The sequence below is a fragment of the Streptomyces sp. NPDC012637 genome (assembly GCF_042954805.1).
Taxonomy (GTDB): domain Bacteria; phylum Actinomycetota; class Actinomycetes; order Streptomycetales; family Streptomycetaceae; genus Streptomyces.
The window spans coordinates 1-56,431 of sequence record NZ_JBIBDS010000003.1 but is presented as its reverse complement, the minus strand read 5'-3'; the positions used below and the strand labels follow the sequence as shown (position 1 = coordinate 56,431).

Annotated in this window: 47 protein-coding genes and 3 pseudogenes (1 of these 50 cut by a window edge); 22 read left to right on the top strand and 28 right to left on the bottom strand. The window is 73.1% G+C overall.

What is annotated here, in order from left to right:
- The 5 genes from ACFY8W_RS13275 to ACFY8W_RS13255 all read right to left on the bottom strand — a co-directional run.
- On the bottom strand, window positions 1–305 hold the 5' end (the start) of the coding sequence (locus ACFY8W_RS13275; protein ID WP_391104037.1) for an FAD-dependent oxidoreductase. The gene continues 958 nt to the left of window position 1, outside the view; only the first 305 of its 1,263 coding nucleotides appear in the window; its start codon is at window positions 303–305; its stop codon lies beyond the left edge, outside the window.
- 213 nt (window positions 306–518) lie between these two features.
- Window positions 519–1,865 carry a deoxyguanosinetriphosphate triphosphohydrolase gene (locus ACFY8W_RS13270; protein WP_391104034.1) on the bottom strand — a complete coding sequence of 449 codons (1,347 nt, stop codon included), beginning with the start codon at window positions 1,863–1,865 and terminating at the stop codon, window positions 519–521.
- Between the two features lie 70 nt (window positions 1,866–1,935).
- A complete protein-coding gene (locus ACFY8W_RS13265) occupies window positions 1,936–5,472 on the bottom strand; it encodes an NB-ARC domain-containing protein (protein WP_391104031.1) in 3,537 nt (1,178 codons plus the stop codon).
- 82 nt (window positions 5,473–5,554) lie between these two features.
- Complete coding sequence (locus ACFY8W_RS13260) at window positions 5,555–6,406, bottom strand: CbiX/SirB N-terminal domain-containing protein (RefSeq protein ID WP_391104028.1); 852 nt, start codon at window positions 6,404–6,406, stop codon at window positions 5,555–5,557.
- Between the two features lie 132 nt (window positions 6,407–6,538).
- Window positions 6,539–7,477, bottom strand: coding sequence for a hypothetical protein (locus tag ACFY8W_RS13255; RefSeq protein WP_391104025.1), 939 nt, complete (start codon window positions 7,475–7,477; stop codon window positions 6,539–6,541).
- 75 nt (window positions 7,478–7,552) lie between these two features.
- On the opposite strand from ACFY8W_RS13255, the gene ACFY8W_RS13250 reads away from it, so the two are divergent.
- The 3 genes from ACFY8W_RS13250 (at window position 7,553) to ACFY8W_RS13240 (ending at window position 11,183) form a co-directional block, all read left to right on the top strand.
- Entirely contained in the window at window positions 7,553–8,287 is a 735-nt protein-coding gene (locus ACFY8W_RS13250) for an aquaporin (protein WP_391104022.1), read from the top strand.
- Between the two features lie 31 nt (window positions 8,288–8,318).
- The gene (locus tag ACFY8W_RS13245) at window positions 8,319–9,008 is read left to right on the top strand and encodes an ElyC/SanA/YdcF family protein (RefSeq protein ID WP_391104019.1); all 690 of its coding nucleotides are present in this window, start codon (window positions 8,319–8,321) and stop codon (window positions 9,006–9,008) included.
- Window positions 9,009–9,080: 72 nt separating this feature from the next.
- Window positions 9,081–11,183 (top strand): molybdopterin-dependent oxidoreductase, encoded by a 2,103-nt coding sequence (locus tag ACFY8W_RS13240; protein ID WP_391104016.1) that lies wholly within the window; start codon window positions 9,081–9,083, stop codon window positions 11,181–11,183.
- Here ACFY8W_RS13240 and ACFY8W_RS13235 read toward each other — a convergent pair.
- Genes ACFY8W_RS13235 through ACFY8W_RS13210 form a run of 6 tightly spaced genes read right to left on the bottom strand, consistent with a single transcriptional unit; the run spans window position 11,149 to window position 20,569 of the window.
- Window positions 11,149–11,556: a gamma-glutamylcyclotransferase gene (locus ACFY8W_RS13235; protein WP_391104013.1), complete on the bottom strand. Its 408-nt coding sequence runs from the start codon at window positions 11,554–11,556 to the stop codon at window positions 11,149–11,151. The genes ACFY8W_RS13240 and ACFY8W_RS13235 overlap by 35 nt on opposite strands.
- On the bottom strand, window positions 11,553–11,885 hold the full coding sequence (cutA, locus tag ACFY8W_RS13230) for a divalent cation tolerance protein CutA (RefSeq protein ID WP_391104010.1): 333 nt from the start codon (window positions 11,883–11,885) through the stop codon (window positions 11,553–11,555). Before cutA ends, ACFY8W_RS13235 begins: the two co-directional genes overlap by 4 nt.
- A complete protein-coding gene (locus tag ACFY8W_RS13225; protein WP_391104007.1) occupies window positions 11,882–16,162 on the bottom strand; it encodes a trypsin-like peptidase domain-containing protein in 4,281 nt (1,426 codons plus the stop codon). The genes cutA and ACFY8W_RS13225 overlap by 4 nt, the downstream gene beginning before the upstream one ends.
- Window positions 16,163–16,214: 52 nt before the next feature.
- A complete protein-coding gene (locus ACFY8W_RS13220; protein ID WP_391104004.1) occupies window positions 16,215–18,185 on the bottom strand; it encodes an ABC transporter transmembrane domain-containing protein in 1,971 nt (656 codons plus the stop codon).
- The gene (locus ACFY8W_RS13215; RefSeq protein WP_391104001.1) at window positions 18,182–19,927 is read right to left on the bottom strand and encodes an ABC transporter transmembrane domain-containing protein; all 1,746 of its coding nucleotides are present in this window, start codon (window positions 19,925–19,927) and stop codon (window positions 18,182–18,184) included. Before ACFY8W_RS13215 ends, ACFY8W_RS13220 begins: the two co-directional genes overlap by 4 nt.
- Before the next feature lie 15 nt (window positions 19,928–19,942).
- A complete protein-coding gene (locus ACFY8W_RS13210) occupies window positions 19,943–20,569 on the bottom strand; it encodes an NAD(P)H-dependent oxidoreductase (RefSeq protein ID WP_391103998.1) in 627 nt (208 codons plus the stop codon).
- Window positions 20,570–20,840: 271 nt separating this feature from the next.
- Here ACFY8W_RS13210 and ACFY8W_RS13205 point away from each other — a divergent pair, with 271 nt between their 5' ends.
- Window positions 20,841–21,389: a hypothetical protein gene (locus tag ACFY8W_RS13205; protein ID WP_391103995.1), complete on the top strand. Its 549-nt coding sequence runs from the start codon at window positions 20,841–20,843 to the stop codon at window positions 21,387–21,389.
- Between the two features lie 91 nt (window positions 21,390–21,480).
- Window positions 21,481–22,101, top strand: coding sequence for a class F sortase (locus ACFY8W_RS13200; protein ID WP_391103992.1), 621 nt, complete (start codon window positions 21,481–21,483; stop codon window positions 22,099–22,101).
- Window positions 22,102–22,107: 6 nt separating this feature from the next.
- Here the strand turns inward: ACFY8W_RS13200 and ACFY8W_RS13195 are convergent, their stop codons facing one another.
- From ACFY8W_RS13195 to ACFY8W_RS13185, 3 genes are read right to left on the bottom strand one after another with little or no spacing between them, the layout of a single operon-like run.
- Complete coding sequence (locus tag ACFY8W_RS13195; protein WP_391103989.1) at window positions 22,108–22,893, bottom strand: TSUP family transporter; 786 nt, start codon at window positions 22,891–22,893, stop codon at window positions 22,108–22,110.
- Window positions 22,894–22,930: 37 nt separating this feature from the next.
- Window positions 22,931–23,230, bottom strand: a complete 300-nt coding sequence (locus ACFY8W_RS13190) for a hypothetical protein (protein ID WP_391103986.1) — start codon at window positions 23,228–23,230, stop codon at window positions 22,931–22,933.
- Window positions 23,220–24,590 carry a ferric reductase-like transmembrane domain-containing protein gene (locus tag ACFY8W_RS13185; RefSeq protein ID WP_391103983.1) on the bottom strand — a complete coding sequence of 457 codons (1,371 nt, stop codon included), beginning with the start codon at window positions 24,588–24,590 and terminating at the stop codon, window positions 23,220–23,222. Before ACFY8W_RS13185 ends, ACFY8W_RS13190 begins: the two co-directional genes overlap by 11 nt.
- A gap of 387 nt (window positions 24,591–24,977) precedes the next feature.
- Here ACFY8W_RS13185 and ACFY8W_RS13180 point away from each other — a divergent pair, with 387 nt between their 5' ends.
- The 5 genes from ACFY8W_RS13180 (at window position 24,978) to ACFY8W_RS13160 (ending at window position 30,685) form a co-directional block, all read left to right on the top strand.
- Window positions 24,978–26,186: an FAD-dependent oxidoreductase gene (locus ACFY8W_RS13180; protein WP_391103980.1), complete on the top strand. Its 1,209-nt coding sequence runs from the start codon at window positions 24,978–24,980 to the stop codon at window positions 26,184–26,186.
- Window position 26,187: 1 nt separating this feature from the next.
- A complete protein-coding gene (nirB, locus tag ACFY8W_RS13175) occupies window positions 26,188–28,737 on the top strand; it encodes a nitrite reductase large subunit NirB (RefSeq protein ID WP_391103977.1) in 2,550 nt (849 codons plus the stop codon).
- On the top strand, window positions 28,734–29,063 hold the full coding sequence (gene nirD, locus ACFY8W_RS13170) for a nitrite reductase small subunit NirD (protein WP_391103974.1): 330 nt from the start codon (window positions 28,734–28,736) through the stop codon (window positions 29,061–29,063). The genes nirB and nirD overlap by 4 nt, the downstream gene beginning before the upstream one ends.
- 186 nt (window positions 29,064–29,249) lie before the next feature.
- Window positions 29,250–29,834 carry a TetR family transcriptional regulator C-terminal domain-containing protein gene (locus tag ACFY8W_RS13165; protein ID WP_391103972.1) on the top strand — a complete coding sequence of 195 codons (585 nt, stop codon included), beginning with the start codon at window positions 29,250–29,252 and terminating at the stop codon, window positions 29,832–29,834.
- A gap of 92 nt (window positions 29,835–29,926) precedes the next feature.
- On the top strand, window positions 29,927–30,685 hold the full coding sequence (locus ACFY8W_RS13160; RefSeq protein WP_391103969.1) for an SDR family oxidoreductase: 759 nt from the start codon (window positions 29,927–29,929) through the stop codon (window positions 30,683–30,685).
- Between the two features lie 65 nt (window positions 30,686–30,750).
- Here the strand turns inward: ACFY8W_RS13160 and ACFY8W_RS13155 are convergent, their stop codons facing one another.
- The 3 genes from ACFY8W_RS13155 to ACFY8W_RS13145 form a co-directional block, all read right to left on the bottom strand.
- Entirely contained in the window at window positions 30,751–31,179 is a 429-nt protein-coding gene (locus ACFY8W_RS13155) for a VOC family protein (protein WP_391103966.1), read from the bottom strand.
- Window positions 31,180–31,290: 111 nt separating this feature from the next.
- Window positions 31,291–31,764, bottom strand: coding sequence for a group III truncated hemoglobin (locus ACFY8W_RS13150; protein ID WP_391103964.1), 474 nt, complete (start codon window positions 31,762–31,764; stop codon window positions 31,291–31,293).
- A 55-nt stretch (window positions 31,765–31,819) separates the two neighbouring features.
- Window positions 31,820–32,860, bottom strand: coding sequence for a hypothetical protein (locus ACFY8W_RS13145; protein ID WP_391103962.1), 1,041 nt, complete (start codon window positions 32,858–32,860; stop codon window positions 31,820–31,822).
- A 160-nt stretch (window positions 32,861–33,020) separates the two neighbouring features.
- Between ACFY8W_RS13145 and ACFY8W_RS13140 the strand changes: the two are divergent.
- Window positions 33,021–34,180: pseudogene (locus tag ACFY8W_RS13140) on the top strand (alkaline phosphatase PhoX).
- Here the strand turns inward: ACFY8W_RS13140 and ACFY8W_RS13135 are convergent.
- The 3 genes from ACFY8W_RS13135 to dusB all read right to left on the bottom strand — a co-directional run bounded on the left by ACFY8W_RS13135 (window position 34,150) and on the right by dusB (window position 39,969).
- A complete protein-coding gene (locus ACFY8W_RS13135; RefSeq protein ID WP_391103959.1) occupies window positions 34,150–35,193 on the bottom strand; it encodes a helix-turn-helix domain-containing protein in 1,044 nt (347 codons plus the stop codon). The pseudogene ACFY8W_RS13140 and the gene ACFY8W_RS13135 sit on opposite strands and share 31 nt — an antisense overlap.
- A gap of 522 nt (window positions 35,194–35,715) precedes the next feature.
- A complete protein-coding gene (gene ppdK / locus ACFY8W_RS13130) occupies window positions 35,716–38,427 on the bottom strand; it encodes a pyruvate, phosphate dikinase (RefSeq protein WP_391103957.1) in 2,712 nt (903 codons plus the stop codon).
- A 366-nt stretch (window positions 38,428–38,793) separates the two neighbouring features.
- Entirely contained in the window at window positions 38,794–39,969 is a 1,176-nt protein-coding gene (gene dusB / locus ACFY8W_RS13125) for a tRNA dihydrouridine synthase DusB (protein ID WP_391103954.1), read from the bottom strand.
- Between the two features lie 52 nt (window positions 39,970–40,021).
- Between dusB and ACFY8W_RS13120 the strand changes: the two genes are divergently transcribed.
- Entirely contained in the window at window positions 40,022–41,476 is a 1,455-nt protein-coding gene (locus ACFY8W_RS13120; RefSeq protein WP_391103951.1) for a DHA2 family efflux MFS transporter permease subunit, read from the top strand.
- A gap of 161 nt (window positions 41,477–41,637) precedes the next feature.
- Here the strand turns inward: ACFY8W_RS13120 and ACFY8W_RS13115 are convergent.
- Window positions 41,638–42,552, bottom strand: a pseudogene (locus ACFY8W_RS13115) (helix-turn-helix domain-containing protein); the annotation flags it as partial.
- A gap of 101 nt (window positions 42,553–42,653) precedes the next feature.
- Here ACFY8W_RS13115 and ACFY8W_RS13110 point away from each other — a divergent pair.
- From ACFY8W_RS13110 to ACFY8W_RS13100, 3 genes are all read left to right on the top strand, one after another.
- The gene (locus ACFY8W_RS13110; RefSeq protein WP_391103949.1) at window positions 42,654–44,099 is read left to right on the top strand and encodes an MFS transporter; all 1,446 of its coding nucleotides are present in this window, start codon (window positions 42,654–42,656) and stop codon (window positions 44,097–44,099) included.
- 98 nt (window positions 44,100–44,197) lie between these two features.
- Window positions 44,198–45,220 carry an aldo/keto reductase gene (locus ACFY8W_RS13105; RefSeq protein WP_391103947.1) on the top strand — a complete coding sequence of 341 codons (1,023 nt, stop codon included), beginning with the start codon at window positions 44,198–44,200 and terminating at the stop codon, window positions 45,218–45,220.
- A gap of 31 nt (window positions 45,221–45,251) precedes the next feature.
- Entirely contained in the window at window positions 45,252–45,842 is a 591-nt protein-coding gene (locus ACFY8W_RS13100) for a TetR family transcriptional regulator (protein ID WP_391103945.1), read from the top strand.
- A gap of 71 nt (window positions 45,843–45,913) precedes the next feature.
- Here ACFY8W_RS13100 and ACFY8W_RS13095 read toward each other — a convergent pair whose 3' ends face one another.
- Window positions 45,914–47,293, bottom strand: coding sequence for a glycine--tRNA ligase (locus tag ACFY8W_RS13095; RefSeq protein ID WP_391103942.1), 1,380 nt, complete (start codon window positions 47,291–47,293; stop codon window positions 45,914–45,916).
- Window positions 47,294–47,460: 167 nt separating this feature from the next.
- On the opposite strand from ACFY8W_RS13095, the gene ACFY8W_RS13090 reads away from it, so the two are divergent.
- The 4 genes from ACFY8W_RS13090 (at window position 47,461) to ACFY8W_RS13075 (ending at window position 50,655) form a co-directional block, all read left to right on the top strand.
- Window positions 47,461–48,438: a metal ABC transporter solute-binding protein, Zn/Mn family gene (locus tag ACFY8W_RS13090; RefSeq protein ID WP_391103940.1), complete on the top strand. Its 978-nt coding sequence runs from the start codon at window positions 47,461–47,463 to the stop codon at window positions 48,436–48,438.
- Between the two features lie 42 nt (window positions 48,439–48,480).
- On the top strand, window positions 48,481–49,284 hold the full coding sequence (locus ACFY8W_RS13085) for an ATP-binding cassette domain-containing protein (protein ID WP_391103938.1): 804 nt from the start codon (window positions 48,481–48,483) through the stop codon (window positions 49,282–49,284).
- Between the two features lie 2 nt (window positions 49,285–49,286).
- Window positions 49,287–50,183, top strand: coding sequence for an iron chelate uptake ABC transporter family permease subunit (locus tag ACFY8W_RS13080; protein WP_391103935.1), 897 nt, complete (start codon window positions 49,287–49,289; stop codon window positions 50,181–50,183).
- Window positions 50,184–50,244: 61 nt separating this feature from the next.
- Entirely contained in the window at window positions 50,245–50,655 is a 411-nt protein-coding gene (locus tag ACFY8W_RS13075; protein WP_384415532.1) for a Fur family transcriptional regulator, read from the top strand.
- 69 nt (window positions 50,656–50,724) lie between these two features.
- Here the strand turns inward: ACFY8W_RS13075 and ACFY8W_RS13070 are convergent, their stop codons facing one another.
- The 5 genes from ACFY8W_RS13070 to ACFY8W_RS13050 all read right to left on the bottom strand — a co-directional run bounded on the left by ACFY8W_RS13070 (window position 50,725) and on the right by ACFY8W_RS13050 (window position 53,357).
- Window positions 50,725–51,231, bottom strand: a complete 507-nt coding sequence (locus tag ACFY8W_RS13070; protein ID WP_391103933.1) for a YcxB family protein — start codon at window positions 51,229–51,231, stop codon at window positions 50,725–50,727.
- Between the two features lie 22 nt (window positions 51,232–51,253).
- Window positions 51,254–52,078 (bottom strand): isoprenyl transferase, encoded by an 825-nt coding sequence (locus ACFY8W_RS13065; protein ID WP_391103930.1) that lies wholly within the window; start codon window positions 52,076–52,078, stop codon window positions 51,254–51,256.
- A gap of 13 nt (window positions 52,079–52,091) precedes the next feature.
- Entirely contained in the window at window positions 52,092–52,841 is a 750-nt protein-coding gene (recO, locus tag ACFY8W_RS13060; RefSeq protein ID WP_391103928.1) for a DNA repair protein RecO, read from the bottom strand.
- Window positions 52,842–52,971: 130 nt separating this feature from the next.
- Entirely contained in the window at window positions 52,972–53,187 is a 216-nt protein-coding gene (locus ACFY8W_RS13055) for a hypothetical protein (RefSeq protein WP_391103926.1), read from the bottom strand.
- Window positions 53,184–53,357 (bottom strand): hypothetical protein, encoded by a 174-nt coding sequence (locus ACFY8W_RS13050; protein WP_391103924.1) that lies wholly within the window; start codon window positions 53,355–53,357, stop codon window positions 53,184–53,186. The genes ACFY8W_RS13055 and ACFY8W_RS13050 overlap by 4 nt, the downstream gene beginning before the upstream one ends.
- Window positions 53,358–53,543: 186 nt before the next feature.
- On the opposite strand from ACFY8W_RS13050, the pseudogene ACFY8W_RS13045 reads away from it, so the two are divergent.
- The 3 genes and pseudogenes from ACFY8W_RS13045 (at window position 53,544) to ACFY8W_RS13035 (ending at window position 55,330) form a co-directional block, all read left to right on the top strand.
- Window positions 53,544–54,376, top strand: a pseudogene (locus tag ACFY8W_RS13045) (Scr1 family TA system antitoxin-like transcriptional regulator).
- Window positions 54,358–54,627: a DUF397 domain-containing protein gene (locus tag ACFY8W_RS13040; RefSeq protein ID WP_391103922.1), complete on the top strand. Its 270-nt coding sequence runs from the start codon at window positions 54,358–54,360 to the stop codon at window positions 54,625–54,627. The pseudogene ACFY8W_RS13045 and the gene ACFY8W_RS13040 overlap by 19 nt, the downstream one beginning before the upstream one ends.
- 91 nt (window positions 54,628–54,718) lie before the next feature.
- Entirely contained in the window at window positions 54,719–55,330 is a 612-nt protein-coding gene (locus tag ACFY8W_RS13035; RefSeq protein ID WP_391103919.1) for a GNAT family N-acetyltransferase, read from the top strand.
- Here the strand turns inward: ACFY8W_RS13035 and ACFY8W_RS13030 are convergent.
- Window positions 55,327–56,130 (bottom strand): helix-turn-helix domain-containing protein, encoded by an 804-nt coding sequence (locus ACFY8W_RS13030; protein WP_391105504.1) that lies wholly within the window; start codon window positions 56,128–56,130, stop codon window positions 55,327–55,329. The genes ACFY8W_RS13035 and ACFY8W_RS13030 overlap by 4 nt on opposite strands.
- Window positions 56,131–56,431: the final 301 nt, after the last annotated feature.

The window sequence follows — 56,431 nt, the reverse complement described above, 5'->3', positions numbered from 1 at the left end:
ATGACGGTGCCGTCGCCGAGGCGGACCGTGCGGGCGGCGCGGTCGATCGCGGTGACGGTCTGGCCGAGGTGCAGCTCGACGTCGTGCTGGGCGTACCAGGCGGGCTCGTGGACGGAGACGGAGTCCCGCGTCTCCTTGTCGAGGAGGTAGCCCTTGGACAGCGGCGGGCGTTCGTAGGGGTGGTCGCGTTCGTCGCCGATGAGGATCACCCGGCCGTTGAACCCCTCCGCACGCAGCGTCTCCGCCGCCTTGGCCCCGGCCAGGCCACCGCCGACGATGACAAAGGTCTGATCTGCGTCGACCACGTTGATTCCTCCTCGTTGCGACCGGTTCCCTACGCTACGCCCCCGGGCCCGGCCGGGGCCGTTCCGCCTCGGGACGCCTCCGGGACGTGCATGCGAGGGTCCCGCACCGGCCCGGATGACGAAAGAGGGCGAACGGCCCCGTGGTCCCGGCTGGGTCCTGTCGTCGGACTCCCGTCGCCGCCCGGAGGGCAGGCGGGAGTGTGACGACAGGGCCTAGCGACGAGGTGTGCGCAGACGGGCGTGGAGGGCGCGGGCGGAGGCGTCGGTGAGGGAGGCGATCTGGTCGACGATCACCCGCTTGCGGGAACGGTCGTCGGGCGCGCTGACGAACATCGCCCTGAACTGGGGTTCGAGCCCTTCGGGCGCCTGCGCGACGAGCGCCTCGGCCAGCTCGGCGACGACGATCCGCTGGTCGGCGCGCAGGGCCTCCTGCTCGGCGCGCTGCATGACGTAACGGTCGGCGACGGCCTTGAGGACGGCGCATTCGTTGCGCGTCTCGCGCGGGACGACCAGCTCGGCGCCGTAGCGGGTGAGGCGCCCGGAGCCGTAGGCCTGGCGGGTGGCGCCCTCGGCGGCCAGGCAGAAGCGGCCGATGAGCTGGCTGGTCGCGTCCTTCAGACGGGCCTGGGCGACGGCCGAGCCGTCGTAGCCGTGCGGCCACCAGTCCTGGGCGACGAGCCGGTCGAGGGCGTCGGCGAGCTCCTGCGGGTCGGTGTCCTCCGGTACGTAGCGGCCGAGGGCGACCGCCCAGATGTCGGCGCGCTCGGACTCGGCCAGCAGCACGTCGGGGTCGATGTGGCCGGCGTGCAGGCCGTCCTCGAAGTCGTGCACCGAGTACGCCACGTCGTCGGACCAGTCCATGACCTGGGCCTCGAAACACTTGCGGTGGGCGGGCGCGCCGGCCCTGATCCACTCGAAGACGGGCAGGTCGTCCTCGTACACGCCGAACTTGTTCGACCCGGGGTCGGTGGGGTGGCCGCCGCGGGTCCACGGGTACTTGGTGGCGGCGTCGAGGGCGGCGCGGGTGAGGTTGAGCCCGACGCTGAGCGGCTCGCCGGTGACGGGGTCGGCGATGAACCTCTTGGGCTCGATCCGGGTCAGCAGGCGCAGCGACTGGGCGTTGCCCTCGAAGCCGCCGCAGTCCTTGGCGACGTCGTTGAGCGCCTGCTCGCCGTTGTGCCCGAACGGCGGGTGCCCCATGTCGTGGGCGAGGCAGGCCGCTTCGACGAGGTCGGGATCGCAGCCGAGCGCGGCACCGAGCTCGCGACCGACCTGGGCGCACTCGAGGGAGTGGGTGAGCCGGGTGCGGGGACTGGCGTCCCACGCGTGGCCGCGGGTGCCGGGAGTGACGACCTGCGTCTTCCCGGCGAGCCTGCGCAGCGCGGCGGAGTGCAGGACGCGCGCCCGGTCGCGCTGGAAGGCGGTCCGCCCGGGCCGTTTGTCGGGCTCGGCGGCCCAGCGCGCGGTGGCGTCGGAGTCGTAGCCGGGGGTGCCGGTGGCGCTGCCGTCGTCGTTGCTGTCGCTGTCGGCGTTGTCCTTGGGATCCGTGATGCCTTCCATGCACCGAAGGTAACGGGCGGGACGGACAAGTGCGGCAAGGACGCGGCCCGGGCATGCCGCGGGCCCCGGATCACGGCCGGAACTCGTGGGAGTACAGGCCGCGTTCGCCGACCGCGACGAGACCCCGGCTGTCGGGCAGCCAGGCGCAGGAGCTCAGCGGCGTCTCGGCGCGGACACCGGCGACGGTACGGCCGGTGGCGGCGTCCCAGACGCGGAGCATGGCGCCGGCGGTGGCGATCCATTTGCCGTCCGGGGAGACGGAGAGGTCGTGGACGGCGCCGTCGGGGTCGGTGAAGGAGGAGAGCTCGGTGCCGGTGCGGGGGTCCCAGAAGCTCACCGTTCCGGTGGTGGCGACGGTGACGAGCCGGGTGCTGTCGGGGGTGGCGGCGAAGGCGGTGAGACGCCCGTCGTACCGGAAGTCGACCGGGCGGCCGGACGACCGCCCGCCCGGTACGAGCCGGAGCACCCGCACCAGCGACTCGACGTCCGCCGGACCCGGCCGCGGCCGGTGGCACAGCACGGCCAGCCAGCTCTCGTCGGGTGCGATCACGACGTCGTGCGCCGGGCCGCCGCCCGCGGGGCCGGACAGGACGGCGGTGCGCCGTTGCGTGGCGTCGTGCCACAGCTGGAGGGCGCCCTGGGAGTCGGCGACGGCGATCCAGGTGCCGTGGGCGGCGACGGCGAGGGCCTGCGCCGTGACGGCGTGGCCGAGCCTGAAGACGGCGTGCCCCACGCCCGACGGCCGGTCCGTGCTCCTGCCCTCCACCCGGTACAGGTGGCCGACGGCGTACCGGCTGCCGTACGGGGCGAAGGCGACCGGCCCCGTGTAGTCGTCCCCGATCCGTGAGGACAGGGGACTGCTCCAGGCGCCGCCGACCGGGTCGCAGAGCCGGGTCCGTCCGTCGCGGTGCACGACGGCCAGCCGGTCACCGCCGTCGACGACGGTGACCTTCCGCATGCCCTCGCCGTCGACGGACCCGAGCCGCTCGGGTCCGTCGGCGGCCCAGACCTTGACCGTGCCGTCCTCCCCCGCGCTGATCAGCCGGCCGCCGTCGGGCGTGACGGTCACGGCGTTCACCCGGCCGGTGTGAGCCCTGTAGCGGGCACGGCAGGCGAGCGTCCACCGGTCCCAGACCGCGACGGTCCCGTCCTCTCCCCCGCTCACCAGCCACGTGCCGTCCGGTGCCACGGCCACGGCGGTGGCGGGGCCGCTGTGTGCCTCGATCCGCCGCCGGTCGCCGTGCGGCGTCCCGTCCCAGATCTGCAGCGTGCCGTTCGCTTCGGCGGAGACCGTCCATCCGCCGCCGGGCGCGACGGCGAGGGCGTTCACGAGGGGGCCGATGGTGGCGATGCGCGCCTCGTCGCGGGCGAGGTCCGCGGAGAGCGGCACGACGCCGCCCCGGCTGCCGCCGACGGCGATCCATTCGCCGTTCGGGGCGAACATCACGCAACGGGGCTCGTCGCCCCGCCACGGGGACACCGAGGCGAGACGCTGCCTCGTGCCGGCGTGCCAGACCTCCAGGGTGCCGTCCGTGGCGACGGTCGCGACGCGGGCGGCCCCGTCGCCGAAGGCGCGGGAGACCGCCAGGGCCCGGACCGACGCGCCGCGTGCCCCGACCGGCCCGAGGGTGAGTCTCGGCCGGGTGCCCCGGTGCGTCGACCAGAGCTGGACGGTGCGGCCGGGCCCGCCCGTGGCGAGCCAGGTGCCGTCGTGGGACATCGCGAGCGCCCGGAAGCGGCCGGGGCCGCGGACGTCCACCGTCAGCCTGCCGCCGCTGTCCGGGTCGAGGCCCCGGGCCATGCCCTCCGCACCGACGGTGACGAGCGAGCCGTCGGCCGCGACCGCCACGGACCACACCGGGCCGGCGTGACCGTGGAAGGTGCGCAGCAGGGCCGGTTCGGGCAGGTCGGGCGGCGTGCGGCGGTCGAGGAGCCGGGGCCGGGCGGCGATCTCCGGGTCCGTCCGGCGGCTGATGATCCGGTCCCGCCACAGCGGCAGCGGCTCCAGGCGGCTGTGCAGGACGTTCGTCAGGAGTTCGGGCGGGTCGGTGGGAGCGAGGAGGTGGGCGGTGCGGGTGAGGTCGTCGGCCATGCGCGCCGCCGTGTCGGTGGGGACGGCGGCCAGGTCCGCCCAGGGCGCCATGGGACCGCGCTGGTGCAGTCGGGTCTCGATCCAGGTCGGATGGCTCGCGACGCGCTCGGCGTCCTCCGTCCGTCCGGCGGCGAGCAGGTGCTCGACGGCGTGGTCGAGGAGGTAGCCGCGGGAGTCCTCCGGCGGCTCCCAGGGGACGGGGCCCGCCGCGTCGGCGAGCGTGCCGTGCAGGGCGGTCGCGTCCGGCTCGCCCAACTCCTTGTACAGGTAGTCGCGGAGCACGTCGTGGAGGGTGAGCCGGCCGCCGTGGCCGGGCGTGAGCGAGACCAGGGACAGCCGGTCGAGTTCACCGCACAGGGAGCGCGTTCCCGCCTCGTCGAGGCCGTCGGTGGCCGCCCAGAGGCGGGCGATCAGCGGGACGGGGACGGACTCGTCCTCGGCGAAGACGGCGAGCTCCGCGAGGCGCCGGTCGCCGCCGGCCGGGAGCAGCGTCCGGGCCGCCTCCACCGTGGCCCGTACGGCCTGGGCGCGGCGGACCGGGTCGTCCAGGTCGAGCGCCGCCGGGTCGGAGTCGACCGAGGCCGGGCCGTGCGCGGCGAGACCGCGCAGGGTCTCCGCCGCGGCCTCGGCGGGATCGCTGCCGGTGGCGATCCGGCGGACGATCAGTCGGTTGGTGAGGCGCAGCAGGAGCGCCCAGCGGCCGGTGGCCTCCAGCAGGTCCCGTACGACGGTCTCGGGGAGTTCGGGCAGTTCCCAGGTGAGGACGGCACGGGCCTGGTCGGGTGACATCTCGTCGACGCGGACCCGTTCCGTGCCGTTCGGCAGGGCGCCGGGGACACGCGTGGTGACGAGCCGGACGCATCGGGCCCCGCCGCGCAGGAAGGGTTCGAGCTGTTCGGCCTCCCACACGTCGTCGAGGAGCAGCAGGGTACGGGGCCGCTGGTCGAGGAGACGGCCGAGGTGTTCGCCCGCGAGCCCGGGGTCGTCGAAGGCGGTGGTGTCGCCGGTGATGAAACGGGTGGCCTCGGCGACCTTCGCGGCGATGGCGGCCCGGCCGCGGACGTCGCGGCCGATCGTGACGGTGTAGATGCGGCCGCGGAAGCGCCTGCGGACGCGGGGACTCGCCGCCACGGCCCGGGCGAGGACGGTCTTGCCGAAGCCGCCCGCGCCCTCCAGGGAGGTGGTGATGGCGACCGTGCGGCCCCGGCACACCGCCTTGACCGTGCGGGCCCGTTCGGCGCGGTCGACCACCCAGTCGGGGACGGCCGGCGGGGACGGCAGGGGCGGGTCGCCCGCCACCGCGGCGCCCCCCTCCTGCCGCCAGGCCGTGACGACGGCCCCGAGGACGGCGACGGCGGCGAGGCCGGCCACCCACCACCACGGCTGCTGCCGGATCCGGTCCAGCACGCCGGGCCAACGGTCCTCGGACGTGGCGGCGTTGGCCGCCAGCGAGGCCAACACGGCCACGACCGCGGCGGTTCCGGCCAGCGACACGCCCTTGACGACACCCCGCACTGGTCACCCCCTTGTCCCGATCGCCCGACGATAGTCAGGTGCCGGGGCAGGGGTGACGTGATTCGGCCGTACGTGGCCGGAGTCACCGGGCGGCGAGGAGCTCCCGGTGCGGCGCTCGGGCCAGCGCCTGGTCGTAGCGGTGCAACACCAGGCGGGCCAGGGCCGGGTGGGCTCCGAGCGGCGCGGCGGCGAGCCAGGGCGCTGCGGTGGCGGCGCGGGTGGCGAAGAGGCCGGGGGCGGTGAAGCAGGAGGCGACGGCGACGCGGTGGCGGCCGCGCGCGGCGAGGGCGCGGACGGCGTCGGGGACGGTGGGCGCGGCGGCGGAGGCGTAGGCGGGGACGACCGGCACTCCCCCGAGGCGGTCGCCGAGCCGGTCGGCGATCCGGCGGATGTCGGCGGCGGACTCGGGGTCGCGGGAGCCGGCGGCGGCGAGGACCACGCCGGTGGCGGGCGAGGCGCCGTCCTCGGGCGTCCAGCCCGCTTCGGCGAGCCGGTCGGCGAGGGCCTCGACGAGGTGCGGGTGCGGGCCGAGGGGCTCGGCGATCCGGCCCCGTACGGCGGGCGCCGCGGCGAGCGCGGCGGGCAGGTCGTGCTTGACGTGGTAGCCGCGGGCGAAGAGGAGCGGGACGAGCACGGCGTCCCGGCCGGCGAGTTCGGCGAGGGTGTCGGTGAGCAGCGGCGCGTTCAGTTCGATGTGCGCGAGCCGTACGTCGAGCCCGGGCCGCAGCTCGCGCACCCGGTCGAGGAGCAGCCGGAGCGTGGTGGCGGCGCGGGGATCGCGGCTGCCGTGCCCGACGGCTATGAGGGTGGGTGCGGCGGGCCGGACGGCGAAGGGCCGCACCCGCCCGAGCCGGTCGCCGACCCGGCTGCCGATGCGCCCGAGCAGGTCGGCGGCGCTGCTGTCGCAGTGAGGTTCCGGCTCGTACGTCGTCATGCGCCGATCCTGCCGGTGCCAGGTTGCCTGGCCGTTTCGCACGGGTCACGGGTGTTTGCCGCGGCCTCACGGCGGCGCGGGCGGGGCCGTCAGGCCCCGCCCACTGCCGCACGCCCGACGCGTCTACGCGTCCTACGCGTCCAGCCACACCCGCAGCGGGCCCAGCGGCTCGAAGCCCTCCGCCAGCGCAGCGGCCAGGTCGTCGCCCGACTCGTAGCCGACGACCGGGAGGCCCGGGGCGGCCGCGGCGAGGGCGCCCGCCCAGGCGTAGGAGGCGGGGACGTCGTCGGCCGTGAAGAGGTTGGAGACGCCGGTGACGCCGGCGGCTCCGGTGAGGACGGCGCCGCCGAGGATCCGGCCGTCGTCGGCGTGGCCGGCGACGATCGTGGTCGCCGGATCGGCGAGGAGCGCGGGGCGGAAGAGCGCGGCCTCGTCCGCGTCGCCACCGCTCCAGGCGAGGGCCCAGGCGGCGAGTTCGTCGGGAGTGCGGACGGGGCGCCAGTCGCCGGTGGGACGCGGGGCCGGAAGGCGGGCGGGGCGGTGGATCCAGGCCGCCTCGAAGAGCAGCCGGAAGCCCGCGGCGGCGAGGTCGAGGCGGGCGTGGCTGTCCTTGACGGAGGCGCCGGGAGCGGTGCGGTCGATGCCGGTCAGGACGTCGTCCGCGGTGGCCTCCTCGGCGAGGGTGACGGCGTCCGGGTAGTACAGCGGACTGCGGCGCGGACTGGTCCAGGCGCGCGGCCCGAAGGCGCCGCTCAGGCCGTGGGCGCGGCACATGGTGTCGCACCAGTCGGCGTTGTTGCGGACGGCGGCGCGGAGAAGAGCGGCGGCGTCCGGGAGGCGGGCGGCACCGGAGCCGCTCGCGGACTCGGCGGCGCTCGCGGACTCGGCAGCGCCGAGAAGGCCGGCGGCGTCCGGGAGGACGGGGGCCTCGGAGGCGTCAGCCGCGTCGGAGCCTACGGCGGCATCGGAGCCGACGGAATCGGCGGCAGCGCCGGCGGGGTCGGAGGCGACGGAATCTACGGCAGCGGCGGGGTCGGAGGCATCGGCCGGGTCGGAGGCATCGGTGATCACCAGCGGATCGTACGGATGTCGCACCCGTTCCCTCCCCCCTTTTTTCGTTCCGAATCACGGAATATCTTTTCCACTATGAGAATGTCCCCTGCGTCGCTCCCCCGACGCGCCCTCGCCGAGTTCACCGGCACCGCCTCCCTCGTCGCCGTCGTCGTCGGCTCCGGCATCCGCGCCGACTCCCTCAGCCAGGACATCGGTGTCCGGCTGCTCGCCAACGCCCTCGCCTCCGCCCTCGGCCTCGGCCTGCTCATCGCCCTCATCGGCCCGCTCTCCGGTGCCCACTTCAACCCCGTCGTCACCCTCTCCGAGTGGTGGTCGCAGCGCCGCAGGGACGGCGGTCGCGAGGCCCTCGCGTACATCGCCGCCCAGCTCGCCGGCGCCGTCGCGGGCGCACTGCTCGCGGAGGCGATGTTCGGGCGGGCACCGGGAGCGGTCCTGGCCACCGAACAGCGCGCCGAGCTCCACCTCCTCCTCGGCGAGGCGGTCGCCACCGCCGGGCTCGTGCTGGTCGTCCAGGGCCTGCGCCGCATCGGCCGGCCCTCACTCGCCCCGGTCGCCGTGGCCGGCTACATCGGCGCGGCCATCTGGTTCACCTCGTCCGGCTCCTTCGCCAACCCGGCGGCCACCGTCGGCCGGGCCTTCTCCGACTCCTTCACCGGCATCGCGCCCGGCTCCGTGCCCGCCTTCGCCGCCGCCCAGCTGCTCGGCATGCTGATCGGCATGGCCCTGTCCGTCCTGCTGTACGGAGACCGCGGAGACGATCGGGCCGCGAGCGAACCGAAGCCCGCCGAACTGCGTCGGACGGAGTGACGACTCCTTCCCGACCTCGGAGGTCCACCCCATGCGCGGCGTCCGCCTGCCCCGGCTCCCCCGCACCACCCGGGGGCGCCGCCGCGCCGTCCAGGCCCTCATGACCGGCGCCGTGCTCGCGCTCGCCCCGGCCACCTGGATGCACCTCACCACCCAGGACCGGCTCGCCACCACCGCCGACGTGCCGGCGCAGGACGTCGCCGTCGTCTTCGGCGCCGGACTGTGGAAGGGCCGCCCCACCCCGTACCTCGCGCACCGGCTCGACACCGCCGCCGAGCTCTACCGCGCCGGCAAGGTCAAGGTCCTCCTCGTCACCGGCGACAACAGCCGCACCGAGTACGACGAGCCCAGCGCCATGCGCACCTACCTCGCCGCCCGCGGGGTCCCGGACGACAAGGTCGTCAGCGACTTCGCGGGCTTCGACACCTGGGACTCCTGCGTGCGCGCCAAGAAGATCTTCGGCGTCGACCGGGCCGTCCTGGTCACCCAGGACTTCCACATCAAGCGGGCCGTCGCCCTGTGCGGCGCGGCGGGCGTCGAGTCGTACGGCGTCGGCGTCGCCGAACCGCACGACGCCACCTGGTACTACGGCACCACCCGCGAGCTCGCCGCCGCCGGAAAGGCGGCCCTGGACGCGGCCCTGCGGCCCGACCCGCACTTCCTCGGCGAGCGCGAGGACGGCGTGACGAAGGCCCTGGCCTCACCCGCCGCCGGCCGCTGACCTGAGGGCATGGCACCGCCCCCGTAATGCGGCGCGTCCTCGCCCGTAACACGGGCGACGCATCCTCGGGTCATGTCAGAGGTCACCACCGCCGCCGTCCCCACGCACTGTCCCTACTGCGCGCTCCAGTGCGGCATGAACCTGCGGCCCGCAGCCACGGAAGTGCTGCCGGCCGAGGTGGTCGACCGCACCGACTTCCCCGTCAACCGGGGCGCGCTGTGCGGCAAGGGCCGCACCGCCCCCGCCGTGCTCTCCTCCCGGGTCAGGCTCACCGGGCCCCTGGTCCGTTGCCCTGACACAGGGTCCCTGGTACCCGCCACCTGGGAGGAGGCCCTGGCCGCCGTCGCCGAAGGGCTGCACCGCACCCGCGCCGACCACGGCTCCGACGCCGTGGGGGTCTTCGGCGGCGGCGGCCTCACCAACGAGAAGGCCTACGCGCTGGGCAAGTTCGCCCGGCTCGTCCTCGGCACCTCGCAGATCGACTACAACGGCCGCTTCTGCATGTCCTCCGCCGCGGCCGCCCACCAGCGGGCCTTCGGCCTCGACCGGGGACTCCCCTTCCCCCTGGAGGACATCCCGAAGACCGGCTGCGTGATCCTCGTCGGCTCCAACCTGGCCGAGACCATGCCGCCCGCGCTGCGCTACCTCACCGAGCTGAAGGAGAACGGCGGCACGCTCATCGTCGTCGACCCGCGCCGCACCCGCACCGCCGAGCAGGCCGACCTCCACCTCGCCCCCCGCCCCGGCACCGACCTCGCGCTCGCCCTCGGCATGCTGCACCTCGTGGTCGCCGAGGGCCGGGTCGACGAGGAGTTCGTCGCCGCGCGCACCGAGGGCTGGGAGGCCGCCCGGGCCGGCGCCATGTCGCACTGGCCCGAGCACGTGGAGCGGATCACCGGCGTCCCGGTGCCTCAGCTCCGCGAGGCGGTACGGATGTTCGGCGAGGCCGGCACCGGCATGGTGCTCACCGCGCGCGGCCCCGAGCAGCAGTCCAAGGGCACCGACACCGTCGGCGCCTGGATCAACCTGTGCCTGGCCACCGGCAAGGCCGGCCGGCCGTTCAGCGGCTACGGCTGCCTCACCGGCCAGGGCAACGGGCAGGGCGGCCGCGAGCACGGCCAGAAGGCCGACCAGCTGCCCGGCTACCGCAAGCTCGACGACCCGGCCGCCCGCGCGCACGTCGCCGGGGTGTGGGGCGTCGACCCCGACGTCCTTCCGGGGCCCGGGCGCAGCGCGTACGAGCTCCTCGACGCCCTCGGCGGCGAGGTGAAGGCCCTGCTCCTCATGGGCTCCAACCCGGTCGTCTCCGCGCCGCGCGCCGCGCACGTGGAGGAGCGGATCCGTTCCCTGGACTTCCTGGCCGTCGCCGACGTCGTGCTGTCCGAGACCGCCGAACTCGCCGACGTGGTCCTGCCGGTGACCCAGTGGGCCGAGGAGACCGGCACCACCACCAACCTGGAGGGCAGGGTGCTGCTGCGCCGCCGCGCCCTCACCCCGCCGCCCGGCGTCCGCAGCGACCTGGAGGTGCTGCACGGGCTCGCGGCCCTGCTCGGCTGGGAGAAGGGCTTCCCCACCGACGCGGAGGAGGTCTTCGGGGAGCTGCGGCGCGCCTCGGCGGGCGGCCCCGCCGACTACTCGGGCATCAGCTACCGCCGGATCGAGGACGAGCAGGGCGTGTTCTGGCCCTGCCCGGAGACCGGGGCGGGCGAGCCGGACCACGCCGGCACCCCGCGCCTCTTCCTCGACCGCTTCGCGACGCCCGACGGGCGGGCCCGGTTCGTGCCGGTCGTGCACCGGGCGGCGGCGGAGGAGACGGACGCCGACTACCCGGTGGTCCTGACGACCGGCCGGGTCGTCTCCCAGTACCAGTCGGGCGCGCAGACCCGCCGGGTCGCCGAGCTGAACGCCGCCGCACCGGGCTCCTTCGTGGAGCTCCACCCGCGGCTCGCCGAGCGGCTCGGGGTCGCGGAGGGCGAGCCGGTCGCGGTGTTCTCGCGGCGCGGGAAGGCGGTCGCGCCGGCGCGGATCACCACCGCGATCCGCCCGGACACCGTCTTCATGCCCTTCCACTGGCCCGGCGAGGGCCGCGCCAACACCCTGACCAACCCGGCGCTCGACCCGGTGTCGCGGATGCCGGAGTTCAAGGTGTGCGCGGTCCGTCTGGAACGCGCCTGAACCAGTCGCCGGACTCGATGACCGGACCGAGCGGCGCACCGGGCGCGGCAACGTAGACCCACGCCCGTACGGCCGCCCCGTCGCGCGTCCGCAGCGCCTCGCGGGCGGTCCGCTCGTAACCGGCGGGCAGCTCCACCCGGTCGAGCACGCCGAGCAGTTCGCCGTACGTGCCGGGTGCGGCGGTCACGAGGGTGCCGGTCACCCGGCCCTCGCCGGGGACGGCGTACGGATAGCCCGGCCCGTCGTGCAGCAGCGCCCCGGGCAGCACGGCGTCCTCCTCGGCGCCGGTGCGGCCGAGCAGGAAGCGGTCGTGGTTGTACGCGCCGGGGCGCAGCGTCCCGTACACGAAGAACGGCAGCTCCTCGGTCCTCATGGCGCGGGCGTGGTCTCCTGCTCGACCCAGGCCGCGTAGTCCGCGCTCACCCGGGCGACGGGGGTCGCGAGGATCTCGGGGGTGTCGTAGTCGTGGGCGGCGAGCAGGTGGGCCTCCAGGGCCGGGTAACCGGCCTCGGTCGTCTTGAACACCACCTGCCACTCCTCCGCGGTCTCGACCGCGCCCTGCCAGCGGTAGACGGAGGTGATCGGCCCGGTGATCTGCGCGCAGGCGGCGACCCGGGCCTCGACGGCGCCGCGCGCCAGGGCCTCGGCCTTGGCGCGGGCATCGGTGGTGGTGAGGACGGTGAGGAGGGCGATGGGGATCACCGGCCCACGGTACGACAGGGCGGGGTGCGCGGGGCGCCCGGGGGCAGCAGGTCGCGCTCGGCCGCGGTGAAGTCCCGGGCGAGCGCGCCCGCGCAGAGGGCCTTCGTCATCTCGCCGGGGCGCAGGTCGAGGTCGAGGAACCAGCCGTCGCCCGCGGCGAGGAGGCGGGTGCCCTGGATCCTGACGCCGAGCGGCGCGGCCAGCGGCAGGTCGGTGAGGAGCCGGCCGGTGCCGAGGTCCCAGAAGCGGGTGTCGCCCGTCACCGGGTCGACGGTGACGAGCAGCTCGTCGGGCCCGAGGCCGACGAGCCGGGCCCCCTCGTCCCCGAGGGCCAGGGGCGGGCGGGTCGGTGTCCCCTTCTCCGCGTCCCAGCGGCGCAGGAATCCGTCGTCGTGGGAGGTGAGCAGGGTGCGGCCGGCGGGATCGAAGACCAGGTACGGCGAGGGGTCGGGGCCGAAGGCGTAGGGCAGCGCGCCGGTCGGGAAAGTCCGCACGCGGGTGCCGGCGCGGAGGTTCCACAGCTCCACGGTGCCGTTGTCCCGCATGGTCCGCGTGACGACCGCGACCTGGTCTGGGTGGCCGGGGCGGGCGCGCAGCTGTCCCGTGGCCGGGTTGAAACCGGACAGTTGGGCCGGGGTCCTCCGCTCCACCCGGACGGGGCGGGCAAGCCCGCGCCCCGTCGCCGCGTCGAAGAGCGTCAGCCTGCCGTTGGAGGTGAGGACGGCGAGCTCGCTTCCCCGCATCGGCTCGATCGCCTCCACGTCCTTCGACTGCGTCTCGCGGGCCCACGCGCCCATGTCGAAGTCGACGCGACGGCGGGGATCGTCGGCGGAGAAGGCCGACAGGCCGCCGTCCGGCTGGACGACGACGGCCCAGCGGGAGTCGGCGGTCCAGAACACCGGCGTCTGGTAGCTGTCCGGGTGCTGCGGCACCCGTTCCGCGTGGCCCGTGCCGGTGTGGACCATCTCCAGGAAGTCCTCGCCCGAGCGGGCGAGCCGGGTGCCGTCCGTGGACAGGCCTCCGTTGACGAGCTCGCGGAGGGCGCCGACGCGCGGGAGGGCGGCGACCGGGAAGGCCCGGGCGGTCAGCAGGGTGTCCCTGGTGGGGACGAGGACGGTGAGGTCGCCTTCCGGGCCGGGGAACGCGGCGAGGACGCCGTGCGGGCCGTCGGTCACCCCGGGCAGGCCCGTCCGGGGAATGCGGGTGCGGTGGAGGCGGCCGGTCCGTAAGTGGACCAGCTGCAGGTCGTACCAGTCCGGCTTCGTCGCCCCTTCCGGAACGACGACGGCGAACTCGCCTGTGCGGTCGGGGGTGTTGAGTGGACCGGCCTCTGCCGACAGGGGCACCGCGGGGCCGGGCGGGCCGCTCGTCGGGTAGGCGTGGGCGGGAGAGGTCCGGCGGACGTCCGGGCTCTCGACGACGAGCAGGTCGCCGCCCGCGGCGGGCATTCCGGTCGAGTAGGTCGCGTCGAAGGTGCGGACCTCCCTGCCCGTGGCGAGTTCCCGCACCCCGACGCGCAGGTTCCCCGCTCCCTGCTCCGGCACCACCAGCACCCGTCCCGGGTCGGCCGTGAACGTCACGTATCGCGTGGGTTCTGTGACCAGCCCCGGCGCCGTCGGGAGCGGGCGCCCGGAGTGGACTTCCCAAGCGGAGAGCGCCCCACGGCGGTCGTGCGGTCCGGTGGATCCCGTCTCGTCGTAGAACGACAGCATCCGCAGCAGCCGCCGGCCGTCCCCGCTGAAGTCCATGTCGACCCCGTCGACCCTGCGGCCCCGTGCGTCGTCGGACGGCAGGGTGCGGGGCCACGCGTCGGGGCCGTCCTCCGTGAGGTCCCACAGCCAGACCCGCCCGTCGCCGCTCGCCAGGGCGAAGGTCGCCCCGTCGGGGGAGAGTTCGCTCGCGCCGTCCCGGCCGGCGTCCTCGAGGGCCTCCGCGGGGACGCGGGTCAGCGGCCGGGAGCCGGGATGCTCCCCGTCGAGGCCCGTGACGACGGAGAGCCTTCGTCTGCCGTCCTCGTCGAGGGACAGGACCACCGCCGTCCGCCCGTCGGGCGTCGCGTCCATGCTCTGGAAGGCTCCGGGCCACAGGCCCGGGTGGCTGCCCGTGAGGTGCTGGCCCCGCGCGTACTGCCGCAGCAGCGGCCCGTACGTCTCGGGCGCCGGGTCCGTCGCGCGGGCGGCCAGCGCCAACTGGAGGGCGGTCGCGGGCATGTTGGCCGCATGGCGACGCGACACTTCGGCCAGCACCTGGGCGGCCTGGACCCGGAGTTGCTTCTGGACGCTGTTGTTGCTGCGCCAGGCGACGACCGAGAGCACGCCCGCGAGCACGGCGAGGACCGCGAAGACGGCGACGGTCGCGCGCAGCCGGCGGGTGCCGCGGCGGGCCTGGTGGTCGCCGGCGCGGATGTACGCGCGTTCCGCGCCGGTGAGGTCCTCCGGACGGCGGGCCAGCCAGTCGGCGGCCGTGGCGAGGACGGAGCCGCGGAGCAGGGCGTCCGGGTCGCGGCCCTGTTGCTCCCAGCGGGCCAGGTCCCGGCGCAACTGCTCCTGCCAGGCGCGGAAGTCGCGGGTCTCGGTGAGCCAGCGGCCGAGGCGGGGCCACAGGGTGGTGAGGGACTCGTGGGCGAGGTCGACGATCTCCTCGCCGGCCGTGTCGCCGAGCACCAGGAGCTTGGTCGGGGCGAGCCGGTGGGCGAGGGCGGCCAGGGCCGGGTCGAGGTCGGCGGTGCGGGCGGGGCGGCGGGCGAAGCGCCCGTCGTCGGTGGGGCGGGCGAGCTGGGCGAACAGGCGCCGCGCCAGCGGCTCCTCGCCGGGGCGCAGCCGGTCCTCGACGCACTCCTCCGCGTAGCCGACGAGGGCGCCGGCCACGCCGCCGAGGGCGTCGTAGGCGGCGTGGGTGAGGGTGGCGGCCTCGCGGCGCTCCCAGAGGCGGGTGAGGGCGAACTCGACGAGCGGCATCCGGCCGGGTTCACCGGCGGCGTCGGCGACGATCCGCTCGGGCAGGCCGGGTTCGAACCACAGGCCGGGAACGGCGGCGACGGGTCCGGTGACGGCCAGGAGCAGGGCTTCGGCGGAGAGCGGCGCGAGGTAGCGGGTGGCGTCGCTCAGGACGTCGGCGGCGTCGGGGGTGACGAGGGCGTCCAGGGACTCGGGGCGGGCGGTGGCGACGACCCGTGAGATCCCTCCGCAGAGGGCGACGAGCAGCCCGGTGAGGGCGCGGGCGGCGGCCGGGTCGGCGGCGGCGTACTCCTCCAGCTGGTCGACGAAGAGGACGTGGCCGCCGGGTCCCGCGCGGTCGACGACCCGCTCCCGTAACGCGGCGGGCGTGTGGGCGTGCTCCAGCAGGCGGGCCAGTTCCTCCGCCGCGTCGAGGCGGGCCACCTCGCCGGCTTCCGGTTCCAGGAGGGGGACGAGGGCGTGGGCCAGCGCGTGGGCGGCGGGTGTGCCGGGGACGGCGCGGAGCTCGGAGACGGTGGTGCCGTCGGCGCGGAGGGCGGGGAGGAGTCCGGCGCGGACGAGGGAGGACTTGCCGCAGCCCGAGGGGCCGACGACCAGGGTGAACGGGCGGCGGGCGACGGCCTCCCGCAGGCGGGCGGTCTCGTCGTCGCGGCCGTGGAAGAGGGCGGCGTCGGCCTCGGTGAACGGGGCGAGACCCCGGAAGGGGCAGCGGGCGGGCAGCGCGGCCCCGTCGACGAGGTCGGCGGCGGGGATCAGGTAGGCGGTGGTGGAGTCGGCGGCGCCGTCCGCGGCTACCGTCATGCCGATGACGCCGCCCTGTTCCTCGTCCCATACGGGGGATCCGCTGAAGCCGGGGACGATCCGGGGGCCGGGTACGTGGGTCTCCATCTGGACCCAGCCCTCGCCCTGCCCGCCGAGCAGTGTGCCCGTCGCCCACACGCCGCCGTCGGAGTGGTCGGGGAAGCCGAGGACGCGGAAGGAGTGGCCCCAGACCCGGGCGCCGCCGCCGTCGGCCAGCGGCACGGGGCGGCTGCCGGGGACCGGCCGGTCGAGGCGCAGCAGGGCGATGTCGTCGAGGCGCCAGGTGACGACGGTCGCGCGGGCCTCCCGGCCGCCGAGTAACGGGAGGTCGAGGTCGACGGGCCCGTCGGGCGGTTCGTCGAGAACGCCCTCCAGGCCGGTGGCGCGGGCCACGACGTGGGCGCAGGTGGCGACGAGGTCGGCGTCGACGAGGAATCCCGCCCCGACGACATGGCCGGAGCGGGAGCGGACGCGGACGACCGAACGCGCCAGGATCTGTTCCTCGTGGACGGCGGCCACGCTGGTTCCCCCTCTGCACCGCGGTCTCGCCACGATAGGCGAACTGCCCTTCCTATGCCGCCCCTTGGACGAACTGTGCCGCGTGCAGGCGCGCGTACGCCCCGCCCGAGGCCAGGAGTTCCCCGTGGGTGCCCTGTTCGACGATGGAGCCGTTCTCCATCACGAGGATCACGTCGGCGTCCCGGATGGTGGAGAGGCGGTGGGCGATCACGAAGGACGTGCGGCCGTGGGCGAGGCGGGCCATGGCCTTCTGGATGAGGACCTCGGTGCGGGTGTCGACCGAGCTGGTCGCCTCGTCGAGGACCAGGATCACCGGGTCGGACAGGAACGCCCGCGCGATGGTGATCAGCTGTTTCTCGCCCGCACTGACACCCGCGCCGTCGTCGTCGATGACCGTGTCGTAGCCGTCGGGGAGGGTGCGGATGAAGCGGTCGGCGTGGGCGGCCTTCGCCGCTTCCTCGATCTCCTCGCGGGTGACTTCGCGGGTGGCGCCGTAGGCGATGTTCTCGGCGATGGTGCCGCCGAAGAGCCAGGTGTCCTGGAGGACCATGCCGATGCCGGTGCGCAGGTCCTCCCGGGTCATCCTGGCGATGTCGACGCCGTCGAGGGTGATGCGGCCGTCGGTGACCTCGTAGAACCGCATGAGGAGGTTGACGAGCGTGGTCTTGCCGGCGCCGGTCGGGCCGACGATCGCGACCGTGTGGCCCGGCTCCACCGCGAGCGACAGGTCCTCGATCAGCGGCCTGTCCTCCTCGTAACGGAAGGACACCTTCTCGAAGGAGACGCGGCCGGAGGCCGCGCCCGGGGCCTTCTCCGGGCGCTCGGGTCCGGCCGGGTCCGGGGTCTCCTCCTCGGCGTCGAGGAGGGCGAAGACCCGCTCGGCGGAGGCCACTCCGGACTGGAGCAGGTTGGCCATGGCGGCGACCTGGGTGACGGGGCCGTTGAACTCGTACGAGTACTGGATGAAGGCCTGCACGTCTCCGACGCTCAGGCTGCCGCTCGCGACCCGCAGGCCGCCGACGACGGCGACGACGACGTAGGTGAGGTTGCCGACCAGGGTGAGGGCGGGCTGGATGAAGCCGGAGATGAACTGGGCGCGGAAGCTCGCCCGGTACAGCTCCTCGCCGAGCTCGTCGAAGCGGGCGACGGCCTCGGCCCGGCGGCCGAAGGCGACGACCTCAGCGTGGCCGGTGATCATCTCCTCCACGTGCCCGTTGAGCCGGCCGGTGACCGACCACTGCTTCACGAACTGCGGCTGGGCGCGGCGGCCGACGAAGGCCGCGACGCCGACCGAGACGGGCACGGTGCCGAGGACCACGAGGGCGAGCAGCGGCGAGATCCAGAACATCATCGCGAGCACGCCGACGAGCGTGAGCAGCGCCCGGATCATCTGGCTGAAGGCCTGCTGGAGGGTCTGGACGACGTTGTCGATGTCGTTGGTGGTGCGGGAGAGCAGTTCGCCGCGCGACTGGCGGTCGACGTACGAGAGCGGGAGCCGGGACAGCTTGGCCTGGGCGCGGGCCCGCAGCCGGTGACCGGCCCGCTGGACGACGGTGGTGGCGAGCCTCTGTTGCAGCCAGGTGAGGACGGCGGCCCCGAGGACGACGACGGCGGAGGCGGCCAGGGTCCGGCCGACGGCGCCGAAGTCGACGCCTTCGGGCGTGCGGGCGCCGGAGACGACGAGGTCGGTGGCGTCGCCGAGGATCTTCGGGGAGAGGACGCTGAGGGCGACGGCGAGGGCCGCGGCGGCGAACACGGCGAGGAGCAGCGGGCGGTCGGGTGTGAGGACGCGGAGCAGGCGCAGGCCGGAGGCGCGGAAGTCCAGGGAGCGTTCGAGGGCGGGCGCGGCGAGGCCGGGGCCGCGCTGGGCGGCGGCGGGACCGAGTCGGGCGGGCACGCGGTCGGAGGCCGTCCGGCCGGTTCCGCGCCCGGGCGCCCGCCGGTCCGGCGCCGCCCGGCCGGGGGCGGCGGCGGAAGCGGTGTCGTCCGGTCCGGTCTTCCTGGCGGGAGCTGAGGTGGTCATGCCGCGGCCTCCTCGTGGGGCGCGTCGGCGAGCTGGGAGCGGACGATCTCCTGGTAGGTGGGGTTGTCCGCGAGCAGGTCGGCGTGGCGGCCGGTGCCGACGACGCGGCCCCGGTCGAGGACGACGATCCGGTCGGCGTCGCGGACGGTGGAGACCCGCTGGGCGACGATGACGACGGTGGCGTCGGCGGTCTCCTCGGCGAGTGCGGCCCTCAGCCGGGCGTCGGTGGTGTTGTCGAGGGCGGAGAAGGAGTCGTCGAAGAGGTAGATCCGGGGCCGGGCGACGAGCACCCGGGCGATCGCGAGCCGCTGCCGCTGGCCGCCGGAGAGGTTGGTGCCGCCCTGGGAGACGGGCGCGTCGAGGCCTTCCGGCAGCGCCCTGACGAAGTCGGCGGCCTGGGCGACGCCGAGCGCGTGCCACAGCTCCTCGTCGGTGGCGTCCGGCCTCCCGTAGCGCAGGTTGCTCGCCACCGTCCCGGAGAAGAGGTACGGCTGTTGCGGGACGAGTCCGACCGTACGGGCGAGCAGGGCCGGGTCGAGGTCGCGGACGTCGGTGCCGCCGACGGCGACCCGGCCGCCGGTGGTGTCGTGGAGCCGCGGCACGAGGCCGAGGAGGGTGGACTTGCCGCTGCCGGTGGAGCCGACGATCGCGGTGGTGCGGCCGGGGCGGGCGCTGAGGGCGATGTCCTTGAGGACGGGTTCCTCGGCGCCGGGGTAGCGGAAGCCGACGCCGTCGAGGTCGAGCCGGCCGGGGTCGGCGGCGGGCGGCAGGGGCGTGGCGGGCGGGGTGACCGAGGGTGTCGTGTCGAGGAGTTCGCGGACGCGTTCGGCGCTGACCTCGGCGCGGGGCATGTGCAGGAAGAGGAAGGTCACCATCATCACGGACATGCCGATCTGGAGCAGGTAGCCGAGGAAGGCGACGAGCGCGCCGGGCTGCAGGGCGCCGGAGTCGAGGCGGTGGGCGCCGGTCCAGAGCAGGCCGACGGTGGTGGCCTCCCAGACGACGAGGACGACCGGGAACATGACGGCCTGGAGCCGGCCGGCGCGCAGGCCGACGTCGAGCAGTTCGCCGTTGGCCGCGCCGAAGCGGCGCTGTTCGTGCCGGTCGCGGACGAAGGCGCGGACGACCCGGATGCCGGTGATCTGTTCGCGCAGCAGCCGGTTGACCCGGTCGAGGCGCTGCTGCATGCCGCGGAAGAGGGGCCGCATGCGCAGCACGACCGCGCCGACGGAGCCGGTCATCACGGGGACGAAGAGCAGCAGGACGAGGAAGAGCGGCACGTCCTGGCGCAGGGCCATGGCGAGCCCGCCCACGCACAGCAGGGGCGCGGCGACCAGCATGGTGAGGACCAGGACGGTGAAGGTCTGGATCTGCTGGACGTCGTTGGTGGTGCGGGTGATGAGGGACGCGGTGCCGAAGCGTCCGGTCTCGCGGGCGGAGAAGTCCTGGACCCGGCGGAAGGCCTCGGAGCGCAGGTCGCGGGCGATGCCCATGGCGATGCGGGCGCCGGTGTAGGTGGCGGCGGCCGCGGCCGCGGCCTGGAGCAGGGTCACGGCGAGCATGAGGCCGCCGCCGGACAGCACGCGGCCGGTGTCGCCGCGCAGGACGCCTTGGTCGATGACGCCCGCGTTGAGCGCGGGCAGGCTGAGGGAGGCGAGGCTCTGGACGAGCTGGAGCAGCACGAGGAGTGCGAGCCGCGGCCGGTGGGGGCCGAGCCGGGTGAGGACGAGTCGCAGCAGCATGGCGGGGCCTCCCGGTCAACCGGCGTACGGGCGGACGGACTTGGCGTCCTTCAGGGCGCGGGCCCACCAGGCGAGCTGGTCGAGCATGGTCTTGGCGGCGGTGTCGGGGCCGGTCGGGTCCACGGGGTTGCCGTCCTCGTCGAAGCGGCCGTGGGCGGAGTGGAAGGAGACGGTGTCGCGGACGGTGACGGCGTGCATCTCGGCGTAGACCTGGCGGAGCTGCTCGACGGCGCGCAGGCCGCCGGAGATGCCGCCGTAGGAGACGAAGCCGACGGGCTTGGCCTGCCATTCGCCGAAGTGCCAGTCGATGAGGGACTTCAGGGCGGCGGGGAAGGAGTGGTTGTACTCGGGGGTGACGACCACGAAGGCGTCGGCGTCGGCGAGGACCGGGCCCGTCTTGGCGAGCTCGGCGCGGACGGCGGGGCCCGGCCGGTGGGAGAGGGCGGTGGGCAGGTCGACGTCGGCGAGGTCGAGGACGTGGGTGGTGAAGTCGTCGCGCTGGGCGGTGCGGGAGGTGAACCAGTCGGCGACGACGGGGCCGAAGCGGCCCTCGCGGTTGCTCGCCACGATGACGGCGATGTTCAGGGGCGCCGCCGGGGCGTCGGCGGCAGGGGCGGCGGTGGCGGAGTTCGTGATGTCCATGCCGAGGATCTTGAGACCTCAAGTTTGGTTGAGGTCAAGTGCCGATTTCCGGCCCTTCCCGCCGCCACCGGTCACCCGTTCGGCACGGACCGTCAGCTGACGCCTCGAAACCCGCTCCGACCTGCGTAAACGCTCCCCATCCAGGCGACGCGCCGCACCGGACGGACTAATTCTGATTCCCCATCAGCAGGCGCCGGGCGCGTACACGCATTTACCTCGGTCCTACGGAAGCCCCTTTCCGGAAGACCGTCCGCGCGCCACGGAGGCCCCCATGCGCCGCACCCCTGTCCCCCTTCTCACCGGTACCGCGCTGGCCGTCGTCGCCCTCGGCGCCCTCGCTTCGCCCCTGGCCCACGCGAACAACGACCCGCAGAACGACCCGCGCAAGGAGTCGCACCAGGACTCGCACTCGCTGGAGGTCTTCCCCTCCTCGGCCGACCCCGGCACCACCGTCACCGTGAACACCCTCGCCTGCGGCAAGCACGGCCACGGCGTGGGCGACGCCAACTCGCTCGGCGCGGGCGAGTTCCAGCTCAACCCCAGCACGCACAAGGAGGTCGTGGTCGGCCAGTTCACGGTGCCGCACCACGCCAAGGCCGGCACCTACTGGATCAGCGTGGCCTGCGACAACGGCAGGACGGCCCGCGGCGAGCTCGTCGTCAAGCACAAGAACCCCAGCGGCCACGTGCGGACCGGCATCGGCGGCAGCGTGGGCCCCGACCACACCCAGGTCGCGGCGGGCGTGGCGGTGCTGGCCGCGGCCGCCGTCGGCGGTACCTGGCTCCTGCGCCGCCGGGCGAGCGGCGCGCAGGACGGCTGACCGTACCGCCATCCGTCCTGCCCCCGCCGCGCCCGTCGACGGCCGCGGCGGGGGCAGGACCACAGGGACCGCACCGGAGGGATGCACGCCCGTGAGCAACAGCAGCAAGGGCTGGGGCATAGCCATCGCCGCCTGCGTGGGGCTGTGGATGATCCAGAACGGTTCGGGCGAGGTCACACCGCCCGTGCCCTCGGCCGCGCAGGCCTTCGCCGCCGGGCCGAGCGTCCACACCGACGCCGCCGCCGATCCGCTGCCGCCCTCCTCGCCCGTACGGCTGCGCATCCCCGAGATCGACGTGGACACGCCCCTGATGGGCCTCGGGCTCGACGCGGGCGGCGCGCTCGACGTGCCGCCCGCGGACGACCGCAACCTGGCCGGCTGGTACGAGGCCGGCACGCGGCCCGGCGCCCAGGGCACCGCGATCGTCGCGGGACACGTCGACAACGCGCAGGGACCGGCCGTCTTCTACGCGCTCGGCGCGCTGAAGAAGGGCCACCGCATCGAGGTGGACCGGCAGGACGGCCGCACCGCCGTGTTCACCATCGACGCGGTCGAGGTCTACGAGAAGGACCGCTTCCCGGACGCCAAGGTGTACGGGGAGGCGGACCGTGCCGAGATCCGGGTGATCACCTGCGGCGGCGGCTTCTCCCGGAAGTCCGGCGGCTACCAGGGCAACGTGGTCGCCTTCGGCCACCTCATCGGCGCGAGGTAGCGGCCGTCACGCCCACTGGTCGAAGGCGAGCTTCGCGACCAGGGAGAAGACGACCACGAGCAGCACCCCGCGCACGAACTCCGCGCCCTTGCTCAGCGCCATGCGCGCGCCGACCATCCCTCCCGCCAGGTTGAAGACGGCCATGACCGCGGCGAGCAGCCACATCACGTTCCCCTGGTAGGCGAACATGGCGAGCGCGCCCGCGTTGGTGCAGACGTTGACGATCTTGGCGGTGGCCGAGGCGGTCACCAGGTCCAGATGGAGCACGGCGGTCAGCGCGAGCACCAGGAAGGTGCCGGTGCCGGGCCCGAAGAGGCCGTCGTAGAAACCGATGCCGCCGCCGACCACGACGATCGCGGTGACGATCCTGGCCCGGGTGAGCGGCGGCCGCTCGGCGCCCTCCGGACGGGTGCCGAAGGACGGCCGGAGCATCACGAAGGCGGCCACTCCGAGCAGCACCACCATGATCACCGGGCGCAGCACGTCGCTGCTGATCCCGGCCGCGAAGAAGGCGCCGCCCATCGATCCCGCGAGCGCGGCCAGCCCGATCCGCACCGCCGTCGCCACCTTCACCGGCGCCTTGCGCACGTAGGTGACGGCCGCGCCCGAGGTGCCGACGATCGCCACGGCCTTGTTGGTACCGAGGATCTGCGCGGCCGGCACGTGCGGCAGCCCGAGCAGCAGCGCGGGCAGCAGGAGCAGCCCGCCGCCCCCGACCACGGCGTCGATCCAGCCCGCGACGAGCGCCGCGAGGCACAGCAGGACAAGTGTGGTCAGGGATATGTCAGGCATGCCCGTGAGCCTAGGGCGCGGATACGTGCCCCAGCCATCAGTCCCCGGACTCTTGAGCAACGTCAGAGGTTACGGCCCCGGGGCCGTGCCCGCGGTCCGGTGCGGGCGGCGCGGCCGGATCGAGCGTGACGGTCAGCAGCGTGGCGGCGAACGCCCCGGCCGCGAGCAGCGTGCCGGCCACCCGCCGCCGCAGCAGCTCGGCGGGGTGCACACGGGCGGCGCGGTGGCGCGGGGCGTTCGCGGCGCGCGGGCGCGGACGGGCTTCGGCGGGCGGGCGGGCCTCGGTACGCGGACGGGCGTGGGTACGGGCGCCGGCCCCGGTTCGGTCACCGCGCATGGCTGAAGTCCTCGCTGTGGATGCGGTGGGCCGGCACCCCGGCCCGGATCAGGGATTGGGTGGCCGCCCGGGCCATCCCCGGCGGCCCGCACAGATAGACGTCGTGGGCGGCGAGGTCCGGCACCAGGTCGCGCAGGGCGCGCGGAGCGAGCGGGTCGAAGGGATCGCCCGAGCGGCCGAGGAGGTAGTGCAGGGCGGCGCGCCGCTCCCGCGCGATGGCCTCCAGCTCCTCGCGGAGCACGAGCCCGCTCGCGTCGGAGGCGCGGTAGAGCAGCGTGAGGTCGCCGGGGCCGCCGGGCAGCGTCTCGAACAGGGCGCGCAGCGGCGTGATGCCGACGCCGCCGGCGACCAGGAGCACCTTGCGACGGGTGCGGCGGTGGGCGGTGAGCGCGCCGAAGGGCCCGGTGGCCAGCACCCGGGTGCCGGGGCGCAGCCGGCGGATCCGACGGGTGTGGTCGCCCAGCGCCTTCACGGTGATCCGCAGGGTGTCGTCGCGGACGGGCGCGGACAGCGAGAACGGCAGGGCGGTGGACCACAGGCCCGGCCGCAGGAACCGCCAGCGGAAGAACTGCCCGGGTTCGGCCCGCAGCTCGGCCACTCCCCTGCCGCGGACGAGCACCGAGACGACGTCGGGGCTCTCGGAGCGCACCTCGGCGACCCGCAGTTCGTGCCGCAGCGCCCGCCGTACGGGGACGACGACCCGGTACCAGACGAGCAGGACGGCGACGGTCGCGTGCGCCATCGACCAGAGCCAGACGAGCAGCGGCGAGGAGGCCAGGTCGGGCCCGGCGAGCTGGTGCACGAAACCGAGCGCGGCGGCGAGGTGGCTGAGCAGATGGAGCCCGCGCCAGGTCTCGTGCCGGATCCGCCGCCGTACGAAGGGGGCGGAGGAGAAGCCGACGGCGGCGAACAGCAGCGTGCCCGCGCAGGCGGCGGCGAGCCACGGGTAGCCGAGCAGGCCGCGGCCCGCGGTGACGAGGTCGGTGCCGGTGTGGGCGGCGTAGCCGCACAGGGCGAGCAGCGCGTGGGCGGCGACGAGCCCGAGGACGTACCGGCCGCCGACGGCGTGCCAGCGCGCGAGCCGGTCGGCGCCGACACCGTGCTCGACGGCCGGGACCCGGGCCATGAGCAGCAGCATGACGAGCACGCCGTACCCGGCGAGCATGCCGGTGAGGTGGGCACCGCCGGCGAAGAACGCGTCGAGCCGGGCGGACGGCCGGGCCTGCGCACCCCAGCAGAGCGCGACGCAGCCGGCCCCGCCGACGATCGCGCCGCGCAGCCGCCCGGGCGCCAGGCGGGGAGCCGGCGGCTCGGGCACGGAGGTTCGCGCGGCGGGCACGGGGGATCGCCCGGCGGACACGGGGGATCCCCCGGCGGACCGGCCCGACGGCACGGCCTCGGCCCGTACCGCAGCCGCAGCCGACAACGGCGACGGCGACGGCGACGGCGACGGCGACGCGGACGGCGACGGCGACGGCGACGGCGACGCGGACGGCGACCCGAAGGGCACGTGCAGCCGGGTGTAGAGCGGGTGGTGGGACTCGGTCGTCACGTCCGGCACCCTAGGGCTGCCCGTATACGCCGTCCGGCCGTTCGGCGCCGTCCCGGCGATCCTTAAGGCGGTCTTGAGCAGGCGCTCACGGCCGGTTAAGCCTCACAGTGCGGCGGCGCCGCCGTGAGATCAGCGTTCCGTACGGGAAACAGTCGGGATCCCGTCGGGTAACACCGGCCGCGCACCCTTCCGGGTATGAGTACACGGATCGTGGTGGTCGGGGGCGGAACGGCGGGCGCCCGGCTCGCCCAGCGCCTACCGGTGACGCTCCTCGGCGAGGAGCCGCACGCACCGTACAACCGGCTGCTGCTCGCGGACGTCCTCGCCGGCCGCTACGGCCCCGAGGTGATCGCGCTGCCCGAGGCGCGGGAGCCCTCCCGGCTCGGCGTACGGGCGGTGCGGATCGACCGCGCGGCCCGCACCGTGGAGTGCGCGGACGGCTCCCTCGTCCCGTACGACCGGCTGGTCCTGGCGACGGGCTCGGCCCCGGTGCTGCCCCCGCTGCGGGGCCTGCGCGGTGCGGAACTCCCGTCCGGCGTGCACCCGTTCCGTACGCTCGACGACTGCCTCGCGCTGCGCGGCCTGGTCGCACCGGGCGTGCGGGCGGTGGTCATCGGCGGCGGCCTCCTCGGCGTCTCCGCGGCCCGTGCCCTCGCCGCGCTGGGCGCCGAGGTGATGCTCACCCAGCAGGGCGAGCGCCTGATGGAGCGCCAGCTGGACGAGCACTCCTCGGCCCTCCTCCGCACGCACATGGAGGAGCTGGGCGTCGAGGTGCACACCGAGTGCCGGGTGAGCGGTCTGCGGCAGAGGGACGGCGCGGTCACCGCGGTGGAACTCGCCGACGGCTTCGTCCTGGACGCCCAGGTGGTGGTCCTGGCCTGCGGCGTCCGCCCGCGCGTGGCCCTGGCCCGCGAAGCCGGTCTGGACGTCCGTACGGGCGTCGTGATCGACGACGAACTGCGCACCTCCGACCCGTACATCCACGCGATCGGCGACTGCGCGGAGCACGACGGCAAGGTCTACGGCCTGGCCGGCCCGGCCCTCGACCAGGCGGACGTCCTGGCGGACCTGCTCCGCACGGCCGACGCCCCCGGCACCGCGGGCCTCCCCCGCTACACCGGCACCCGCTCCCTCACCCGTCTCACCCTCGGCGGCGCCGCCGACGCGCTCGACCTCGCGGCGTTCGGCGAGACCACCCCCGCCCCCGGCGACGACGTCGTGCAGCTCACGGACGCGACCCGCCGGGCCTACCGGAAGGTCGTCGTCCGTGGCGACCGGCTCGTCGGCGGCGTGCTCCTCGGCGATCTCGCCGCGGTCGGCACGCTCGCCCGGGCCTGGGAGGGCGACGAGGCCCTGCCCGACGCCCCCCTGCTCCACCTGCTCACCCACGACGGAGGCTCCTGACATGACGACCCCGACCACCCCCACCATCGTCCTGGTCGGCCACGGCATGGTCGGCCAGCGGTTCCTGGAGGCGCTCGCGGAGCGGGGCGTCACCGCGCGGGCCCGCGTCGTGGTGCTCTGCGAGGAGCCCCGCCCCGCCTACGACCGGGTCCAGCTGACCTCCTACTTCTCCGGCAGGACGCCCGACGACCTGTCGATGGTCGAGGACGGCTTCATGGAGAAGCACGGCATCGAGCTGTACACGGACGACCCGGCCGTCGCGGTCGACCGGGAGGCCCGCACGGTGACCGCCCGCTCCGGCCGGGTCTTCGCGTACGACACCCTCGTCCTCGCCACCGGCTCGTACCCCTTCGTGCCGCCCGTGCCCGGCAAGGACGCCCGCGGCTGCTTCGTCTACCGGACGATCGAGGACCTGCTGGCGATCGAGGAGTACGCGAAGGACCGGACCGTCGGCGCGGTCGTCGGCGGCGGTCTGCTCGGCCTGGAGGCGGCCGGCGCGCTGAAGGGCCTCGGGCTCGACACCCACATCGTGGAGTTCGCGCCGCGCCTGATGCCGGTGCAGGTCGACGAGGGCGGCGGCGCGGCCCTGCTGCGCACGATCGAGCAGATGGGTCTGACCGTCCACACCGGCACGGGCACCCAGGAGATCGTCACCGAGGACGGCGCGGTCACGGCGATGCGCCTGTCGGACGGCTCCGAACTCGCCACGGAGATGGTGGTGTTCTCCGCGGGCGTCCGCCCCCGCGACCAGCTGGCCCGCGACTGCGGCCTGGACGTGGGCGAGCGCGGCGGCATCGCCGTCGACGAGCTGTGCCGGACCTCCGACCCGGCGGTGTTCGCGATCGGCGAGTGCGCGCTGGCCTCGGACGGCCGGGTGTACGGCCTGGTGGCGCCGGGCTACGAGATGGCGCAGACCGCGGCGACGGTGATCGCCGGCCTCGAAGGGGAGGACACCAAGGGCTTCACCGGCGCCGACCTGTCGACCAAGCTGAAGCTGCTCGGCGTGGACGTGGCCTCCTTCGGCGACGCGCACGGCACCGCCGAGGGCTGTCTGGACGTCGTCTACTCCGACTCCCGCTCGGGGATCTACAAGAAGCTCGTCGTCGACGGCGAGGGCAGGCTGCTCGGCGGCGTCCTGGTCGGCGACGCCGAGTCGTACGGCATGCTGCGCCCGCTCACCGGCAGCAGGCCGCCGGTCTCGCCGGAGCAGCTGGTGCTCCCGGCCGGCGTGGGAGCGCCGGTCGCGCTCGGCCCGTCCGCGCTGCCGGACGACGCGGTCATCTGCTCCTGCCACAACGTGACCAAGCACGCGATCACCCAGTGCACGAGCCTGCCCGAGGTGAAGAAGTGCACCAAGGCCGGCACGGGCTGCGGCAGTTGCGTGAAGGTCATCGAGAAGCTGCTGCCGGCGGCCACCGACAAAGGGCTCTGCGGCTGCTTCTCGTACACCCGCAGCGAGCTCTACGAGATCGCCCGCACGCTGCGCGTGACCTCGTTCGCCGCGCTGCTCGACTCGCACGGCCGTGAGGAGGCGAAGGGCGGCGAGGGCTGCGAGGTGTGCAAGCCGGCGGTCGGTTCGATCCTGGCCTCCCTCGCCCCGACGATCGGCGTGGGCGGCTACATCCTGGACGGCGAGCAGGCCGCGCTCCAGGACACCAACGACCACTTCCTCGCCAACATGCAGCGCAACGGCTCCTACTCGGTCGTGCCGCGCATCCCGGGCGGCGAGATCACTCCCGAGAAGCTGATCGTGATCGGCGAGGTGGCCCGCGACTTCGGCCTCTACACGAAGATCACCGGCGGTCAGCGGATCGACCTCTTCGGGGCGCGGGTCGACCAGCTCCCCTCGATCTGGACCCGGCTGGTCGACGCGGGCTTCGAGTCGGGGCACGCGTACGGCAAGGCGCTGCGCACCGTGAAGTCCTGCGTGGGACAGACCTGGTGCCGCTACGGCGTGCAGGACTCGGTGAGGATGGCGATCCAGCTGGAGCTGCGCTACCGCGGCCTGCGCGCCCCGCACAAGCTGAAGTCGGCCGTCTCGGGCTGCGCCCGCGAGTGCGCGGAGGCCCAGTCGAAGGACTTCGGGATCATCGCGACGGCGAGCGGCTGGAACCTGTACGTGGGCGGCAACGGCGGCGCGACCCCGCGCCACGCGGACCTGCTCGCCCAGGACCTGTCGGACGCCGAACTGGTGCGCCTGATCGACCGGTTCCTGATGTTCTACATCCGCACCGCCGACCGCCTGGAGCGGACCTCGACGTGGCTGGAGCGCCTGGAGGGCGGCCTCGACCACCTGCGGGACGTGATCGTGGACGACTCGCTGGGCCTCTGCGACGAGCTGGAGGCCCTCATGGCGGCGCACGTCGCGGACTACCAGGACGAGTGGGCGGCCACCCTGGACGACCCGGACCGGCTGCGGCGGTTCGTGTCCTTCGTGAACGCGCCCGACGCGCCGGACCCCTCCGTGCGGTTCGTGCCGGAGCGCGACCAGATCAAGCCGGACCTGCAGATCCTCACGATCGGCACCCTGGAAGGAGCCACCTCCCGATGACGACGCTCGAACTCTCGCCGTCCGACGACTCCTGGATGACGGTCTGCGAGGAGTCCAGACTCACCCCGGGCCGGGGTGTGGCGGCGCTGCTGCCGGACGGCCGGCAGGCCGCGGTCTTCAGGGACCGGGCGGGCCGGACGTACGCGATCGACAACCGCGACCCGTTCACGGGGGCGCAGGTGCTCTCCCGTGGGCTGATCGGCTCGGCGGCCGGCCGGCCGTTCGTGGCCTCGCCGCTCCTGAAGCAGCGCTTCGACCTGGAGACGGGCCGGTGCCTGGACGACGACGAGGTGACGGTGACGGTGTATCCGGTTCGGACGGTCTGATCGGGGCGGTCTGATCGGGGCGGTCTGAGGGGGGGCCGCGCCGGACGGCCGGCCCGGGCGGCCTGCCCCGGGCGCGCCGCCCCGGACGGTCTGCGCCGGACGCGCCGCCCCTGACGGCCCGCCCCTGACGGCCCGCCCCGGACATCCAACTTGACCGGTCGTTCCAGATGGACGTAGCGTCTCCTCGTGGCCAGGACCAAGGAATTCGATCCCGACGCCGCGCTCCAGGCAGCCCTCGACCTGTTCTGGGCGCGCGGCTACGAGGCGACGTCGATGGCGGACCTCGTCGGACACCTCGGCATCGGCCGCGCCAGCCTCTACGCGACCTTCGGCAGCAAACACGAGCTGTACATGAAGGCCCTGGAGCGCTATCTGGAGACCCGCGACCCGCGGATCATGGCGGAGCTGTCCGCCCCGGGCCCGGCACTGCCCGCCGTGCGCGCCCTGGTGCGCCGGTTCGCGGCGGAGGCCGGGACCGACGGGGTCCGCCAGAACGGCTGTCTCGTCACCAACTCTGCGGCCGAACTGGCCCCGCACGACGGGGCGGTGGCGCGCCGGGTGGAGCTCAGCTGGGAGCAGGTCGAGACCCTGCTGTACAGCGCGCTCAGCCGCGCCAAAGCGCAGGGCGAACTTCCGGAGGACCGTGATCCGCGGACGCTCGCCCGGATGCTGCTCGTCCTGATGCAGGGCCTGCGGGTGGTCGGCAAGGCGTCGAGCGACCCGGCCCGGGTACGGGACGCGGCGGAACAGGCGCTCGCACTGCTCGGCTGACCGGCTCCGCACCGGGCGCCTACGGGCGCCCTTTTCTTCGGCACGAATAACAGAACGTACGGTCCAGTTCAGATCGAAGCCCAGGAGGCACCATGTCGCGTTTCACCGACCGCACCGTCCTCGTCACCGGCGCCGGCAGCGGCCTGGGCCGGGCCGTCGCGCTCGCCTTCGCCGCCGAGGGCGCCAAGGTGGCCGTCGCCGGCCGCGGCGCCGCGGCCCTCGACGAGACGGTGGCCCTGATCGAGGCCGCGGGCGGCACCGCCCGGGCGTTCACCGCCGACGTCTCCGTCGCGGAGGACACCCACCGGCTCGTACGGGACACGGTCGCGGCCTTCGGCGGGCTCGACGTCGCCGTCAACAACGCCGGGGTGTTCCGCGGCGGCCACAGCGCCGCGGACTTCCCGCTGGACGACTGGCAGACGCTGCTCGACGTCAACGTCACCGGCGTCCTGCACGCGCTCCAGGCGGAGATCGCCCATATGCGCGGCCACGGCGGCGGCTCGATCGTCAACATCGCGTCCAACCTGGGTGCCCACGTCCGCGTCCCGGGCCTCTTCGGCTACCAGGTGTCCAAGGCGGCCGTCTCGGCGATCACCCGGGCCGCCGCCCGCGACCACATCGGCGAGGGGATCCGGATCAACGCGGTGAGCCCGGGTGCCTCGGAGTCCTCGATGTCGCTGCTGCCCGGCGAGACGGAGGCCGAGCGGGAGGTCCGGATGAAGGAGCAGTCGCCGCTCGGGCGGATCTCCTCGGCGGCCGAGATCGCGGCCGCGGTGCTGTACCTCGCCTCGGACGCGGCGGGCTCCGCCGTCGGCACGGACCTGGTGATCGACGGCGGCGTCTCTGCCTGACGTCCCGCCCGGGCGGAGGCCCGGACGACCGTCCGGGCGCCTGCCCGTGGCGAATACCCGGGCGCTCAGCCCTGCGGGGCGTCGCCCGCCGCGGCCGCCGGGTCCATCCAGAAGACCTCCCAGTGGTGGCCGTCCGGGTCGGCGAAGGAGCGGCCGTACATGAAGCCCATGTCCATCGGCTCCTTCGCCGGTCCGCCGCCGGCGGCCAGCGCCTTCTCGGCGAGCTCGTCGACCTTCTCGCGGCTCTCGGCGCTCAGCGTGATCAGCACCTCGGTGTTCTTGGTGGCGTCGGAGATCTCCTTGCCGGGCGCGGTGAAGCTCCGGAACTTCTCCTCGGTGAGCAGCATCGCGAAGATCGTGTCGCTGATGACCACGCACGCGGCGGTCTCGTCCGTGAACTGCGGGTTGATCGAGTAGCCGAGCCGCTCGTAGAAGGCCTTGCTGGTGTCGAGGTCCTTCACGGGCAGGTTCACGAAGATCATCTGCGGGGCCATGGTGTCACTCTCTCTTCCGTGGGAGCCGTGTCGGCGCTTTCGGGAGTTAAGACGGGCGGACCCGCCGGAACTCATCGGCGTCTCGGCACTTTCCTCGGAAATCTTTTCCGCTCAGGCCACCGACCGCAGCCTGAGCGCCGCCAGCGGCACGAAGCCGCCGCTGCCGCCGACGCCCGCGGGCGCGTCGGTGGAAGCGTCCCGCCCGCCGAGCCGCCGGAGCATGGCGACGGCGATGCGCTCGCCCTGCGCCTTGGCGCGCTCGGCGAGCGGACCCTGGTGGAGGCCGTCGACCGTGGCGTGCCACAGCTGCACCCAGCGGCCGAAGTGGGCGGCGCTGAGGGGCCGCGCGGAGTGCAGGGCGGCGTGCGGACCGAAGGCGTCGCGCCGGTACCCGGCGCCGCGGAAGAGGGCGCGCTCCCAGAAGTCGGTGATCCTCGGCAGATGCGTGCCGAGGTCGGTGCCGGCGATCTCGGTGAAGTACGGCCCGATGAGCGGGTCGGCGAAGGCCGCTTCGTAGAAGCGGCGCAGCAGGACGTCGAGGTCGTCGCGGGAGCCGATGTCGTGGACGGCACGGGTGGCACGCATGCGGCAAGGGTCCCCGATGCGGCGCCGCGGGGCCAGTGCCGAAGGTCCCCGGGCCTCAGAGCGTCCAGCGGCGGACGGTGTCCGTCTCGCGGTCGTACGTGAGCCAGGTGCCGTCGCCGAGCGGCCGGACCTGGCTGTCGGCCGTGCCCGTGGGGTAGGTGACGCGCCCACGCGTCTCCAGGGTGCGGGCGTCGAGCAGCCAGGTGGCGTGGTCCGCGGGGTCGGAGGCGTACGCGACCTGGGTGGTCACGAGGACGGCGTCCCCGTCGAGGAAGCCGCAGCCGTGGTCCCAGCGCCGCTCCTCGTTCTCGGCGAGGACCGTTCCGTCGAGGGCGTGCAGCTGGAGGTCGTTGCCGTAGTGCTCGACGGTGAGGAAGCCGGGGTGCGCGGGATGGACGTCTGTGAGGATGCGGTCGAGTCCGTCGTTCAGCTCGTCGTGGACCGTCAGCTCCTCCCCGTCCCACCGGCCCCAGTAGACGAGCACGCCGTCCTGCCCCATGCCGACGCAGAGACCCATGTGCACGCCGTCGGGGTGGACGAGGTGGTGCGAGCCTGCGGCGTAGCTGTCGGCCAGCGGCAGCCGGGTCAGTTCGCGGCCGTCCTCGGCGTCGAGGACCACCCAGCCCTCCTGGTAGTCGTCGGGGTCGTCCCCGGCCGTCAGGACGACATGGGCCCACACGAACCGCCCGTCGGCGGAGACGTGGCAGGAGCCGGACTCGTACCCGGGGCAGATCTGCGCCGGGTCCCCGGTGTGCGGGTGCCCCACCTGCGGATCCCAGCAGGCGTGCCCGTACACCCATCGGGTCGTGCCGTCGGCGTTCGCCGCCCGCACGGAGCGCTGCCCCGAGAAGACGGCGAAGGTGCCGTCCGGTGCCACCGAGTGGACGCCGCGGCCCCAGCCGGGCCAGGGCAGCGGGAACACGACGTCCGGGGCCCGCTCCCCCGCCAGGACCGCCGCCAGGTCGTGCACCTCCAGGTCGGCTCCCTGGAGGAGCAGGGCCCGGTGGCCGGCAGGGCCCCGGCTCTCCAGGGAGTACAGCAACCCGCGTGCTCCCGGCAGCGCGATCGAATCGATCAGGTGTGCGTCGACGTCCATGCCGAGAAGGTAGCGGCCCCGACTGACACCGCCCCGCGCCCGCCGCCTCCCCGTCACCGTCCGTTGACGCCCGGTCAACTCCGTACCCCTAGGTTCCGGAAGCGCGCGAACCCGCCGCCGACCGGTGCGGCGGTTCACCCCCTCTCCTCAGGAGTGAGACGTGGAGCGACGCAGTTTCCTGCGTGGAGCTGTCATCGGCACCTCGGCCGCCGCCTTCGGCGGCAGCCTCTGGGCCGGGTCGGCCTTCGCCGCACCCGCCCAGCCCGGCGCCGGCCCCTACGGGGCCCTCGGCGCGGCGGACGCCAACGGCATCCAGCTGCCGGCCGGTTTCACCAGCCGGGTGATCGCCCGGTCCGGCCAGACGGTCGCGGGCACCTCGTACACCTGGCACAACGCCCCCGACGGCGGCGCCTGCTTCGCCGACGGATCGGGCTGGATCTACGTGTCCAACTCGGAGATCAACCCGAGCGGCGGCGCGAGCGCCGTGAAGTTCGGCTCCACCGGCGCCGTCACGGGCGCCTACCGCATCCTCTCCGGCACCCGGCAGAACTGCGCGGGCGGCAAGACGCCGTGGAACACCTGGCTGTCCTGCGAGGAGGTCAGCCTGGCTACGTGTACGAGACCGACCCGTTCGGCGTGAACGCGGCCGTCCGCCGTGACGCCATGGGCAAGTTCAAGCACGAGGCGGCCGCGGCGGACCCGGTGCGCCGGGCGATCTACCTCACCGAGGACGAGTCGGACGGCTGCTTCTACCGCTTCCTGCCCACCACCTGGGGCAACCTCTCCTCCGGCACCCTCCAGGTCTTCAAGGCCGGCACCGCCACCTCCGGCACCTTCACGTGGCAGACCGTCCCGGACCCGGACGGCGCGCCGACCACGACCCGCAACCAGGTCTCCGGCGCCAAGCGGTTCAACGGCGGCGAGGGCTGCTACTACGCGAACGACACCGTCTGGTTCACGACCAAGGGCGACAACCGGGTCTGGCAGGTCAACCTGGCCGCCGGCACGTACGAACTGGCCTACGACGACTCGCTGGTGGTCGGCGGCGGCGCGCCGCTGACCGGCGTGGACAACGTCACCGGCGCGTCCTCGGGCGACCTGTTCGTCGCCGAGGACGGCGGCAACATGGAGATCTGCATCATCACGCCGGACGACGTCGTCGCGCCGTTCCTGCGGATCACCGGCCAGTCCTCCTCCGAGATCACGGGACCGGCCTTCTCCCCCGACGGCCGCCGGCTGTACTTCTCCAGCCAGCGCGGCACCAGCGGCAGCTCGTCGGGCGGCATCACCTACGAGGTGACCGGCCCGTTCCGCGCGTAGGCGGCCCGCTCGTAGGCGGGAGCCTGCACCGGTCCCTGGGCGCCGTTCCCTCCGAGGAGGGCGGCGCCCAGGGGCGTCAGGGTGTGCAGGACCGCGTTGCCGTGGCGCAGCGTGGCGACCAGGCCGGCCTCCCGCAGGACGCCGGCGTGTTGGCTCGCGGAGGCGAGGGACACTCCGGCCCTGCGGGCGAGTTCGCTGGTGGTGCCCCCGTCGCCGATGGCGTTCAGGACCGCCGAGCGGGTGTGCCCGACCAGCTTGGCGAGCGACGGCAGGCCCGGGGCCCGCACGGTCGGCGCCTCGCAGTGGGTGATCGGGTAGACCAGGACCGGCGGCAGTTCGGGGTCGCGCAGCACGACCGGGGTGCCGCGGCAGAAGTACGAGGGCTGGAGCAGCAGCCCGCGGCCAGCCAGGTGGACGTCACGGTCGACCGGGTAGTCGGCCTCCAGGACGGGGCTGCGCCAGCGCAGCATCGGCGGCAGGGACGCGAGGAGTTCGTCCGCCCCGCCGTCGAGCAGGGCCCGGCCACGGCGTGCCCGGTCGGCCTCGACCCGGGCCTGGATGTGGGACCAGTACGGCTCGACGGCAGCCCGGTGGTAGCCGCGCAGCGCGGTGAGGAGCCTGCCGAGCATCCCGGCGCCGCCCTCGGCGAGGGCGCGCAGGGCGGACGGGACGACGGGGCGCCCGGAGCGGGCGGCGCCGATCAGGGCGAGCTCGGTGCGGAGTCGTCCGGGCGGCGTGGCGCGGACCGCGTCAAGCCCCTCGTCGAGGCCGAGGATGCCCTGGGGCGGGGTGAGGAAGTCGGGGAAATAGCCGCGGCTCGGGACGAGCGCGGCCAGCAGCCGCGTCTCGCCGCCCAGCCGTATCCGGGCTTCGGACCGCCATTCCCCGTAGACCACGGAGCCGCGCCGGTCCCTTAAACGATGAAAACTGAGAATCGTTTCCCACAGAACGTCCGGCTGTGCGGCCATCCGCACCCCCGCCAAGTCGTTTCCGGTGAAATGAATCCGCAGCATGGAACCCCCACCTGTGCACTCGCAACCACCCCCGCGGACGAGTATGCACACCATCACTGCACGTTACCAGGGTGTTTCAGCCACACTTGAAAAGCCTCGCGGCGAACGGCGGGGAACCGAAAAGCTGTGCACGTCGGACGGGAAACCTTCAGGACCGAGGTGACGCGACGAAGACCGTGGGGGGCTTTGGAGCGTCCGGCGGCGGTCGGCGAGGGTTGCGGCTCACCCGCCCGACGAACCGAATGGGCGCGGCCTCCGGGTGGGGATCCGGGGGCCGCGCCCGTCTCATTCTTTGCGAATGTTCAAGGACGAATAATTCAATGTTCGCCCGCGCATGAGTTGAACAGGAACCCACATTTCCCCAACGATCATGCAACAGTCCACCGGGACGAAACACGACGGGGCGGACACCTCCGCACAAGGTGTCCGCCCCGTCTCTCCTGGAAACCGGAGCCGCCGCCCATCGGTTTGAGGGTCGGGGACGAACGGCGGCTCCGGTGGTCTTTGCTACTGAACCGAAGGTCAGCGGCTGTCGCTGCCCCTCGCCTCGGCCGCCGCACGGCCGGCCTCCAGGCGCGCCACCGGGATCCGGAACGGCGAGCAGGAGACGTAGTCGAGGCCCACCTCGTGGAAGAAGTGCACCGACTCCGGGTCACCGCCGTGCTCACCGCAGACACCGAGCTTGATGTCCGGGCGGGTGGCGCGGCCGGCCTCGACGGCCTGGCGGACCAGGGCGCCCACGCCGTCCTTGTCGATGGTCTCGAAGGGGCTGACGCCGAAGATGCCCTTCTCCAGGTACGCGGTGAAGAAGCTGGCCTCCACGTCGTCGCGGGAGAAGCCCCAGACCGTCTGGGTCAGGTCGTTGGTGCCGAAGGAGAAGAACTCCGCGGCCTCGGCGATCTGACCGGCGGTCACCGCGGCGCGCGGCAGCTCGATCATGGTGCCGAGCGCGAGCTTCAGCTCGATCCCGGTCTGCGCCTGGACCTCGGCGATGACCGCCTCGGCCTCCTCGCGGACCAGCTCCAGCTCCTGGACGGTGCCGACGAGCGGGATCATGATCTCGGCCCGCGGGTCGCCCTTGGCGTCGATGCGCTGGGCGGCGGCCTCGGCGATGGCGCGGACCTGCATGGTGAACAGGCCGGGAATGACCAGTCCGAGGCGGACGCCGCGCAGACCCAGCATCGGGTTCTGCTCGTGCAGCCGGTGCACGGCCTGGAGCAGGCGCAGGTCGTTCTCGTGCGGCTCCTTGCGGGCCTCGGCGAGGGCGACGCGCACCGACAGCTCGGTGATGTCGGGCAGGAACTCGTGCAGCGGCGGGTCGAGCAGGCGCACGGTGACCGGCAGGCCGTCCATCGCCTCGAAGAGCTCGACGAAGTCCTGCTTCTGCAGCGGGAGGAGGGCCTTCAGCGACTCCTCGCGCTCCTCGTCGGTGTCGGCGAGGATCAGGCGCTCGACGTACTGGCGGCGCTCACCGAGGAACATGTGCTCGGTGCGGCACAGGCCGATGCCCTGGGCGCCGAAGCGGCGGGCGCGCGAGGCGTCCTCGGCGTTGTCGGCGTTGGCGCGGACCCGCAGGCGGCGGACGCGGTCGGCGTAGGCCATGATCCGGTGCACGGCCTGGACCAGCTCGTCGGCGTCGTCGGCGCCGGCGTGCATGCGGCCCTCGAAGTACTCGACGACCGGGGACGGTACGACGGGTACCTCGCCGACGTACACCTTGCCGGTGGAGCCGTCGATGGAGACGACGTCGCCCTCCTCGATGACCACGCCGGAGGCGGTGGTCATGCGGCGGCGCTTGGTGTCGACCTCGAGCTCCTCGGCGCCGCAGACACACGTCTTGCCCATGCCGCGGGCGACGACGGCGGCGTGCGAGGTCTTGCCGCCGCGGGAGGTCAGGATGCCCTCGGCGGCGATCATGCCGTCCAGGTCGTCCGGGTTGGTCTCACGGCGGATGAGGATGACCTTCTCGCCGGAGCGGGACCACTTGACGGCCGTGTACGAGTCGAAGACGGCCTTGCCGACGGCGGCGCCCGGGGAGGCGGCGATGCCGCGGCCGAGCTGCTCGACCTTCGCGTTCTCGTCGAACTTGGGGAACATCAGCTGGGCGAGCTGGGCGCCGTTGACGCGCTGCAGCGCCTCGGCCTCGTCGATGAGGCCCTGGTCCACGAGCTGGGTGGCGATGCGGAAGGCGGCACCGGCGGTGCGCTTGCCGATGCGGGTCTGCAGCATCCACAGCTGGCCGCGCTCGATGGTGAACTCGATGTCGCAGAGATCCTTGTAGTGGGTCTCCAGCGTCTCCATGATCTGCATGAGCTGGTCGTACGACTTCTTGTCGATCGACTCGAGCTCGGCGAGCGGCACGGTGTTGCGGATGCCGGCGACGACGTCCTCGCCCTGCGCGTTCTGCAGGTAGTCGCCGTAGACGCCCTGGTGGCCGGAGGCGGGGTCGCGGGTGAAGGCGACGCCGGTGCCGGAGTCCGGGCCGAGGTTGCCGAAGACCATGGAGCAGACGTTGACGGCGGTGCCGAGGTCGTGCGGGATGCGCTCCTGGCGGCGGTACAGCTTCGCGCGGTCGCCGTTCCAGGAGTCGAAGACGGCCTTGATGGCCAGATCCATCTGCTCGCGCGGGTCCTGCGGGAAGTCGCGGCCCGTCGCGCTCTTGACGATCTTCTTGAACTGCTTGACGAGCTTCTTCAGGTCGCCGGCGTCCAGGTCGGTGTCGCTGGTGACCTTCTTGGCGGCCTTGGCCTCGTCGAGGGCGTCCTCGAAGAGCTCGCCGTCCACGCCGAGGACGGTCTTGCCGAACATCTGGATCAGGCGGCGGTACGAGTCCCAGGCGAAGCGCTCGTTGTCGGCCTGCGCGGCGAGGCCCTCGACGGACTTGTCGGAGAGGCCGATGTTGAGGACGGTGTCCATCATGCCGGGCATCGAGAACTTGGCGCCGGAGCGCACGGAGACGAGCAGCGGGTTGTCGGCCTGGCCGAGCTTCTTGCCCATCTTCTGCTCGAGGGCGTCGAGGTGCGCGCTGACCTCGTCGCGGAGCTCGGCCGGCTCGGAGCCGCTGTCGAGGTAGGTCTTGCACGCCTCGGTCGTGATCGTGAAGCCGGGAGGAACCGGGAGACCGAGGTTGGTCATCTCGGCCAGGTTCGCGCCCTTGCCACCGAGGAGATCCTTCAGATCCTTGTTGCCCTCGGTGAAGTCGTACACGAACTTCTGATCATTGTTTTCCGACACGGGTCTCGACTCCTCGACGACTCGGTTGGCTGCCCTGACGGCGAGGAACATACCCAGATCGAAGGCGTCTGGGGAGGTACGCCTACCGGTCACCCGGTCTTAACCACCCGTCCGCCAGCACTTCGAAAGTAACTGACGGGTAGCTTCCGCTTTCAGGCCCCGAAGGCCGCTTGACCCGAACCAGGCCTAGAACGCTCACATGAGCGCGTAATCCAGCATCTGCGTTCAACTCTTGAACGCAAAAAGGGTGGCACCCAGTGCCACCCTTCAAGCGGGAGAGAAGCTTGTAACCTGCTCATCTGAGCGCGACCCCTATCAGGGGTGGCGAGAATCACTCGCCGGAGAGCGCTCCGATGAGCTCGGATCTCAGCCTCCGGACGTGTCCAACTCGGCGTCCTCGCTCACTCCCGCGCAGTCGTACGGGTCCTTCAACCAGCCGTCCGGCAGGACGACCCGGTTGTTTCCGGACGTACGGCCACGCGGGCCGTCCGCGCCCGCCGGCCACGGCTGGTCCAGGTCCAGCTCGCTCAACTGAGCGCGCAGCTCGTCCAGGGACGAGGTGATCGCCAGCCTCTTGCGCATCTCCGAACCGACCGCGAAGCCCTTCAGGTACCAGGCCACGTGCTTGCGGAAGTCGATGACACCGCGCGTCTCGTCGCCGATCCACTCGCCGAGCAGCGTCGCGTGCCGCACCATCACCTCGGCGACCTGCCGCAGCCCCGGCGTCGCATAGGTGCCCGTGGGGGTTCCCCCTGCTCGAGCGAAGCCGGGAGCTCGGGGGGCCTCGAAGCCCGCCACCAGGTCGCCGAACAGCCACGGGCGGCCCAGGCAGCCACGGCCCACGACCACGCCGTCGCAGCCGGTCTCGCGCATCATCCGCAGCGCGTCGTCCGCCGACCAGATGTCGCCGTTTCCGAGCACCGGGATCTCCGGCACGTGCTCCTTCAGCCGCGCGATGGCGTCCCAGTCGGCCGTGCCGCCGTAGTGCTGGGCGGCCGTCCGGCCGTGCAGGGCGATCGCCGTGACGCCCTCCTCGACCGCGATCCGGCCCGCGTCGAGGTACGTGATGTGGTCGTCGTCGATGCCCTTGCGCATCTTCATCGTGACCGGCAGGTCGCCCGCGTTGGTCACGGCCTCGTGCAGGATCGCCCGCAGCAGCGGCCGCTTGTACGGCAGCGCCGAGCCGCCGCCCTTACGGGTCACCTTCGGCACCGGGCAGCCGAAGTTCAGGTCGATGTGGTCGGCCAGGTCCTCGTCGACGATCATCCGGACCGCCTTGCCGACGGTCACCGGGTCCACTCCGTACAGCTGGATCGACCGCGGCTTCTCGGTCGCGTCGAAGTGGATGAGCTGCATCGTCTTCTCGTTGCGCTCGACCAACGCCCGCGTCGTGATCATCTCGCTGACGAACAGACCCTTCCCTCCGGAGAACTCACGGCAGAGGGTGCGGAAGGGGGCGTTGGTGATGCCGGCCATCGGCGCGAGCACCACCGGCGGCTGCACGATGTGCGGCCCGATGGCGAGGGGGGAGAACGCGGTCATTCGCCCATTGTCCCGCACTGCGCGAGTCTTTAGACAGCCGTACGATCCGCACATGCCCGAGCCACCGAAGCCGCAGCTCAGCCGCTCCCGCCGACGGCTCGTCCTAGCGATCTGCTGCATGAGCCTGCTGATCGTCAGCCTGGACAACACCGCGCTCAACGTGGCGCTGCCCTCGATGCGGCGCGATCTCGACGCCTCGGTCTCCGGCATGCAGTGGACCATCGACGCCTACACCCTCGTGATCGCCTCGCTGCTCATGCTCTCCGGCTCCACCGCCGACCGGATCGGCCGCCGCAAGGTCTTCACCACCGGGCTCGTGCTCTTCGTCCTCGGCTCGCTGCTCTGCTCGCTCGCGCCGACGCTGGAGACCCTCGTCGCCTTCCGGATGGTGCAGGCCGTGGGCGGCTCCATGCTCAACCCGGTCGCCATGTCGATCATCACCAACACCTTCACCGAACCGGCCGAACGCGCGCGTGCCATCGGCGTCTGGGGCGCGGTCGTCGGCGTCTCCATGGCGGCCGGGCCGCTCGTGGGCGGTCTGCTCGTCGAGTCGGTCGGCTGGCGGTCGATCTTCTGGGTGAACCTTCCGGTCGGTCTCGTCGCGCTCGCCCTGACCCTGCGCCACGTCCCCGAGTCCCGCGCGCCCCGGCCCCGCCGCCCCGACCCGGTGGGCCAGGTCCTGGTGACGGTGCTGCTCGGCTCCCTCACCTACGCGATCATCGAGACCAGCACCCTCTTCGCCGGCGTCGCGGTGCTCGCCCTCCTCGGCGTCCTGGTCTACGAGCCGAGGCGCCGCGAGCCCCTGATCGACCTGCGGTTCTTCCGCAGCGCGCCGTTCAGCGGCGCCACCGTGATCGCCGTGTGCGCCTTCGCCGCGCTCGGTGCCTTCCTCTTCCTCAACACCCTGTACCTCCAGGACGTCCGCGGCCTGTCCGCCCTGCACGCCGGGCTCTACATGCTGCCGATGGCGGCGATGACCTTCGTCTTCGCGCCGCTGTCCGGCCGGCTGGTCGGGACGCGCGGCCCGCGGCCCTCGCTGCTGCTCGCGGGCACGGCGATGGCCACGGGCGCGCTGCTGTTCGCCGCCTTCCACGCGGAGACCAGCACGCCGCTGCTCTTCACCGGTTACGTGGTCTTCGGCATCGGCTTCGGCCTGGTGAACGCGCCGATCACCAACACGGCGGTGTCGGGCATGCCCCGCTCCCAGGCCGGGGTCGCGGCGGCCGTGGCCTCCACCAGCCGCCAGACCGGGCAGACGCTGGGCGTCGCGGTGGCGGGCGCGGTCCTCTCCGCGGGCCTGGCCTCGGCCGCGGCCTACACCACCGAGGGCTTCGTCGAGGCGAGCAAGCCGGTGTACTGGGTCGTCACCGGCTGCGGCCTGGCGGTGCTGCTCGCCGGGGCGGTCAGCAGCGGCCCGTGGGCGCAGCGCACCGCGGAACGGACGGCGCGGCGGCTCGAGACGGAGGACGCCGGGGTTCAGGCGACGGCGAGGGCGTCCTCGCCCTGACGGACCCGGGTGGCCCCCTCCGCGCGCCCGGTCTCCGTGGCCCCCGCGGTCGGCGCCGGGCCCGCGGCCTGCGCGTGCGGCGCGGAGTCCACGGCCTGCGCGTGCGGCGCGGGGGCCACGGCCTGCGCGGTCACCGCAGCGCCCTCGGCCTCGGTGCGGGCGGCCTCCTCCGCCAGGACCAGCGCGTGCAGGCGCTCGATCCCGGCCCGGCTCGCCTCGTCGACCGGTACGTACGTGACCAGGCGCGGTCCGGCGGTCGGGCCGAGCCACAGGTTGGTGTGCTCCAGCCGGAGCAGGCCGACGTGGGCGTTGTCGATGAGCTTGGTGCGGCCGGACTGGTCGACCACGTCGTGCCGCGCCCAGATCTCGCGGAACTCCGGCGAGGCCTCCTCCAGGCGGTGGAGCAGCGCCTTCCAGGCCGGTTCGGCGAGGTGCTCGGCCATGGCGGCGCGCAGCTTGCCGGCCAGCGCGCGCAGCACCTCGGGCAGGTCGGTGACGGCGGCGCGGAAGTCCTCGTTGGTGAAGGCCAGCCACAGGCTGTTGCGCTCCTCGCGGGGCAGCGCGTCCAGGTCGCAGAAGAGCCGCCCGAAGGTGCGGTTGTGGGCGAGGAAGTCGTAGCGGCTGTTCTGCACGGCGGCCGGGATCGGCTCCAGCTGGTCGAGCAGGGCGCGCAGCGCCGGCGTGACGGTCGGGCAGGGCGTCTCGGGGTGCGGGTCGGACTGCCCGGCGAGGGAGAAGAGGTGGGTGCGCTCGGTGGGGTCGAGCAGCAGGGCGCCGGCGAGTGCGTCGAGGACCTGCGGGGACACCTGGATCGGCCGGGCCTGCTCCAGCCACGTGTACCAGGTGACGCCGACGGCGGAGAGCTGGGCGACCTCCTCGCGGCGCAGTCCCGGGGTGCGGCGCCGCCGGCCGCGCGGCAGCCCGACCTGTTCGGGGCTGATCCGCTCGCGCCTGCTGCGCAGGAAGGCGGCCAGCTCGTGCCGCCGGACGTCGGGTTCGGCGGCCGGGGCCGAGGGCTTGCCCGCCGTTCGTTCCGTGCGGGCCGCGGCTGCCGTGTCGAGCGTCATGACGGTCATGCTCCCAGGGTGCCGGGGCTCTCAGCCCGTTGCCAGGTAGTCCTTGTACCAGGATAAGTCCACTCTGGTACCAGGCTAATCCGGGCGCGAGGCTCGATCACGTGACTACGACAACCTCCCCGTCCGCCGCCCGTACCGCCGTACCGGTCGTCGACCACGCCCGCCCGGCGCTCGGCTCACTCGGCCTGTTCACCGTGCTGCTCGGCGCGGCGCTGCCGCTGATCGACTTCTTCATCGTCAACGTCGCCCTGCCCACCATCGACCACGACCTGAACGCGGGACCGGCGATGCTGGAGCTGGTCGTCGCCGGGTACGGCCTCGCGTACGCCGTCCTGCTCGTGCTCGGCGGCCGGCTCGGCGACCAGTTCGGCCGGCGCCGGCTCTTCCTCGTCGGCATGGCCGCCTTCGGCCTCACCTCCCTCGCCTGCGGCCTCGCGCCGGACGCCTGGACGCTGGTCGGCGCCCGGGTGGCACAGGGTGCCGCGGCGGCGCTGATGCTGCCGCAGGTGCTCGCGACGATTCACTCCTCGACGTCGGGCGCCCGGCACGCGCGGGCGCTCAGCCTCTACGGGGCGACCGCCGGCCTCGCCATGGTGGCCGGCCAGATCCTGGGCGGCGTGCTGGTCGCCGCCGATGTCGCGGGCACCGGCTGGCGCTCGATCTTCCTGGTCAACGTGCCGGTGGCACTCGTCGGGCTCGTGCTCGCGGCCCGCAGCGTCCCCGAGACCCGCTCGGACCGGCCCGCGCCGGTCGACCTGCCCGGCACGCTGCTGCTCGCGCTCGCACTGCTCACCCTGCTCGCCCCGCTCACCGAGGGCCGGGCGGCCGGCTGGCCGCTGTGGACCTGGGTGGCGCTGGCCGTCTTCCCGTTCGCGGCCGGCGCGTTCTGGTGGGTGGAGGTACGGGCGGACCGTGCGGGCCGTACGCCGCTGGTGCCGCCGAGCCTGCTCGGCCTGGTCTCGCTGCGCCGGGGCCTCGCCGTGGTGCTGCCGCTGTCGCTGGGCTTCAGCGGCTTCATGTTCGTGATCGCGATCTCGCTCCAGCAGGGCCTCGCGATGGGTGCGGTCGCCTCCGGCCTGGCCCTGGTGCCGATGGCGGTGGCCTTCTTCGGCGCCTCGCTCGCGGGCCCGCGGCTCATCGGGCGCTGGGGCGCGACCCGGGTGGTTCCGGCGGGCGCGGTGTTCCAGGCGCTCGGCATCGGGCTGCTCGCCTGGACGGTGGCGCGCGGCTGGCCCGACCTGACGGTGTGGAGCCTGCTGCCGGGCATGGCGGTCGCGGGTCTGGGCCAGGGGCTCCAGCTGCCGGTGCTGTTCCGGGTGGTGCTCTCGGAGGTGCCGGCGGAGCGGGCGGGCGTCGGCAGCGGCGTGATGGTGACGACGCAGCAGTCGGCGCTGGCGCTGGGCGTGGCGACGCTGGGCTCGCTCTTCCTCTCGCTCGGCTCCTCCCCCGCCGGCATGGGCTCCGCCCTGACGACGACGCTCCTGGTGCAGCTGGGCGTGGTGGCGCTGACGCTGCTGCTGAGCCTGCGCCTCCCGTCGAAGAGCTGAGGGCCGGGCCCGGGATCGGGGAGGACGACGGGCGGCGCCGGAGCATGAAGGGACTGACAAATATTGAAATCTGTCATCACCCATGTCATAGTCGATGCATGAGCACTCTGACCTCCCTCCCCACCCGCACCCTCGGCTCCACCGGCCCCCAGGTCTCCGCGCTCGGCCTCGGCTGCATGGGCATGTCCGCCCTGTACGGCGAGGCCGACCGCGCCGAGTCGATCGCGACGATCCACGCCGCTCTGGACGCGGGCGTCACGCTCCTCGACACCGGCGACTTCTACGGCATGGGCCACAACGAGCTGCTGATCAACGAGGCGCTGCGCACCGCCCCCGCCGCCGCCCGCGAACAGGCCCTCACCAGCGTCAAGTTCGGCGCCCTGCGCACGGCCGAAGGCGGCTGGACCGGATACGACGGCCGCCCCGGCGCCGTGAAGAACTTCGCCGCGTACTCGCTGCAGCGACTCGGCACCGACCACATCGACATCTACCGGATCGCCCGCGTCGACCCCGACGTGCCGATCGAGGAGACCGTGGGCGCCATCGCCGAGCTGGTCGAGGCGGGCCACGTCCGGCACATCGGCCTCTCCGAGGTGGGCGCGGACACCCTGCGCCGGGCCGCCGCCGTCGCCCCGATCGCCGACCTCCAGATCGAGTACTCGCTGATCTCCCGCGGCATCGAGGACCGGATCCTGCCCACCGCCCGCGAGCTGGGCGTCGGCATCACCGCGTACGGAGTCCTCTCGCGCGGACTGATCAGCGGCCACGTCACCCGCGAGCAGACCTTCGCGCCGGGCGACTTCCGCGGCATGTCGCCCCGCTTCCAGGGCGACAACCTCGGCCGCAACCTGGACCTGGTGGACCGGCTGCGCGCGGTCGCCGGGGCGAAGGGCGTCACCGTCGCCCAGATCGCCATCGCCTGGGCGCTCTCCCGGGGCGAGGACATCGTCCCGCTGATCGGCGCCCGCCGCCGCGACCGGCTCGCGGAGGCCCTCGGCGCCCTGGACGTCACGCTCGACGCGGCCGACCTGGCGGCGATCGAGGCGGCCGTCCCGGCGGGCGCGGCGTCCGGCGCCCGCTACCCGGAGAGCCAGATGGACCACCTGGACAGCGAGCGGTGAGCACCGACCGGGTGACAGGTACTGTCATTCCATGGCCACCACGGAGACCCTGACCGCCGAGCGCATCCTCGAAGCCACCGAGGAGGTGCTGCGCCGCTACGGCCCGGCGAAGGCGACCGTCGTGGACGTGGCCAGGGCCCTCGGCGTCAGCCACGGCAGCGTCTACCGTCACTTCCGCACCAAGGCGGCGCTGCGCGAGTCGGTCACCGAGCGCTGGCTGGGGCGGACCATCGACGCCCTCCGGCCGTACGTCGACGGCGCGGAGCCGGCCGACGAGCGCCTGACCGGCTGGCTGACCGCCCTCTTCGCCCTCAAGCGCGAGAAGGCGGGCGGCGATCCGGAGCTGATGGCCACCTTCCAGGTGCTGATCGGCGAGAACAGCGCGGTGGTCGACCGGCACGAGGACCACCTGGTCGAGCAGATCGCCCGGATCCTGGAGGACGGCCGCAGCGCGGGCGTGTTCACCACGCCGGAGGCGGACCTCCCGGCCACGGCCCGCGCCGTCTTCCTCGCCACCGACCGCTTCCACAACCCGGCCCACTCCGCCGAGTGGTCGGCCCCGGGCAGCGGGGCCGCCTTCGACGCGGTGGTCGCCCTGGTGCAGCGCGCGCTGAAGGCCTGACACGTACGTACGGGAAAGCCCCCGGTTCCGAGAACGGAACCGGGGGCTTCGCCGTACGGGTTCGACCGGGGTCAGCAGCCCAGCAGGCGGCTGGCCAGGTAGCCCTGGATCTGGTCGAGGGAGACGCGCTCCTGCTTCATGGTGTCGCGCTCGCGCACGGTCACCGCGTTGTCCTCGAGGGTGTCGAAGTCGACGGTGACGCAGTACGGCGTACCGATCTCGTCCTGGCGGCGGTAGCGGCGGCCGATGGCGCCGGCGTCGTCGAACTCGATGTTCCAGTTCTGCCGCAGGTCGGCAGCGAGGCCCTTGGCCTTCGGCGAGAGCTCCGCGTTGCGGGACAGCGGCAGCACGGCGACCTTGACCGGGGCCAGGCGGTGGTCGAGGCGCAGCACGGTGCGCTTCTCCATGACGCCCTTGGCGTTGGGGGCCTCGTCCTCGGTGTACGCGTCGAGCAGGAAGGCCAGCATGGTGCGGCCGACACCGGCGGCCGGCTCGATGACGTACGGCGTGTAGCGCTCGCCCTCCTGCTCCAGGAAGGTCAGGTTCGCGCCCGAGGCCTCGGAGTGGGCCTTCAGGTCGTAGTCGGTGCGGTTGGCGACGCCCTCGAGCTCGCCCCACTCGCTGCCGCCGAACTGGAAGCGGTACTCGATGTCGGCGGTGCGCTTGGAGTAGTGGGAGAGCTTCTCCTTCGGGTGCTCGAACCAGCGCATGTTCTCCTCACGGAGACCCAGGTTCGTGTACCAGTTCCAGCGCTGCTCCATCCAGTACTCGTGCCACTGCTCGTCCTCGCCCGGCTTGACGAAGAACTCCATCTCCATCTGCTCGAACTCGCGGGTGCGGAAGATGAAGTTGCCCGGAGTGATCTCGTTCCGGAAGGACTTGCCCATCTGCGCGATGCCGAACGGGGGCTTCTTGCGCGCGGTCGTCTGCACCTGGGCGAAGTTGGTGAAGATGCCCTGGGCGGTCTCGGGACGCAGGTACGCGACGGAGCCGGTGTCCTGGGTCGGGCCGAGGTGCGTGGAGAGCAGGCCGGAGAACTGCTTGGGCTCGGTGAAGGTGCCCTTGTTGCCGCAGTTGGGGCAGTTGAGGTCGGCGAGGCCGTTCTCGGGGAGGCGGCCGTGCTTCTCCTCGTACGCCTCCTCCAGGTGGTCGGCGCGGAAGCGCTTGTGGCAGGAGGTGCACTCGGTCAGCGGGTCGGTGAAGGTCGCGACGTGGCCGGAGGCCTCCCAGACCTCGGTGGCCAGGATGACCGACGAGTCGATACCGACGACGTCGTCGCGCGAGGTGACCATGTAACGCCACCACTGGCGCTTGATGTTCTCCTTGAGCTCGACGCCCAGGTGTCCGTAGTCCCAGGCGGCGCGCTGACCGCCGTAGATCTCACTGCAGGGGAAAACAAAGCCACGGCGCTTGCTCAGGCTGACGATGGTGTCGATCTTGTCGGCGGCCACGGTGCTCTCTTCATTACGACGACGAAGTGCGAATGCCTCAGGTTACCGGCGCCCGGGCCCCCACTTTCAAATCGGTTGCCCCTCGCCCGTCGGGAGGCGGTGCCAGTGCGCCAGGACACACGTGCGGCAATTGACAACCGTTTCCACTTTTGTTGAAAATGAGTGTCATGAACGTACGCCGACTGATACCCGCCACCGCCGTCGCCGGAGCCGTCGCCCTCGGTCTCGTGACCCTCTCCGCCTGCTCCGGAACCTCCGACGCCGCCGACAAGGCCGGCAACGAGAGCGGCGGGAAGCTGGACGTCGTCGCGTCGTTCTACCCCATGCAGTTCCTGGCCGAGCAGATAGGTGGCACCTACGTCACCGTCAACACGCTCACCAAGCCGGGCGTCGAGCCGCACGACCTGGAGCTCAAGCCGAAGCAGATCGGCGAGCTCGGCCAGGCCGACGTCATCCTCTACCTCAAGGGCATCCAGCCCGCCGTCGACGACGCCATCGCGCAGTCCGCCACGGGCACCACCATCGACGCCGCCACCCTCACCAAGCTCGAGGAGCACGGCACCGAGGTCGGCCACGACCACGGCTCCGAAGAGGCGGGCCACGAGGACCACGGCTCCGAAGCCGGCGCCGACCCGCACGTCTGGCTCGACCCCGTGAAGTACGGCGAGGTCGCCCAGGGCGTGGGCGCCGCCTTCGAGAAGGCCGACCCGGCCCACGCCGCCACGTACAAGGCGAACACCCAGGCCCTGATGACGAAGCTCGCCGCCCTGAACGGCGAGTTCGAGACCGGCCTGAAGAACACCTCCACCAAGACCTTCATCACCACCCACTCCGCCTTCGGCTACCTCGCCGAGCGCTACGGCCTGGAGCAGGAGGGCATCTCCGGCATGGACCCCGAGTCCGAGCCGAGCCCCGCCCGCATCAAGGAGCTCCAGGACGTCGCGAAGAAGGACAAGGTCACCACCGTCTTCTTCGAGACCCTGGCCAGCGACAAGACCGCCAAGACCCTCGCGAGCGACACCGGTCTCAAGACCGACGTGCTCGACCCGCTGGAGGGAATCACGGACAAGTCCAAGGGCGATGACTACATCGAGGTCATGCGGTCCAACCTCGCCGCGCTGAAGAAGGCCCTCGGCGCGAAGTGAGCCCGAAGCGAGCGCGGAAGCGAGCGCCTAAGTGAGCGTGAAGTGATCAGCACCCAGCAGGAGGCAGTCGTGGGCTCTCCCGTGAGCGACCAGCCCGTCATCTCCGTGCGCGGCGCCACCGCCGCCCTCGGCTCGCGCCCCGTCCTGCGCGGCGTCGACCTCACCGTGCACCGCGGTGAGGTCGTCGCGCTGCTCGGCGCCAACGGCTCCGGCAAGTCCACCGCCGTCCGCTCCGTCATCGGCCAGGTGCCGCTGACCGGCGGCAGCATCGAGCTGTTCGGCACCCCGCAGAAGCGCTTCCGCGACTGGGCCCGCGTCGGCTACGTACCGCAGCGCACCACCGCCGCCAGCGGTGTCCCCGCGACCGTCCGCGAGGTCGTCTCCTCCGGCCGGCTGTCCCGCCGCAGGTTCGGCCTCACGACGAAGGCCGACCGCGCCGCGATAGCCCGGGCCATGGAACTGGTCGGCCTCGACGACCGCGCCGGCGACTCGGTCAGCGCCCTCTCCGGCGGCCAGCACCAGCGCGTGCTGATCGCCCGCGCGCTCGCCTCCGAGCCCGAGCTGCTGATCATGGACGAGCCGATGGCCGGCGTCGACCTCGCCAGCCAGGAGATCCTCGCCGGCACCCTGCGCGAGCAGGTCGCCGGCGGCACCTCCGTCCTCCTCGTCCTGCACGAGCTCGGCCCGCTGGAGCCCCTCATCGACCGCGCGGTCGTGCTCCGCGACGGCTGCGTCGTCCACGACGGCCCGCCGCCGCGGGCCGTGGGCCAGCACGCCCTGCCCGGCCATGACCACGTCCACCCCCACGCGGCCGACGAGCCGCTCCGCACGGGACTGCTGACCTGACGATGGAATTCCTCGAACTCGCCTTCATGCAGCGGGCGCTCCTCGCGGCCGTCCTCGTCGGCATCACCGCGCCCGCCGTCGGCATCTACCTCGTCCAGCGCCGCCAGGCGCTGATGGGCGACGGCATCGGCCACGTCGCCATGACCGGCGTCGGCCTCGGCTTCCTGATGTCCGCCAACCCGGTGTGGATGGCCACCCTGGTCGCCGTCGCCGGCGCGGTCGCCATGGAGCTGATCCGGGCCTACGGCAAGACCCGCGGCGACCTCGCCCTCGCCCTGCTCTTCTACGGCGGCATGGCCGGCGGCGTCCTGCTGATCAACCTGTCGCCGACCGGCTCCAACGCCAACCTGAGCTCGTTCCTCTTCGGCTCGCTGTCCACGGTCTCCGCCGAGGACGTCACGTCGATCAGCGTGCTCGCCGCCTTCGTGGTCCTCGTCACCGTCGGTCTGCGCCGGCAGCTCTTCGCCGTCAGCCAGGACGAGGACTTCGCCCGCGTCACCGGCCTGCCGGTGCGCGCCCTGAACCTGCTCGTCGCGGTCACCGCGGCCGTGACCGTCACGGTCGCCATGCGCGTGGTGGGCCTGCTCCTGGTCAGCGCCCTGATGGTGGTTCCCGTCGCGGCGGCCCAGCAGCTGTCCCGGTCCTTCCGTACGACGTTCGTCCTCGCGGTCGTGATCGGCACCGGCGTCACCCTGTCGGGCACGATCACGTCGTACTACCAGGACGTGCCGCCCGGCGCGACGATCGTGCTCTTCGCGATCGGCGTGTTCATCGCGCTCGCCGTGCTCGCCGCGCCGCTGGCCCGGCGGCGGGCCCGCGCCGCCGAGCGCGCCACCGCGGAATGCGACGCACGATGCCTTCCGGCCACCCGCCGTCCCACGGACGACGTGAAGGTCTGACGGCGGAGGAACGGGGGGCTGGCAGAATGGCGGGGGCAGACAAGGATTCAAGGAGGCCCCCGTGGTGACGGCAGGACCCCCCGTAAAAGGCCGCTCGACCAAGCAGCGGGCCGCAGTCTCGGCAGCCCTGAACGAGGTGGACGAGTTCCGCAGCGCCCAGGAGCTGCACGACATGCTCAAGCACCGTGGCGACTCCGTCGGCCTCACCACCGTCTACCGCACGCTGCAGTCCCTGGCCGAGGCCGGCGAGGTCGACGCGCTGCGCACGAGCGACGGCGAGACCGTCTACCGCCGCTGCTCGACCGGCGACCACCACCACCATCTGGTGTGCCGCGTCTGCGGCAAGGCCGTGGAGGTGGAGGGCCCGGCGGTGGAGCAGTGGGCCGAGACGATCGCGGCGGAGCACGGCTTCGTGAACGTGGCGCACACGGTGGAGATCTTCGGCACGTGCGCGGAGTGCGCGGCGAAGTAGCTTCAGTCGTACGCGAGAGGGCCCGCACCGGTTTCGCCCGGTGCGGGCCCTCTCGCGTACGCGTACGTCTCACATACGGGTGAGGTTCCGGTCCAGGAGCGCACGGAGCCGGTCGACGTCGGCGGGGTCGGCGAGCCCGCGCTTGGGCAGGGCGGCGACGCCCGCGCCGCCCTTGTCGGCGGAGAGCAGCACGAACTGCGTCGGCGTCTCGAAGTACCGGGGCGTCAGCTGCCAGCGGGCCACGACCTCGCTGTCCCGGGTCTCCCAGCGCACCCCGTCCTCGTCGACGCGCGCACGGTGCTCGCCCTGCCGCTCGATCACGGCGTACATCTGCCGGGCGGTGAGCCTGAGGGCCAGCGGCCCGAGGACGGCCGCGAGCAGTCCGAGCGCGCCCATGAGGATCGCGCCCCCGGTGTTCGGCTCTCCGGGTCCGGACAGCAGGAAGGCGACGACGAGGAATGCCAGTACGGCGGTGGTCGGCATCAGCCACCGCAGTGTCCGGAACGAGCCGTGCCGCATCTGCACCCGTACGGCGTCGACCAGATCCTCACGCGTCGGCGTGTAGACGAGCTCCATCGCGGATCCCCCCTGTCCCCCGTCAGGCCTTGTCGAGGACCGCGAGGTCCGCCGGGTCCACGCCGCCGAAGCGCCGGTCGCGCTGCGCGTACTCGACGCACGCCCGCCACAGGTCGCGGCGGTCGAAGTCGGGCCACAGGACGTCCTGGAAGACCATCTCGGCGTACGCGCTCTGCCAGATCAGGTAGTTCGACGTGCGCTGCTCGCCGCTGGGCCGCAGGAAGAGGTCGACGTCCGGCATGTCCGGGTAGTAGAGGTACTTCTGGATGGTCTTCTCGGTGATCTTCGCCGGGTCGAGCCTGCCCGCCTTCACGTCCTCGGCGAGCGCCTGCGCCGCGTCCGTGAGCTCGGCCCGCCCGCCGTAGTTCATGCAGAAGTACAGCGTGAGCCTGGTGTTGTCCTTCGTCTGCTCCTGGGCGACCTGGAGCTCCTTGGCCACCGACTTCCACAGCTTCGGCATGCGGCCGACCCAGCGCACCCGGACGCCGAGCTCGTCGAGCTGGTCACGGGTCTTGCGGATGAAGTCCCGGTTGAAGTTCATCAGGAAGCGCACCTCCTCGGGCGAGCGCTTCCAGTTCTCCGTGGAGAAGGCGTACAGCGAGATCGAGCCGACGCCCATCTCGATCGCGCCCTGGAGCACGTCGAGCACCTGCTCGGCGCCGACCTTGTGGCCCTCGGTGCGCGGCAGGCCGCGCTCCTTGGCCCAGCGGCCGTTGCCGTCCATGACGATCGCGACGTGCTCGGGCACGAGCTCCGACTGGAGCTTCGGCGGGCGGGCACCGGAGGGGTGCGGCTCGGGGGTCCTGTACTCCCGTCGCTGGCGCCCGAGGAGTCGTGCGATGGCCATGGCGTGGTCTCTCCTAGCTCTTCTCTACGTACCGCAGCGAGCGCAGTCCGCGCTCCAGGTGCCAGTGCAGATAGGCGGACACCAGTCCGCTGCCCTCCCTGACGTGACGCGGCTCGGCCGCGTCCGCCGTCTCCCAGTCGCCGGTGAGCAGCGCGCTGAGCAGGCCTACGGCCTCCGCAGAGGGTACGACGCTTCCGGGCACCCGGCAGTCCCCGCATATGACTCCGCCCGCGGCGACCGAAAAGAAGCGGTTCGGCCCGTGAAGTCCGCATTTGGCGCAGTCTTCGAAGCTGGGCGCGTAGCCGTTGACGGCGAGCGAGCGCAGCAGGAAGGCGTCGAGGATGAGGTGCGGGGCGTGCTCGCCGCGCGCGAGGGTGCGCAGCCCGCCCACGAGCAGCAGGTACTGCTGCACGGCCGGCTCGCCCTCGTGGTCGGTGAACCGTTCCGCCGTCTCCAGCATCGCCGTGCCCGCCGTGTACCGGGCGTAGTCGGTGACGATGCCGCTGCCGTACGCGGCGATGGTCTCGCTCTGCGTGCACAGCGGCAGACCGCGACCGACCAGCTCACTCCCGCGGGCGAAGAACTGCACGTCCACGTGCGAGAACGGTTCGAGCCGCGCCCCGAACTTCGACTTCGTCCGGCGCACGCCGCGCGCGACGGCGCGTACGCGTCCGTGACCCCGCGTGAGCAACGTGATGATGCGGTCCGCTTCACCCAGCTTCTGGGTGCGCAGCACGATGCCGTCGTCGCGGAACAGACTCATGGGCCCATTCTCCCGTACGGCAGCAGTGCTCAGGGACCCCCTCGCCCCTTCCGGAGGCGGAAGCGGGCGAGGCCGGCCACGGCGCTGCTCCACAGCCGGGCGTTCCGGGTCCGGCGGGCCGGGCCACGCTTCACGGCACTTCGCCGCGACTGCGCGCGTTCGCGTGCGCGGTCGCGGCGCGCAGGCGCTCGGTGGCGGTCGCGACCCGGACGCCGTCCGGCTCGCAGTCCCACTCGCGCCCGCCGCCGATGGGCCGGACCTGGAGGTAGGGACCCTCGTGCCCCATCACCGTGCCGACCCTGCCGGTGCGGATGTCGACGACGTACGCGCCGATGGGCGGTTTCATTCGCGTCCCCCTTCGTCCGTGGGCGTGAGCGCGGCGGCGAGCAGCCGTGCCGTGGCCGCCGTACAGCGCCCGAGCTCGATCAGCGGCCGGGGAGGCTCGGCGGCGAGGGTCAGGGCGTCGAGCCCGAGCGAGGGGAGCGTGATTCCGGCCCGTCCCAGCGCTTCGCGCAATTCCCTCACCACCTCTCGCGCTTCCCGCGTTGCTCCAGTTTCCGTCGGCCGCATGCTGTCTTCCTTCACCAACGCGGTCCTTTCCGAATCCATTTCCCGCTTTCCGCATCCAGGGTGGTGGCGGCTCCCTAGAATCGACAGATGCGCTGGGGCTACAACTGCGGTGTGGGGTTCGGGAGTTAATCCATGGCCAAAGCCAAGCGGGAAGAAGTGTGGGAGTTCTTCGGCGAGCTGCTGAAGGAACGCCGGGAGGCGGCGGGGCCCTCGCAGAACGAGCTGGGGGCACGGGTGTTCGTCTCGGCGGCGTACATCGGCCTGTTCGAGCAGGGAATCAGGAAGCCGCAGCTGGAGCTGGCCCAGAGATTCGACGAGGTCCTACAAACCGGCGGTATTTTCGAACGGACCTGGCGGAAGCTGATCGACAGGTCGCCGTACGCGGAATACTTCAACGCGGCGGCGGAGCTGGAGGCCGTGGCGACGAAGACTGCGAGTTCGCGCCGACGGTGATCCCGGGGCTGCTGCAGACACCGGAGTACGCGCGGACGGTGACGCTGGCGGCAAATCCGTTCGCGACGGAGGAGTACGTCGAAGAAAAAGTCACCGCTCGGGTCAAACGACAGGCGATTCTCAAGGACGCTACAAGGCCCGAGTATTGGGTCACCCTGCACGAGAACGCCGTACGCGCCCCGGTGGGCGGCGCGGCGGCCATGGCCGCGCAACTGGAGCACATCGTGGCGCTGATCCGGCAACGGTGGGCGCTGGTGACCCTGCTGCCGCGCACGGCCGGAGCACACGCCTCCATGAACGGAACGCTCAAACTCATGGAGTTCGTGGACCAGCCGCCGACGGCCTACACGGAGACCTCGTTTTCGGGCACGCTCCTCGAAGATCCGGCTGTGGTGAAGCGCGCCCAGCGCGCCTACGATCTGCTCAGGGTCGCCGCCTTGTCGCCGGAGGCGTCCCTGGCCCTGATCGAGTCGGCGGCGGAGGACTTCAGACGATGCGCGCGTACGACCTGACCAACGCCCACTGGTTCAAGAGCACCTACAGCAACGGTGAGGGCGGCAACTGCGTCGAAGTCTCCTACGACTTCGCCGGCACCGCCTGGCGCAAGAGCTCGTACAGCAACGGCGAGGGCGGTGACTGCCTCGAAGTTCTCGACGGCGTCCCCGGTGTCGTCCCCGTCCGCGACAGCAAGGTTCCGGACGGCCCCGCGCTCGTCGTCCCGGCGGCCGCCTGGGCCGCGTTCGTCGCCGGGGTCAAGAGGTGACGGCCGTCGCCACGCCCGGAGCCCTCACGCTGTGGGCAGTGACGGCGGGGCTCGTCTTCGTGGCGGTGACGGCGGCCACCGGGTGACCGCCGTGCCCCGTCCCGCGCACCTGGTCCGGATCGACGACCGCCTCGTCCTGCGCCGCCCCGAGGACCCGGCCGACCTGGACGAGCTGCACAGGCTCATCGACGAGTCCGTCGAGCACCTGCGGCCGTGGATGGACTGGGTCGAGGACCACTGTCCGGAGTGGACCGCCGGCTACCTCTCGCGGCGGGTCGGACAGTGGGCGGCGGGCGCGGAGTTCACGTACGTCATCGTGCTCGACGGGGCGATGGTCGGTGCCTGCAGCCTGCACCGGCGCGAGGAGACGCCCGACGACGCCTACGAGATCGGTTACTGGCTCCATCCGGCCGCCACCGGCCACGGTCTGGCCGCCCGGGCCGCGCGGGCCCTCGTCGCCGAGGGCTTCCGGCTGCCCGGCGTGCGTCGGCTGCTGGTGCTGCACATGCCGGAGAACCACGCGAGCGCCACCGTCCCGGCGAAGCTCGGTTTCACCGAGCTGACGCGACTGCGGGACGGGGACGGCGAGTTCCGGGTCTGGGAGCTGACGCGGGCCGAGGACCCGGCGCAGGCCCTGATCCAGACCCAGACCCAGACCCAGACCCAGGCCCAGGCCCGGATCCAGACCCGGACCCCGACCTAGGAGGCGGCCCCTCCCACGGGCGGCTCTTCCGCCGGGGCCTCGTCGAAGGCGGCCGAGAGGTCCGCGGTCTGGGGCCTGCTGGTCAGGATGGCGCGGGCCTGCGTGGCGGCGCGGGTGATGCTCTCGGAGACGAAGTCGGCGAAGCGGGCCACGTTCTCGAGGCGGATGCCGGCGGGGGTGTCGCGCCCGAGGACACCGACGCCCTGCCGTGCGGTCTCGGTGATCTGGGCGGTGGCGCGGGCACTGGCCATGACCGACTCGTACCAGACGTCGTCGTCGACGATGTAACGCTCGCGGCGGCCCTCCCCGCGGTCGCGGCGGCAGAGGCCCTGGCTTTCGAGGAACGCGACAGCCTTGGACACGGAGGCCGGGCTCACCTCGAGGCGCTGCACCAGCTCGGGCGCGGTGAGGCTGCCCTGGTCGCTGATCATGATGCAGGCCATGACCCTGGCCATCATCTTGGGCATGCCGGACTGCATGAGGACGGTCGTGAACGTCTCCTCGTACGCGCGCACGGCCTCGGTGTCCCGCCCGTAGGCCTGCTCGTCGGAGGAGCCGGGGCGGGTCCCGGCTCCGGTGCCGCGCGCCGGCGTCTGCTTCCGGCGCTGGGCGCGGTGTTCGGTGGCGCGGTGGGCGAGGTCGGCGCGGTAGCCGGCGGGGCCGCCGTTGCGCATGACCTCGCGGGTGACGGTGGACGTCGGGCGGTCGAGGCGCCGGGCGATCTCCGCGTAGGCGAGTCCGTCGGCCAGTCCGAGGGCGATCTGCTGACGTTCGGGCTGGGTGAGCCTGCCTCCGGGCATCGCGGCCTCCTTCAGGTGCGTGGTGTGCCCCACTATAGCGTTCACCTTCAATCCATTGCAACGCAATGCGGGCTGACGTTGCGTTACCCATGGACCCGTTGCAACGATTTCCCTACCTTGACCTGGCATTTCTTGGTTACTGCGCAACAAGACCGTTGCCGGATGGGTGAAGGCAACGTAGCTTTTCCCATGTCGGAAACACCGAAAGCGACAACGGGAACAACGACGAGAACAAGGAACCCGCCATGCAGAAGTTCGCCACCCAGGCCACCACCTCCACCCTCTCCGCCCTCCTCGACAT

What these genes read in the sequence shown, in the direction of transcription:
- recO (WP_391103928.1), bottom strand. Translation starts at nt 52,841, where the DNA reads ATGAGTCTGTTCCGCGACGACGGCATCGTGCTGCGCACCCAGAAGCTG.
- nirD (WP_391103974.1), top strand. Translation starts at nt 28,734, where the DNA reads ATGACGACGCTCGAACTCTCGCCGTCCGACGACTCCTGGATGACGGTC.
- ACFY8W_RS13030 (WP_391105504.1), bottom strand. Translation starts at nt 56,130, where the DNA reads ATGCCCGGAGGCAGGCTCACCCAGCCCGAACGTCAGCAGATCGCCCTC.
- ACFY8W_RS13055 (WP_391103926.1), bottom strand. Translation starts at nt 53,187, where the DNA reads ATGAAACCGCCCATCGGCGCGTACGTCGTCGACATCCGCACCGGCAGG.
- ACFY8W_RS13190 (WP_391103986.1), bottom strand. Translation starts at nt 23,230, where the DNA reads ATGCGCGGTGACCGAACCGGGGCCGGCGCCCGTACCCACGCCCGTCCG.
- ACFY8W_RS13210 (WP_391103998.1), bottom strand. Translation starts at nt 20,569, where the DNA reads ATGGACATCACGAACTCCGCCACCGCCGCCCCTGCCGCCGACGCCCCG.
- ACFY8W_RS13260 (WP_391104028.1), bottom strand. Translation starts at nt 6,406, where the DNA reads ATGACGACGTACGAGCCGGAACCTCACTGCGACAGCAGCGCCGCCGAC.
- ACFY8W_RS13090 (WP_391103940.1), top strand. Translation starts at nt 47,461, where the DNA reads ATGAACGTACGCCGACTGATACCCGCCACCGCCGTCGCCGGAGCCGTC.
- ACFY8W_RS13040 (WP_391103922.1), top strand. Translation starts at nt 54,358, where the DNA reads ATGCGCGCGTACGACCTGACCAACGCCCACTGGTTCAAGAGCACCTAC.
- ACFY8W_RS13245 (WP_391104019.1), top strand. Translation starts at nt 8,319, where the DNA reads ATGCGCGGCGTCCGCCTGCCCCGGCTCCCCCGCACCACCCGGGGGCGC.
- ACFY8W_RS13215 (WP_391104001.1), bottom strand. Translation starts at nt 19,927, where the DNA reads ATGCTGCTGCGACTCGTCCTCACCCGGCTCGGCCCCCACCGGCCGCGG.
- ACFY8W_RS13250 (WP_391104022.1), top strand. Translation starts at nt 7,553, where the DNA reads ATGAGAATGTCCCCTGCGTCGCTCCCCCGACGCGCCCTCGCCGAGTTC.
- ACFY8W_RS13155 (WP_391103966.1), bottom strand. Translation starts at nt 31,179, where the DNA reads ATGGCCCCGCAGATGATCTTCGTGAACCTGCCCGTGAAGGACCTCGAC.
- ACFY8W_RS13145 (WP_391103962.1), bottom strand. Translation starts at nt 32,860, where the DNA reads ATGGACGTCGACGCACACCTGATCGATTCGATCGCGCTGCCGGGAGCA.
- ACFY8W_RS13220 (WP_391104004.1), bottom strand. Translation starts at nt 18,185, where the DNA reads ATGACCACCTCAGCTCCCGCCAGGAAGACCGGACCGGACGACACCGCT.
- ACFY8W_RS13235 (WP_391104013.1), bottom strand. Translation starts at nt 11,556, where the DNA reads ATGAGGACCGAGGAGCTGCCGTTCTTCGTGTACGGGACGCTGCGCCCC.
- dusB (WP_391103954.1), bottom strand. Translation starts at nt 39,969, where the DNA reads ATGACCGCGTTCTCCCCCCTCGCCATCGGGCCGCACATCGTGCAGCCG.
- ACFY8W_RS13065 (WP_391103930.1), bottom strand. Translation starts at nt 52,078, where the DNA reads ATGGCCATCGCACGACTCCTCGGGCGCCAGCGACGGGAGTACAGGACC.
- ACFY8W_RS13105 (WP_391103947.1), top strand. Translation starts at nt 44,198, where the DNA reads ATGAGCACTCTGACCTCCCTCCCCACCCGCACCCTCGGCTCCACCGGC.
- ACFY8W_RS13195 (WP_391103989.1), bottom strand. Translation starts at nt 22,893, where the DNA reads ATGCCTGACATATCCCTGACCACACTTGTCCTGCTGTGCCTCGCGGCG.
- ACFY8W_RS13270 (WP_391104034.1), bottom strand. Translation starts at nt 1,865, where the DNA reads ATGGAAGGCATCACGGATCCCAAGGACAACGCCGACAGCGACAGCAAC.
- ACFY8W_RS13160 (WP_391103969.1), top strand. Translation starts at nt 29,927, where the DNA reads ATGTCGCGTTTCACCGACCGCACCGTCCTCGTCACCGGCGCCGGCAGC.
- ACFY8W_RS13120 (WP_391103951.1), top strand. Translation starts at nt 40,022, where the DNA reads ATGCCCGAGCCACCGAAGCCGCAGCTCAGCCGCTCCCGCCGACGGCTC.
- ACFY8W_RS13135 (WP_391103959.1), bottom strand. Translation starts at nt 35,193, where the DNA reads ATGCTGCGGATTCATTTCACCGGAAACGACTTGGCGGGGGTGCGGATG.
- ACFY8W_RS13180 (WP_391103980.1), top strand. Translation starts at nt 24,978, where the DNA reads ATGAGTACACGGATCGTGGTGGTCGGGGGCGGAACGGCGGGCGCCCGG.
- nirB (WP_391103977.1), top strand. Translation starts at nt 26,188, where the DNA reads ATGACGACCCCGACCACCCCCACCATCGTCCTGGTCGGCCACGGCATG.
- ACFY8W_RS13100 (WP_391103945.1), top strand. Translation starts at nt 45,252, where the DNA reads ATGGCCACCACGGAGACCCTGACCGCCGAGCGCATCCTCGAAGCCACC.
- ACFY8W_RS13150 (WP_391103964.1), bottom strand. Translation starts at nt 31,764, where the DNA reads ATGCGTGCCACCCGTGCCGTCCACGACATCGGCTCCCGCGACGACCTC.
- ACFY8W_RS13205 (WP_391103995.1), top strand. Translation starts at nt 20,841, where the DNA reads ATGCGCCGCACCCCTGTCCCCCTTCTCACCGGTACCGCGCTGGCCGTC.
- ACFY8W_RS13070 (WP_391103933.1), bottom strand. Translation starts at nt 51,231, where the DNA reads ATGGAGCTCGTCTACACGCCGACGCGTGAGGATCTGGTCGACGCCGTA.
- ACFY8W_RS13080 (WP_391103935.1), top strand. Translation starts at nt 49,287, where the DNA reads ATGGAATTCCTCGAACTCGCCTTCATGCAGCGGGCGCTCCTCGCGGCC.
- ACFY8W_RS13240 (WP_391104016.1), top strand. Translation starts at nt 9,081, where the DNA reads ATGTCAGAGGTCACCACCGCCGCCGTCCCCACGCACTGTCCCTACTGC.